Annotated in this window: 57 protein-coding genes; 42 read left to right on the plus strand and 15 right to left on the minus strand. The window is 60.9% G+C overall.

Annotated features, from left to right (window positions below):
* The first annotated feature begins 83 nt into the window (after positions 1 to 83).
* From fahA to AC0QTX_RS19770, 15 genes are all read left to right on the plus strand, one after another.
* Positions 84 to 1,391: a fumarylacetoacetase gene (gene fahA, locus AC0QTX_RS19700; protein ID WP_474605519.1), complete on the plus strand. Its 1,308-nt coding sequence runs from the start codon at positions 84 to 86 to the stop codon at positions 1,389 to 1,391.
* Positions 1,392 to 1,401: 10 nt separating this feature from the next.
* A complete protein-coding gene (locus AC0QTX_RS19705; protein ID WP_474605520.1) occupies positions 1,402 to 1,713 on the plus strand; it encodes a glutathione S-transferase N-terminal domain-containing protein in 312 nt (103 codons plus the stop codon).
* Between the two features lie 96 nt (positions 1,714 to 1,809).
* Positions 1,810 to 2,037: a glutathione S-transferase C-terminal domain-containing protein gene (locus tag AC0QTX_RS19710; RefSeq protein WP_474605521.1), complete on the plus strand. Its 228-nt coding sequence runs from the start codon at positions 1,810 to 1,812 to the stop codon at positions 2,035 to 2,037.
* Between the two features lie 430 nt (positions 2,038 to 2,467).
* The gene (locus tag AC0QTX_RS19715) at positions 2,468 to 3,664 is read left to right on the plus strand and encodes an ABC transporter substrate-binding protein (RefSeq protein WP_474605522.1); all 1,197 of its coding nucleotides are present in this window, start codon (positions 2,468 to 2,470) and stop codon (positions 3,662 to 3,664) included.
* Positions 3,665 to 3,736: 72 nt separating this feature from the next.
* Complete coding sequence (locus tag AC0QTX_RS19720) at positions 3,737 to 4,657, plus strand: branched-chain amino acid ABC transporter permease (RefSeq protein WP_474605523.1); 921 nt, start codon at positions 3,737 to 3,739, stop codon at positions 4,655 to 4,657.
* Positions 4,658 to 4,662: 5 nt separating this feature from the next.
* The gene (locus AC0QTX_RS19725; RefSeq protein ID WP_474605524.1) at positions 4,663 to 6,441 is read left to right on the plus strand and encodes a branched-chain amino acid ABC transporter ATP-binding protein/permease; all 1,779 of its coding nucleotides are present in this window, start codon (positions 4,663 to 4,665) and stop codon (positions 6,439 to 6,441) included.
* A 14-nt stretch (positions 6,442 to 6,455) separates the two neighbouring features.
* Entirely contained in the window at positions 6,456 to 7,178 is a 723-nt protein-coding gene (locus AC0QTX_RS19730; RefSeq protein WP_474605525.1) for an ABC transporter ATP-binding protein, read from the plus strand.
* 31 nt (positions 7,179 to 7,209) lie between these two features.
* Positions 7,210 to 8,070, plus strand: coding sequence for an IclR family transcriptional regulator (locus tag AC0QTX_RS19735; protein WP_474605526.1), 861 nt, complete (start codon positions 7,210 to 7,212; stop codon positions 8,068 to 8,070).
* Between the two features lie 216 nt (positions 8,071 to 8,286).
* On the plus strand, positions 8,287 to 9,036 hold the full coding sequence (locus AC0QTX_RS19740; RefSeq protein ID WP_474605527.1) for an SDR family NAD(P)-dependent oxidoreductase: 750 nt from the start codon (positions 8,287 to 8,289) through the stop codon (positions 9,034 to 9,036).
* A 10-nt stretch (positions 9,037 to 9,046) separates the two neighbouring features.
* Positions 9,047 to 9,766, plus strand: coding sequence for an EthD domain-containing protein (locus tag AC0QTX_RS19745; protein WP_474605528.1), 720 nt, complete (start codon positions 9,047 to 9,049; stop codon positions 9,764 to 9,766).
* Positions 9,767 to 9,891: 125 nt separating this feature from the next.
* Positions 9,892 to 11,628, plus strand: a complete 1,737-nt coding sequence (locus tag AC0QTX_RS19750; protein ID WP_474605529.1) for an FAD-dependent oxidoreductase — start codon at positions 9,892 to 9,894, stop codon at positions 11,626 to 11,628.
* Positions 11,629 to 11,666: 38 nt separating this feature from the next.
* Positions 11,667 to 12,830 carry an NADH:flavin oxidoreductase/NADH oxidase gene (locus tag AC0QTX_RS19755; RefSeq protein WP_474605530.1) on the plus strand — a complete coding sequence of 388 codons (1,164 nt, stop codon included), beginning with the start codon at positions 11,667 to 11,669 and terminating at the stop codon, positions 12,828 to 12,830.
* 33 nt (positions 12,831 to 12,863) lie between these two features.
* Positions 12,864 to 13,820, plus strand: coding sequence for an MBL fold metallo-hydrolase (locus AC0QTX_RS19760; RefSeq protein WP_474605531.1), 957 nt, complete (start codon positions 12,864 to 12,866; stop codon positions 13,818 to 13,820).
* Between the two features lie 161 nt (positions 13,821 to 13,981).
* Positions 13,982 to 14,641, plus strand: a complete 660-nt coding sequence (locus tag AC0QTX_RS19765; RefSeq protein ID WP_474605532.1) for an EthD family reductase — start codon at positions 13,982 to 13,984, stop codon at positions 14,639 to 14,641.
* A gap of 60 nt (positions 14,642 to 14,701) precedes the next feature.
* A complete protein-coding gene (locus AC0QTX_RS19770) occupies positions 14,702 to 15,652 on the plus strand; it encodes a DMT family transporter (RefSeq protein ID WP_474605533.1) in 951 nt (316 codons plus the stop codon).
* Positions 15,653 to 15,776: 124 nt separating this feature from the next.
* Here AC0QTX_RS19770 and AC0QTX_RS19775 read toward each other — a convergent pair whose 3' ends face one another.
* Positions 15,777 to 16,400 carry a glutathione S-transferase gene (locus AC0QTX_RS19775; RefSeq protein WP_474605581.1) on the minus strand — a complete coding sequence of 208 codons (624 nt, stop codon included), beginning with the start codon at positions 16,398 to 16,400 and terminating at the stop codon, positions 15,777 to 15,779.
* A complete protein-coding gene (locus AC0QTX_RS19780; protein WP_474605534.1) occupies positions 16,400 to 17,161 on the minus strand; it encodes a GntR family transcriptional regulator in 762 nt (253 codons plus the stop codon). The genes AC0QTX_RS19775 and AC0QTX_RS19780 overlap by 1 nt, the downstream gene beginning before the upstream one ends.
* A 158-nt stretch (positions 17,162 to 17,319) precedes the next feature.
* Between AC0QTX_RS19780 and AC0QTX_RS19785 the strand changes: the two genes are divergently transcribed.
* The 13 genes from AC0QTX_RS19785 (at position 17,320) to AC0QTX_RS19845 (ending at position 29,771) form a co-directional block, all read left to right on the plus strand.
* Positions 17,320 to 18,078: an SDR family NAD(P)-dependent oxidoreductase gene (locus AC0QTX_RS19785; RefSeq protein ID WP_474605535.1), complete on the plus strand. Its 759-nt coding sequence runs from the start codon at positions 17,320 to 17,322 to the stop codon at positions 18,076 to 18,078.
* 26 nt (positions 18,079 to 18,104) lie between these two features.
* Complete coding sequence (locus tag AC0QTX_RS19790) at positions 18,105 to 18,611, plus strand: TRAP transporter small permease subunit (RefSeq protein ID WP_474605536.1); 507 nt, start codon at positions 18,105 to 18,107, stop codon at positions 18,609 to 18,611.
* 10 nt (positions 18,612 to 18,621) lie between these two features.
* Positions 18,622 to 19,926: a TRAP transporter large permease gene (locus AC0QTX_RS19795; RefSeq protein WP_474605537.1), complete on the plus strand. Its 1,305-nt coding sequence runs from the start codon at positions 18,622 to 18,624 to the stop codon at positions 19,924 to 19,926.
* Between the two features lie 77 nt (positions 19,927 to 20,003).
* The gene (locus tag AC0QTX_RS19800) at positions 20,004 to 21,122 is read left to right on the plus strand and encodes a C4-dicarboxylate TRAP transporter substrate-binding protein (RefSeq protein ID WP_474605538.1); all 1,119 of its coding nucleotides are present in this window, start codon (positions 20,004 to 20,006) and stop codon (positions 21,120 to 21,122) included.
* An 83-nt stretch (positions 21,123 to 21,205) separates the two neighbouring features.
* Positions 21,206 to 22,006, plus strand: a complete 801-nt coding sequence (locus AC0QTX_RS19805; RefSeq protein ID WP_474605539.1) for an SDR family NAD(P)-dependent oxidoreductase — start codon at positions 21,206 to 21,208, stop codon at positions 22,004 to 22,006.
* Positions 22,007 to 22,016: 10 nt separating this feature from the next.
* A complete protein-coding gene (locus AC0QTX_RS19810; protein ID WP_474605540.1) occupies positions 22,017 to 22,805 on the plus strand; it encodes an SDR family NAD(P)-dependent oxidoreductase in 789 nt (262 codons plus the stop codon).
* Positions 22,795 to 24,498 carry an FAD-dependent oxidoreductase gene (locus AC0QTX_RS19815; protein WP_474605541.1) on the plus strand — a complete coding sequence of 568 codons (1,704 nt, stop codon included), beginning with the start codon at positions 22,795 to 22,797 and terminating at the stop codon, positions 24,496 to 24,498. Before AC0QTX_RS19810 ends, AC0QTX_RS19815 begins: the two co-directional genes overlap by 11 nt.
* 237 nt (positions 24,499 to 24,735) lie before the next feature.
* The gene (locus tag AC0QTX_RS19820) at positions 24,736 to 25,092 is read left to right on the plus strand and encodes an SDR family oxidoreductase (protein WP_474605542.1); all 357 of its coding nucleotides are present in this window, start codon (positions 24,736 to 24,738) and stop codon (positions 25,090 to 25,092) included.
* A gap of 21 nt (positions 25,093 to 25,113) precedes the next feature.
* A complete protein-coding gene (locus tag AC0QTX_RS19825; protein ID WP_474605543.1) occupies positions 25,114 to 26,331 on the plus strand; it encodes an ABC transporter substrate-binding protein in 1,218 nt (405 codons plus the stop codon).
* Positions 26,332 to 26,396: 65 nt separating this feature from the next.
* Positions 26,397 to 27,299, plus strand: coding sequence for a branched-chain amino acid ABC transporter permease (locus tag AC0QTX_RS19830; protein WP_474605544.1), 903 nt, complete (start codon positions 26,397 to 26,399; stop codon positions 27,297 to 27,299).
* 4 nt (positions 27,300 to 27,303) lie between these two features.
* Positions 27,304 to 28,311: a branched-chain amino acid ABC transporter permease gene (locus AC0QTX_RS19835; RefSeq protein WP_474605545.1), complete on the plus strand. Its 1,008-nt coding sequence runs from the start codon at positions 27,304 to 27,306 to the stop codon at positions 28,309 to 28,311.
* Positions 28,304 to 29,065, plus strand: coding sequence for an ABC transporter ATP-binding protein (locus AC0QTX_RS19840; RefSeq protein ID WP_474605546.1), 762 nt, complete (start codon positions 28,304 to 28,306; stop codon positions 29,063 to 29,065). Before AC0QTX_RS19835 ends, AC0QTX_RS19840 begins: the two co-directional genes overlap by 8 nt.
* Positions 29,058 to 29,771, plus strand: a complete 714-nt coding sequence (locus AC0QTX_RS19845) for an ABC transporter ATP-binding protein (RefSeq protein WP_474605547.1) — start codon at positions 29,058 to 29,060, stop codon at positions 29,769 to 29,771. The genes AC0QTX_RS19840 and AC0QTX_RS19845 overlap by 8 nt, the downstream gene beginning before the upstream one ends.
* 229 nt (positions 29,772 to 30,000) lie before the next feature.
* Here AC0QTX_RS19845 and AC0QTX_RS19850 read toward each other — a convergent pair whose 3' ends face one another.
* Positions 30,001 to 30,264: a hypothetical protein gene (locus AC0QTX_RS19850; RefSeq protein ID WP_474605548.1), complete on the minus strand. Its 264-nt coding sequence runs from the start codon at positions 30,262 to 30,264 to the stop codon at positions 30,001 to 30,003.
* 505 nt (positions 30,265 to 30,769) lie between these two features.
* On the opposite strand from AC0QTX_RS19850, the gene AC0QTX_RS19855 reads away from it, so the two are divergent.
* Positions 30,770 to 31,141: a hypothetical protein gene (locus tag AC0QTX_RS19855; protein WP_474605549.1), complete on the plus strand. Its 372-nt coding sequence runs from the start codon at positions 30,770 to 30,772 to the stop codon at positions 31,139 to 31,141.
* A gap of 350 nt (positions 31,142 to 31,491) precedes the next feature.
* Here the strand turns inward: AC0QTX_RS19855 and AC0QTX_RS19860 are convergent, their stop codons facing one another.
* From AC0QTX_RS19860 to AC0QTX_RS19900, 9 genes are read right to left on the minus strand one after another with little or no spacing between them, the layout of a single operon-like run.
* Positions 31,492 to 32,514 carry a cyclase family protein gene (locus AC0QTX_RS19860; RefSeq protein WP_474605550.1) on the minus strand — a complete coding sequence of 341 codons (1,023 nt, stop codon included), beginning with the start codon at positions 32,512 to 32,514 and terminating at the stop codon, positions 31,492 to 31,494.
* Positions 32,515 to 32,539: 25 nt separating this feature from the next.
* Positions 32,540 to 33,664 carry an SDR family oxidoreductase gene (locus tag AC0QTX_RS19865; RefSeq protein ID WP_474605551.1) on the minus strand — a complete coding sequence of 375 codons (1,125 nt, stop codon included), beginning with the start codon at positions 33,662 to 33,664 and terminating at the stop codon, positions 32,540 to 32,542.
* 5 nt (positions 33,665 to 33,669) lie between these two features.
* Positions 33,670 to 34,830: an acyl-CoA dehydrogenase family protein gene (locus tag AC0QTX_RS19870; protein WP_474605552.1), complete on the minus strand. Its 1,161-nt coding sequence runs from the start codon at positions 34,828 to 34,830 to the stop codon at positions 33,670 to 33,672.
* Between the two features lie 13 nt (positions 34,831 to 34,843).
* A complete protein-coding gene (locus AC0QTX_RS19875) occupies positions 34,844 to 35,707 on the minus strand; it encodes a MaoC/PaaZ C-terminal domain-containing protein (RefSeq protein WP_474605553.1) in 864 nt (287 codons plus the stop codon).
* A 3-nt stretch (positions 35,708 to 35,710) separates the two neighbouring features.
* Positions 35,711 to 36,625 carry an SDR family NAD(P)-dependent oxidoreductase gene (locus AC0QTX_RS19880; RefSeq protein ID WP_474605554.1) on the minus strand — a complete coding sequence of 305 codons (915 nt, stop codon included), beginning with the start codon at positions 36,623 to 36,625 and terminating at the stop codon, positions 35,711 to 35,713.
* Positions 36,626 to 36,645: 20 nt separating this feature from the next.
* Positions 36,646 to 37,797: a thiolase gene (locus tag AC0QTX_RS19885; protein ID WP_474605555.1), complete on the minus strand. Its 1,152-nt coding sequence runs from the start codon at positions 37,795 to 37,797 to the stop codon at positions 36,646 to 36,648.
* A complete protein-coding gene (locus AC0QTX_RS19890) occupies positions 37,794 to 38,183 on the minus strand; it encodes a Zn-ribbon domain-containing OB-fold protein (protein WP_474605556.1) in 390 nt (129 codons plus the stop codon). Before AC0QTX_RS19890 ends, AC0QTX_RS19885 begins: the two co-directional genes overlap by 4 nt.
* Entirely contained in the window at positions 38,180 to 38,770 is a 591-nt protein-coding gene (locus AC0QTX_RS19895) for a hypothetical protein (protein ID WP_474605557.1), read from the minus strand. The genes AC0QTX_RS19890 and AC0QTX_RS19895 overlap by 4 nt, the downstream gene beginning before the upstream one ends.
* Positions 38,771 to 39,553, minus strand: coding sequence for an enoyl-CoA hydratase/isomerase family protein (locus AC0QTX_RS19900; RefSeq protein ID WP_474605558.1), 783 nt, complete (start codon positions 39,551 to 39,553; stop codon positions 38,771 to 38,773).
* Positions 39,554 to 39,762: 209 nt separating this feature from the next.
* Between AC0QTX_RS19900 and AC0QTX_RS19905 the strand changes: the two genes are divergently transcribed.
* Genes AC0QTX_RS19905 through AC0QTX_RS19965 form a run of 13 tightly spaced genes read left to right on the plus strand, consistent with a single transcriptional unit; the run spans position 39,763 to position 52,291 of the window.
* Entirely contained in the window at positions 39,763 to 40,923 is a 1,161-nt protein-coding gene (locus AC0QTX_RS19905; RefSeq protein ID WP_474605559.1) for an ABC transporter substrate-binding protein, read from the plus strand.
* Positions 40,924 to 40,933: 10 nt separating this feature from the next.
* Complete coding sequence (locus AC0QTX_RS19910; RefSeq protein ID WP_474605560.1) at positions 40,934 to 41,710, plus strand: ABC transporter ATP-binding protein; 777 nt, start codon at positions 40,934 to 40,936, stop codon at positions 41,708 to 41,710.
* Positions 41,707 to 42,447, plus strand: a complete 741-nt coding sequence (locus AC0QTX_RS19915) for an ABC transporter ATP-binding protein (protein WP_474605561.1) — start codon at positions 41,707 to 41,709, stop codon at positions 42,445 to 42,447. The genes AC0QTX_RS19910 and AC0QTX_RS19915 overlap by 4 nt, the downstream gene beginning before the upstream one ends.
* Entirely contained in the window at positions 42,444 to 43,310 is an 867-nt protein-coding gene (locus AC0QTX_RS19920; RefSeq protein ID WP_474605562.1) for a branched-chain amino acid ABC transporter permease, read from the plus strand. The genes AC0QTX_RS19915 and AC0QTX_RS19920 overlap by 4 nt, the downstream gene beginning before the upstream one ends.
* On the plus strand, positions 43,307 to 44,299 hold the full coding sequence (locus AC0QTX_RS19925) for a branched-chain amino acid ABC transporter permease (RefSeq protein WP_474605563.1): 993 nt from the start codon (positions 43,307 to 43,309) through the stop codon (positions 44,297 to 44,299). Before AC0QTX_RS19920 ends, AC0QTX_RS19925 begins: the two co-directional genes overlap by 4 nt.
* A 3-nt stretch (positions 44,300 to 44,302) precedes the next feature.
* A complete protein-coding gene (locus AC0QTX_RS19930; protein WP_474605564.1) occupies positions 44,303 to 45,502 on the plus strand; it encodes an acyl-CoA dehydrogenase family protein in 1,200 nt (399 codons plus the stop codon).
* Positions 45,502 to 46,149 carry a TetR-type transcription factor C-terminal domain-containing protein gene (locus tag AC0QTX_RS19935; protein WP_474605565.1) on the plus strand — a complete coding sequence of 216 codons (648 nt, stop codon included), beginning with the start codon at positions 45,502 to 45,504 and terminating at the stop codon, positions 46,147 to 46,149. Before AC0QTX_RS19930 ends, AC0QTX_RS19935 begins: the two co-directional genes overlap by 1 nt.
* Positions 46,150 to 46,157: 8 nt before the next feature.
* Positions 46,158 to 47,480: a phenylacetate--CoA ligase family protein gene (locus AC0QTX_RS19940; protein WP_474605566.1), complete on the plus strand. Its 1,323-nt coding sequence runs from the start codon at positions 46,158 to 46,160 to the stop codon at positions 47,478 to 47,480.
* Positions 47,481 to 47,485: 5 nt separating this feature from the next.
* Entirely contained in the window at positions 47,486 to 48,568 is a 1,083-nt protein-coding gene (locus AC0QTX_RS19945) for a CoA transferase (protein ID WP_474605567.1), read from the plus strand.
* Positions 48,569 to 48,582: 14 nt separating this feature from the next.
* On the plus strand, positions 48,583 to 49,401 hold the full coding sequence (locus tag AC0QTX_RS19950) for an SDR family NAD(P)-dependent oxidoreductase (RefSeq protein ID WP_474605568.1): 819 nt from the start codon (positions 48,583 to 48,585) through the stop codon (positions 49,399 to 49,401).
* A gap of 9 nt (positions 49,402 to 49,410) precedes the next feature.
* Positions 49,411 to 50,604 carry a CaiB/BaiF CoA transferase family protein gene (locus AC0QTX_RS19955; RefSeq protein WP_474605569.1) on the plus strand — a complete coding sequence of 398 codons (1,194 nt, stop codon included), beginning with the start codon at positions 49,411 to 49,413 and terminating at the stop codon, positions 50,602 to 50,604.
* A gap of 42 nt (positions 50,605 to 50,646) precedes the next feature.
* Entirely contained in the window at positions 50,647 to 51,102 is a 456-nt protein-coding gene (locus AC0QTX_RS19960; protein ID WP_474605570.1) for a PaaI family thioesterase, read from the plus strand.
* A 34-nt stretch (positions 51,103 to 51,136) separates the two neighbouring features.
* Positions 51,137 to 52,291: an ABC transporter substrate-binding protein gene (locus AC0QTX_RS19965; protein WP_474605571.1), complete on the plus strand. Its 1,155-nt coding sequence runs from the start codon at positions 51,137 to 51,139 to the stop codon at positions 52,289 to 52,291.
* Positions 52,292 to 52,516: 225 nt separating this feature from the next.
* On the opposite strand, the gene AC0QTX_RS19970 is transcribed toward AC0QTX_RS19965, so the two are convergent.
* From AC0QTX_RS19970 to AC0QTX_RS19980, 3 genes are all read right to left on the minus strand, one after another.
* Positions 52,517 to 53,476, minus strand: a complete 960-nt coding sequence (locus AC0QTX_RS19970; RefSeq protein WP_474605572.1) for an alpha/beta hydrolase — start codon at positions 53,474 to 53,476, stop codon at positions 52,517 to 52,519.
* Positions 53,477 to 53,605: 129 nt separating this feature from the next.
* Complete coding sequence (locus AC0QTX_RS19975; protein ID WP_474605573.1) at positions 53,606 to 55,105, minus strand: tripartite tricarboxylate transporter permease; 1,500 nt, start codon at positions 55,103 to 55,105, stop codon at positions 53,606 to 53,608.
* Positions 55,106 to 55,108: 3 nt separating this feature from the next.
* Positions 55,109 to 55,567 carry a tripartite tricarboxylate transporter TctB family protein gene (locus tag AC0QTX_RS19980; RefSeq protein WP_474605574.1) on the minus strand — a complete coding sequence of 153 codons (459 nt, stop codon included), beginning with the start codon at positions 55,565 to 55,567 and terminating at the stop codon, positions 55,109 to 55,111.
* Positions 55,568 to 55,651 lie beyond the last annotated feature (84 nt).

Below are 55,651 nucleotides of genomic sequence, written 5' to 3' on the forward strand. Positions count from 1 at the left end.
ACGGAGTCGCTGCAGAAGGACTATGCTTCCTACGGTCACAAGATGAAGAAGCATTTTGATCCGAACCGGCGCTGATCGAAACGATGGCCAAAATTGATCATACGCATGATCCCACGCTTGAAAGCTGGGTGGACTCTGCCAACGGTCACCCCGATTTTCCGATCCAGAACCTGCCGCTGGGAATCTTCAGCCCCGGCGGTGGCGCTCCGCGCGGTGGCGTGGCCATTGGCGATCGGATCCTTGATTTGCCGGCTGCCTTGGCAGCAGGCCTCTTCACAGAGGAGGCGGCGCGGGGAGCGGAAGCAGCCTCCGGTTCGGTGCTCAATCGATTCCTGGCGCTGGGGCCTGGGCCGCGGCAGGCCCTCCGCTCACGTTTGTCAGAAATCCTGAAAGCGGGCAGTCCGGATCAGGGGAGGGTGGAGCCGTGCCTGCAACCAGCATCCGACTGTTCGCTGCACCTGCCGGCGCACATCGGCGACTATACGGACTTTTACGTCGGCATTCATCATGCCACCAACGTGGGAAAGCAGTTCCGCCCCGACAATCCGCTGCTGCCGAACTACAAGCATGTCCCGATCGGGTATCACGGCCGCGCGTCGTCGATCCGACTCTCGGGTGTGCCAGTGCGGCGACCGCGTGGGCAAACGAAGCCGCCGGATGCCGCGGAGCCGGGCTTCGGGCCCAGTCGGAGGCTCGATTATGAGTTGGAGCTGGGCGTCTGGATTGGACCCGGGAACGACCTCGGAGCGCCCATCGACATCGGCAAGGCATCGGAGCACGTGGGCGGCTTCTGCCTCCTGAACGACTGGTCGGCGCGCGACATCCAGGCTTGGGAATACCAGCCGCTCGGTCCGTTCCTTTCCAAGAACTTTGCCAGCACCATCTCGGCCTGGATCGTGACGCCGGAGGCGCTGGCGCCGTTCCGTATCGCGCAGCCCGGGCGGCCTGAGGGCGATCCCGCGCCCCTGCCATACCTGACGAATGAGGCGGACCAGCGCGAGGGTGCGCTGGATCTGGAACTTGAGGTTCTGCTTCTCACCCCGCGCATGCGCGAAAAGGGACTGCCGCCGCATCGGCTCGCTCTCTCGAATACAAGGCACATGTACTGGACGGTGGCCCAGATGGTCACACACCACAGCAGCAACGGCTGCAATCTGCAGCCTGGCGACCTGTTGGGCACGGGAACGATCTCGGGTCCCGATCAAACCAGTTGCGGCAGCATTCTGGAGGCCACCCTAGGCGGGAAGAGCCCGATCAGCCTCGCCTCGGGAGAGGAGCGCCGCTTCCTGGAGGATGGGGACGAGGTGATCCTGCGGGCCCGCAGCCGCCGGGATGGCTGTGCACCGGTTGGCTTCGGCGAATGCCGGGCCATGATCCTGCCGGCTGCGTGAGGGTGCAGGCATGAAGCTCTATACGTATTGGCGGTCTACCTCCTCCTACCGGGTGCGCATTGCCCTCGTCTTGAAGAAGCTTGAGGCGGAGCAGGCCTTCGTTCATCTGGTCCGCAACGGGGGCGAGCAGAATGCTTCCAGCTACCGGGCGATCAACCCGCAGTGCCGCGTGCCGGCGCTCGAACTCGATGACGGCAGCATTCTCATCCAGTCTCCCGCAATTCTCGAATATCTTGAAGAGATCTATCCGACACCTGCGCTTCTGCCGTCCGATCCGGTGGCAAGGGCCAAAGTCAGGGCAGTGGCGTCGATCATCGGTTGAGATGTTCATCCGCTGCACAATGTCGGTCCGCTCAACCATCTCAGGAAAGTTTTCGGTCGTTCAGAGGCGGAAGTAACCGCCTGGATCGCCACCTGGGTGGGGCAGGGGCTTTCGACCGTTGAAGGCCTCATCGGCAATGAAGGCTTTTGCTTCGGTCCGGAGCCCACACTGGCCGATGTTTTTCTCCTGCCGCAACTCTACGCAGCACGGCGGTTTGCGGTGCCGCTGGAGGCCTTCCCACGCATTCTCCGCGTCGAGAAGGTTGCCGGTGAGCATCCAGCGTTCCTCAGCGCGCATCCTGCCAACCAACCGGATGCAGAATAGGATAAATCAGCAGGGTTTCTGAAACGAGGTTCCCGTCCTTTGAAGCTTCACAGCGGCCGCTTTCGCCATAAGCGGCCGCTTTCGCTTTTTAGCGGTATCGAGACGGCCTTCCCTGAATACACGCTGCCACCACTACCAAAGTCATTGCATTCGTCTATTGCAAACGCATTCGCTATTCAGTACTTATATTAGTAAGCTCTGACAAAAGAGCGGACGGTATGAAAGACAGAAGGGAAGGAACCGACCGAAACCCGATCCCGGCATTGCCGGAAACGGTGCGGAGGGCGTGAGCAGGCGAAAGTCGGCACTCCTCTTTCTTCCCTAGGACCTTTGAGAACTGGCGGGCCCTGCCTGCCCAAAGCCCGGGTGGGTTGTGCGCAATAGGCGTGGAACCCGCAGCCGAAATCGTACCCTTGAGGGAAGGAAAACCATGATGCCAAAACATACAGCCCTGAAAGCAGCTCTCCTTGGTAGCGCGCTCGCCATGTCATCGGCGGCCTACGCCCAAGAGATCAAGATCGGTTTCAACGGCGATCTTTCCGCTTCGCCGTCCGCACAGAGCGGGCAGGCTGGCGTGCTCGGCATCCAAGCCGCCATCGAGGATATCAACGCGGCCGGGGGCGTGCTTGGCCGCCAGCTGACCCTTGTCGTGCGCGATGACCTCTCGCAGCCGCCGAAATCAATTCAGAATATGAGCGATCTCATTGACAACGAGAAGGTTGTGGCGGTCCTCGGCCCGACCAATTCCGGCAATGCGCTCGCCTGGAAGCACATCCCCAACCAGAAGAAGAATCCGTCTATCGGCTGCATCGGCTCCGCCACCGACATCACCAAGCCTGCAAGCGCCAACGCTGAAAACTACATGTACCGCGTCTCGATGGTGGATCGGGCGCAGGTTGCCGGCCTCATTGCCTATACGAAGAACAATCCCGCTATCAAGAACGTGGGCTTCCTCGTTGAGACTACGGGTTACGGCCAGGGTGGTTTGAAGGATCTCCAGGAACTCGCCGAAGCCAAGGGCCTGAAGCCGGTGGCGACTGAGAAGTTCGGCGTCAACGACACTGACATGACCTCCCAGCTCAACAAGATGAAATCAGCCGGAGCCGATGCGGTTCTCGTGTGGGCGCAGGGAACCCCAATCGCCCAGCTCGTCCGCAGCATGGAGAAGATCAACTACTTCCCCGTGACCCTCACCTCCTGGGCGGCGGATAACGCGAGCTTCTTCGATACCGCAGGCAAGACGTTGGCCGAGAAGCCGATCTTCATGCGCACCATCACCGAAGATCGCACGCCCAAGCAGCAGCAGCTTTTTGATCGCCTGGCTCCGAAGATGGCCTCCAAGAGCGCTTTCAGCTTCGCAGCGCATTGCTACGACGCGCTCATGATTACCGCTGCCGCAATCAAGCAGGCGGGCAGCACGGAAGGGCCGAAGATGCGCGAGGCACTCGACAACCTTCAAGCGCCGGTCGACGGCATTATGAAGACCTACAACAAGCCGTTCTCCGCGTCCGAGCACGAGGCGCTGACGGCTGCCGACTATCGCTGGACCCACTGGAAGGACGGAAAGCTGGTCACCTACACGGACGATGTCGTGAAGGCTCTCAAGCCGACTGACTTCACACAATAAGACTCTAGCTGCACGGCCTGCCGGTCCTCGCCGGACCGGCAGGCGCCGACACTTTGCACCGTTGGAGCTTCCATGGACGTCTACCTCCAGACACTCCTCAGCGGCCTCGCCATCGGTGGCGTCTACGCCCTGATCGCGCTCGGTTTCAGCATCACCTTCACAACCACCAAGACGCTGAACTTTGCTCAAGGCGAGTTCATCGCATTTGGTGCCTTCATCGGCGTGACGATGCTCCTGCTGTTCTCCGGCTTAGCGAGCACAACGACGGCTGTTCCAAGCGAGGCGGCTTCCGCCTGGCGGTACCCTGCGGCAGTCATCGCCGCCGGAGCGGTCGCGGGCTTGATGGGAGTACTCATCTTTCTGCTTGCGGTGAGGCCGTTCGCCGGGAAGGGGGGCATGAACTGGGTGATGAGCACTCTCGGCTTCGGCGTAATGCTCCAGAGCATCGGGCTTGCCGTCTGGGGCCCTGCGCCCGTCATGGTGCCGTCTCCGCTGGGAGACGATGTGCTGCGGATCGCCGGAGCCGGCGTACGCCCGCAGGAGCTTCTGGTTCTGGCCTGCGCCATCCTGATCATGGTGGCGCTCGATCTGGTGATGCGCCGCTCGCGCATCGGCAAGGCCATGATGGCCGTGGCACACTCGCCCCACATCGCGAGCCTGATGGGCATCAATGTCGGCTTGGTCATGATCGGCGCTTTCGCCCTGTCAAGCGGTCTCGCAGGCGTGGCAGGCGTTCTGATTGCGCCGATTGCCTCCGCATCCCTGTTCATGGGCATTGGTTTTGCCCTTAAAGCCTTCTCGGCGGCAATCATCGGTGGCCTCAACAACCCACGCGGTTGCATTTATGGCGGCTTCATCCTGGGCGTGCTGGAGTCTGCCGTGGGCCTCTGGCAGGCGCAATGGCGTGAGATTGTGGTGTTCGGCCTGATTATCCTGGTTCTGGCGTTTCGCCCGGCGGGCCTCTTCGGCCAGGCTGCTGTCGACAAGGTTTAGCTCTCATGCGCCACTTGATCGGATCCGTCGCTGTCGCAGCCGTGATCGCCGCAGTTGCGTCGTTCATCGAAAACGAGTTCTATCTTCGCACCCTGTTCATGATCTGCGTCTACTTCCTGTGCGCAGCGGGCATGAACGTACTCCTGGGCTTTGCTGGACAGAAATCGCTCGGCCAGGCCGGCCTGTTTGCGGCAGGTGCTTATGCTGTGGCCCTGCTGACAACCCGCTACGAAATCGGTCCCTGGCTATCCCTTCTCCTAGCGTGCGGCGTTTCGGCCGTCTTCGGCATCCTGATCGCGATGCCGTCGCTGCGCGTGAAAGGGCCGAGCCTTGCGATGGTTACCCTGGCCTTTGGTATCGTGATCGAAAAGGTGGTCACGGAGGGCTCCGAGGTGTTCGGCGGCGCGATGGGCATCTATGCGATTCAGCCGCTCCATATCGGCGGCGTGCCTTTCACCATGCTGCAATGGGTCTGGTTCGGGCTGGGGCTCTGCCTCGTCGCTCATCTTCTCCTGCGCAATCTTCTGCAGGGCCGGTTCGGACGCGCCTTCCTGTCGCTGCAGGCTGACGAGGTAGCGGCTGGTGCCGTGGGTGTTGCGGTGTACCGCTACAAGGTCCTTGCCTTCGTTATCGCTGCTGTGACCTGCGGGCTGGCAGGCGCGCTCGTGGCGCAGCAGAACCAGTACATCAACTCCGATTTCATCAATTTCCACCTGTCGATCTTCATCCTTCTTCTCGTGCTGTTCGGCGGCAGCGGCTCACTCTATGGCCCGCTCCTCGGATCGGTGACCCTCGTCATCATCGGGGCACTCGTGGCGCGCTGGACCTGGATCGAGCATTTTGTGAACGGTGCACTGCTGCTGTTCGCTCTCTACGCCATGCCGAAGGGACTGGCCGGCGTCTTCGGCTCACTCTTCAGGAGGTTCGGGCTTGGTCACAGCGCTAGCAGAGGCGCTGAGCCGAGCCGGGCTGCATCGCAGCTGCCGACCCGATCCGTCCCCGAGACGGCCGCGGGAAGCCTGCTGAGGGCCGACAGCCTCAACAAGGCCTTTGGCGGCGTCGTTCCCGCCAAGGATGTATCCGTCAATCTGACGGTAGGTCACATCCATGCCCTGATCGGACCGAATGGCGCAGGCAAGAGCACCTTCATCAACATGCTGACCGGCATCATTCGGCCCGATCGCGGTAAGGTGACGTTCCTGGGCCAAGACATCACGCAGCAGACGGTTCATGGCATCTGCGGCCGTGGTGTGGCGCGCACCTTCCAGAATCTCAGGCTGTTCAAGGATCTGTCCGTCCGTGAGAACGTGCTTCTTGGGCAGCATTCCCGCATGCAGAACGGTTTCGTCTCATCGCTCCTCGGGTTGCCCAAGGCGCGGCGGGAGGAGGCCAAGGCCCTGCAGAAGGTCAACCATATCCTCCAGTTCACCGGGCTGTTGCCCTATGCCGACGCTCTGGCGGGAAGCCTCGCCTACGGTCTTCAGCGCCGCGTCGAGCTGGCGCGGGCCCTGGCCTCGGAACCTCTGCTCCTCCTCCTGGACGAGCCAGCTGCCGGTTTGAACCCGCAGGAAACGGCGGAGCTCGGCCAGCTGCTGGTGCGGATCCGTAACGAGGGGATGACCATTCTTCTGATCGAGCACCACATGGATCTCGTCATGTCGATTTCGGACCACGTGATCGTGCTCGACTACGGCCAGAAGATCGCTGAGGGCGCGCCGAGCAAGGTCCAAGCGGATCCAAGGGTGATGGAGGCCTATCTCGGCACCTCCGTCGAGGCAGCCTAGGGCAGGGGGCACGCATGCTGAAGCTGAAAGACGTGAATCTCGCCTATGGACCGATTGCTGCGGTTCGCAAGGCCTCCATTGATGTGGAGGCCGGGGAGGTCGTCGCCATCGTGGGCGGGAACGGGGCTGGCAAGAGCACCTTGCTCAAAGGTATCGCTGGTCTGATGCCCGTGAGTTCGGGGCAGATCATCTTCGATGGTGAAGAAATCTCGCGACTTGCGCCCCACAAGCGGGTGGCGCGGGGGATCGCCCTCTCACCGGAAGGGCGTCAGGTTTTCCCGGACCAGACTGTCTACGACAATCTGACCTTGGGAGCCTATTTCCGGCGGCTGTCCAACGATGCCCTCGATGCCGAGGTGGAGGAGCAGTTCAAGCTTTTTCCGCGCTTGCGGGAGCGGCGCGATCAGCTCGCCGTCACCCTGTCGGGCGGCGAGCAGCAGATGCTGGCCACTGCAAGGGCCTTGATGGGAAAGCCCCGTCTGCTTCTGCTCGACGAGCCTTCCCTTGGCCTTGCGCCGAAGATCATCCAGGAGATCTTCGGCATCATCGTATCCCTGCGTAAGTCCGGCATCACCATCCTGCTTGTGGAACAGATGGCCAATATGGCACTTGCTATTGCGGATCGGGCCTACGTGCTCGAAACGGGGAGTGTTATACTGTCTGGCACCGGGCAGCAGCTCCTCCACGACCCCAAGGTCCGCGCGGCGTATCTCGGGATTTCCCACAACGCCGCGTGATGCGGGGCAGATCACAAACACTGAGCAGGTCATGAGCATAGAAGGACGCGGCGTACAATCGGTCGAGGTCGGGGGGCGTATCCTCTCGGCTTTGGTCAAAGCGGGAAAGCCCCTGATGCTGCGCGAACTCGCAACCTTGGCCGATGTCGCCCCCGCCCAAGCCCATGCCTACCTCGTGAGCTTCCGCAAGCTCGAACTCGTGGAGCAGGACATCGCAAGCGGCCGTTATCAGCTTGGTCCCTTCGCCCTCCAGCTGGGCATCGCACGGCTGCGCAGCTTCGATCCCTTGCGGCTCGCAGGTCACGCCATCGTCGAGTTTGCGGAACAGATCGACCACATGGTGACAATCGCTGTGTGGGGAACCCATGGTCCTACCATCGTACAGGTCCAAGAGGGCAGCGATCAGGTCCACGTGAACGTGCGCACTGGCACCGTGTTTTCCGTCACCGGTACCGCGACCGGAAAAGTCTTCGCGGCCTTCATGTCGCCCAAGGTCATCGAAGCTCAGTTGGCCGAGGAACTGCGGAAGGGAGCCCGCATCCAGGGCGTGGGCACGGCAACGTCGCGCAAGGAGCTTGAAGCCGAAATCATAACCGCGCGAAGGCTTGGCTATGCCTCCACGGAGAGCAAGCCCGTCACGGGCATCAACGGTATTGCGGCTCCCGTCTTCGACTACAGCGGACAGATGCAACTCGCCATCACCGTCATCGGACCGACCGGGGTTCTTGACATTCACCCCGAGAGTGCCGACGCCAAGGCCCTGCTGGCGTTCACGCGCAGGTTGTCAGCCCAACTCGGTTACATGCCCCACGCCATCGATGGGACGCCGCAGGTGGAAGCTGCGCAGACTGCGTCTACTGATGCTCCCGTGAAGCGTCGCCGCCGGGCATAGTTTCTCTCCCTCTGTCGCTTTCGATCCAACGCTCTTCCACGCCACGCTCTGGCGGCGCCTGGCGTGCTTTTGCCTGCGCAGGGTGGCAAGTTTCATTATCGAACGCACTTACGACTATTCGCTATTTGCGAATGCATTCGTCGTATGCTCTTATGATGTCAATGCCGCCGCGATAAACCGGGCGGTGTTTCCAACCAAGTCAGGGAGCCGGAACGAATGCTGCTCAAAGGGCGTATTGCGCTGGTCACAGGCGCCGGTCAGGGCAATGGTGCTGCCATTGCGCGTGGCCTAGCGAAGGAAGGGGCGCGGGTCATCGCGACCGACCTGAATGGCGAGGCGGCCGCCCACACGGCCAATTCGATCGTCAACGAGGGTGGAGAGGCTTGGTCCTTTGCTCTCGATGTTGCCGATTCAGACGCATGCGGTGCACTGGCGCGCGATGTAGAAGCGTCCATCGGGCAAGTTTCCATCCTCGTGAACAATGCCGGCATATGCCCGCGCAACACCATCGACAGCCCGGATGTGATGCGCTCCTGGGATGCCGCGATGCAGGTGAACCTGAACGGCACCCTGAACGTCACGCTTGCCTTCGTTTCGGCCTTGCGCGCGACAAAAGGCACGATCATCAACATGGCCTCCATCGCCGCCTTCGTGTCGACCGCGACATCGATCAGCTACTCGACGTCTAAGGCCGCCGTGCGCATGCTGACCCAGAATCTCGCGCAGGAACTCGCCAAGGATGGTGTTCGCGTCAATGCCATCGCTCCGGGCACTCTCAACACGCCGATGACCGAGGCAACGCGCACCAATCCCGAGCGGGCGGAGCGCTTCCTGTCTCGAATTCCCCTCGGGCGCTTTGGGGAGCCGGAGGAACTCGTCGGTCCGACTGTCTTCCTCGCGTCCAGCATGTCGAGCTACGTGACTGGAACGACCCTCGTCGTCGACGGCGGCTATCTGGCGGTCTGAGGGGGCCAACATGACCGTTCGCATGGGACTCCTCACGCGCAGGCCTGACGTGAGTCCGGCCGAGTTCAGACGCCACTGGCGCGAGGTGCATGGCCCTCTGGCCGCGCGCCTGCCCGGCCTGCGACGCTATCATCAGAACCATGTTGTGGACGACCGCCAGCTTGCCATCGATCATGCCCGCGGCCCCTGGTCCATCGACGGCATTTCTGAGCTGTGGTTCGACAGCGAAGACCAGATGACGAGGGCGTTATCCTCCGACGAGTACAAGGCCGTCGCACGTGACCACCAGCTCTTTGTCGGTCCAACGGCGCTGATCACCGCCGTACAGAATGTAGTCGTGCCCGCCGATCCCTCTGCCGGGCCGCTCGTGAAGCGCATGTCAATTCTGACACGGAAGCCGGGTCTGACCCCTGAGCAGTTCAAGGAGGAGTGGTGGGGCTTCCACGCCAAAGCTGTCAGCAAGTTTCCGAACCTGATGGGGTACACCCAAAATCTGGTGACAGGGAGAAGCTCGGGCCTCGGCCAGCCCGCCTCCTACGAGGCTCTTCCCATCGATGGCATGGTGGAACTGTGGTTTCGCTCCGTTGCAGATGTCGAGGCCGCGTTCCGTTCCCAGGCGGCAAATGTCTCGCAGACGCATGCCCTCAACTTCATCGCCGAAATCACGACTTTCCTCGTGGAAACCTATGAAGTCGTCCTAGCGGGGATGAGCCAGAAGTCGAACCCGTGAGGCTTGCAAAATATCTTGAATGAGCGAATGCGTTCGTCTAAAACAAATTAACGAACGCATTCGCGTATGCTGAATCAAAGTTCTCCCGGCGCATTGACCGGCCGGTACGAGATGCGAGGAACGCCATGAAGCCAACGAAGACTGTCACCTGCGATGTCCTTGTTGTTGGATCGGGAGCAGGCGGTCTTGCGACCGCTCTGACAGCCCGTCACCATGGGCTCGACGTCATCGTTACTGAGAAGGAGCCGGTCTTCGGCGGAACGACCGCACGCTCCGGCGGCTGGATGTGGATACCCTGCAATCCGCTCGCGCAGAAGGAAGGCTTTGAAGACTCCAAGGAAGCGGCGCGCACCTACCTCCAGCACGAAGCCGGCAATCATTTCGATGCGGGCCGTGTCGATGCCTTTCTTGAAAACGGCCCGAAGATGGTTGAGTTTTTCGAGACGAACACCGAGATGGAGTTCACCCTCGGGCCTGCCTTCTCGGACTATCATCCCGATGCGCCGGGCGGCACGTCCGGCGGCCGATCAATCGTGGCGACCCCTTACGATGGTCGCAAACTCGGCAAGGAAATCGCGCGCCTGAGGCCACCGCTCAAGGAAATCACCTTCCTCGGAATGATGATCGGGTCCGGGAAGGAACTGCTGCACTTCTTCAACGTCACCCGCTCCGTCAAATCGGCCGCTTATGTGGGCGTGCTTCTGGCGAAATACGGTCGGGATCTCGCCTCTCACGGACGTGCGATGCGGCTGACCAACGGCAACGCGCTGATCGGGCGGCTCGCAAAATCCGCCTTTGACCGGAACGTTCCGATCTGGACCTCCGCGCCGGTGAAGGACCTGGTCGTGGAGGATGGTGCTGTCAAAGGCGCACTGGTGCAGACCGAAGATGGTGTGACCGAGGTCCGCACCCGCCGCGGCGTCGTGCTAGCCGCGGGCGGCTTCCCGCAGGATGTGTTGCGCCGCAAAGAGCTATTCCCGCATGCTCCCACCGGACAGGAGCACTGGTCGCCGGCACCTGCCGGCAACACGGGTGATGGCATCCGGCTCGGTGAGAAGGTTGGAGGCCGCGCAATCGAGGGTCTGCCGAATGCGGCGGCTTGGGTGCCAGTTTCGCTGGTTCCGCGCCGTGACGGAACATCGGGTCCGTTCCCGCATTTCATCGACCGCGGCAAGCCGGGCGTCATCGCCGTCACCAAAAGCGGCAAGCGCTTCACCAACGAATCCAATTCCTACCACGACTTTGTGCAGGCCATGATCGGCGCCTGCGGGGACGATCCGGAAAAGGCGGCGTGGCTCATCGTCGATCATCCGACGATCCGCCGCTATGGCCTCGGTTTCGTGAAGCCCTTCCCAGTGCCCCTGACGCCTTATCTGCAGAACGGGTATTTGCTCAAAGGACGAACGCTGCGCGAACTTGCGCAGAGAGCCGGCATTGACCCTGCTGCCTTCGAGCAAACCGTAGAGACCTTCAACCGTGATGCTCGGAAGGGCGCGGATCCGCAGTTCAAGCGCGGCAGCACCGCCTATAACCGCTATCTTGGCGATCCCGACCAGAAGCCAAATCCCTGTGTCGGTCCGATCGAGCGCAGCCCCTTCTATGCGGTGAAGGTCGTGCCGGGCGATCTCGGTACCTTCGCGGGTCTACGCACCGATCCGAATGCAAGGGTCATCGACGAGAGCGGACGGGTCATCCCGGGCCTCTATGCCGCTGGCAACGATATGGCGAGCATCATGGGTGGCAGTTATCCAGGCGGCGGCATCACGCTGGGCCCGGCCATGACGTTCGGCTACATCGCCGGCCGCCATCTGGCGGGCGTAACGGAGGAGAGCACTTCCGTCACGAGCAGGCCAGCGGCGTAAGCCGACCCCGTGCCGCAGCCGAAGAAGGTAGAAGCGTCATGACGTCACCGCACCGGCCGTGCCTGTTCGAGCCTCTGCGCATCCGCGGCATCGAACTCAAGAACCGCGTGGTCATTTCGCCCATGTGCCAGCATTCGGCGGAGGAGCGGGGCTGCGTTGGCGCGTGGCATCTGGTTCACCTGGGCAAGTTCGCGCTTGGCGGCGCGGGCCTGATCTTCGTCGAGAGCACCGCTGTGGAGCCGGGAGCGCGGATCGGCGTTCGGGACGTGGGGCTCTGGTCGGATGAGCAGGTCGCACCGTTCAGGGCGATCGTCGACTTCGTGCATCAGAACGGCGCCGCCATCGGCGTCCAGCTGGCCCATGCTGGACGCAAAGCCGGGTCGCAGGCCCTGTGGGAGGGCGGGCGCGCCTTGACCGTGGAGCAATTGAAGGAAACGGGCGAGCCTTGGCGCCGCATCGGTCCGAGTGCTCTTGCCGCGGGCCCTGAGTGGTCCGTTCCGGAGGCTCTGAGTGGAGAAGGCCTCGCCGAGATCAGGCAATTGTTCATTGCCGCGACCGAGCGGGCCGACCGGGTCGGCTTCGACGTCCTTGAACTGCATTTCGGTCACGGCTATCTCGTGGCATCTTTTCTGTCGCCGCATTCCAATCGCCGCGAAGACGATTATGGCGGCTCCCGCGACAACCGCATGCGGCTCGCCCTCGAGGTCGCGTGCGATGTTCGGGCGGCGTGGCCTCAGCACAAGCCGCTCTTCGTGCGGATCTCCGCAGTCGACGGCACCGAAGACGGCTGGGGGCTGGACGACTCCGTTGTCCTTGCGCGCGCGCTCAAGACCATCGGGGTTGACGTGATTGATTGCTCGTCAGGCGGCCTGTCCGACGAAACACGCAACATGAACGTTCCAAGAGGACTGGGCTTCCAAGTCCCGTATGCGGAGCGCATCCGCCGCGAGGCCGATGTCCTGACGCAGGCTGTGGGCGTCATTCTCGATGGGCCGCAGGCGGAAGCCATCCTGCAGGAGGGCAGGGCGGATCTGATCGCGGTCGGCCGAGAGGCGCTCTACGACCCTTACTGGCCGCATCACGCGGCTCACGACCTTGGTTATGACCTACGTTTTGAGGACTGGCCCATTCAGCATGGGCCATGGCTCGCCAAGCGCGCGCCTCTGATCGAAAAACTCCGTTCCGTCGACAACAGCGCCTGACAGGCTCAGGCCGGTAATCGGGAGAAGAAGAGAATGTCCAGCAAAGCCTTTGCCTCGACAGGAGATCTGTCGGACAAGACGGTGTCGTTCACCGAGATCGGGCCGGATCTCTACGCCTATACCGCTGAGGGCGACCCGAACACAGGCATCATCATCGGCGATGATGGTTGCATGGTGATCGACGCTCAGGCTACCCCGGCGATGGCCGAGGACGTGATCGCCCGTGTGCGATCCGTGACGGACAAGCCGATCAAGTACGTGGTGCTGTCCCATTACCATGCGGTGCGGGTCCTCGGCGCCTCGGCCTACAAGGCTGAAGCCATCATCGCCTCGAACACCACCTATGACCTGATCGTCGAGCGTGGCGAACAGGACAAGGCCTCCGAAATCGGGCGATTTCCTCGCCTGTTCCGGGGCGAGAACAGCATTCCGGACGGTCTGACCTGGCCGACGCTGACCTTCGAGAGCGGCATGTCGGTGTTTCTCGGCAAGCGCGAGGTCAAGCTGTTCCATCTTGGCGCAGGGCATACCGCCGGCGACATCGTCGCCTGGGTACCGGATGCCGAGGTGATGTTTACAGGCGACCTCGTGGAATATCACTCGGCCTGCTATTGCGGCGACGCCCATCTGCGCGAGTGGCCGCAGACCCTTGACGCCATCTTGGACTTCCAGCCCAAGGCGATCGCGCCCGGCCGTGGTGATGCTCTGCAGGGCGAGCGGCAGGTGCGCGAGGCCGTGGCGATGACGCGTGACTTCGTCAGCACCCTTTATGGCGCGGCGGAACTGTCGGTCGCGCGCGGCCGCTCACTGAAGGAGACCTCCGCGGCCACCCGCGAGGTGATGGACCCGAAGTTCGGCTCCTTCGCCATCTACGAGCACTGCCTGCCGTTCAACGTCGCCCGCGCCTTCGACGAGGCCTCGGGCATCGATCACCCCGTCATCTGGACCGCTGACCGAGACCGGGAGATGTGGGCAGCCCTGCAAGGCTAGAAGCAGCTGTCGCAGCAAAATCAACCAAGGGAAGGGATAGTCTGGACTGTCACTCCTGAGTGCCGGCCCGCCAGGACGTCCCGAACGCTGGGCTGGCCTCAATCGCCTGCACCGAAGACTAAGCGCCGATGTTCTCTCGCGAACTCAAACTGGAGTGAAGCATGGTCATCCGGAGCGGGCTGATCCGCAAACGCGACGATGTCGACTTCACCCAATTTTCCGAGCACTGGCGTCATGTGCACGGTCCGATCGCGCTGCAAGTCGCGGCCATGCGGGCGTATCGCCAGAACCACATCCTCGCTCGTCGCCCCTCGCCACAGGCCGCAAGGCTGCACCGCGTGGATGGCATCTCGCAACTCTGGTTCGACGATATCGAGTCCATGCGGGTGGCCATGGATTCCGCCGAACAGCGCGCCTGTGTCGATGACTTGCACAGGTTTCTCAATGGCGTCACCATCGTGGTGCAGCAGCAGGGAGACACGCGGCAACACGGCAACACCAGCCGTCTGCCGGCAAAGTTCATTTATTTGCTGGGTGGTCCGGACGCTGCTCTGAAGGCTTTCGACGAAGAGCTCTTCCCCGTGCTCGCAGCCCAATGGGAAACCATGGCGCTTCGCTCCAATCGCGTCATCAACGAGGAAGACTGGGCCGATCCGGCCGTCCCCTCGGGTCACCAGGCCGTCGACGCCGTGCTGGAAGTCTGGTTACCAGAAGGCGCGAACGATGATGCGACGCAGAGTGCGCTCGCCGATACCATCGACATCAAGGTTATCGGAGCGTTCCAGGTTGATGAGTTGACCCTGAAAGCCCTCCAGCGGTGAACGATCGTGGCTTGATAGCTCCCACCTGAGCAACCAGGCGTCGCTTTTGAAGGTCACACCATGACGTCCCTTGCTCAAACAAGTACTGCCCAGCCAAAGTGTCGGAAATCGCTGGCTACAGGCATTCTCTGGGGGCTCATCGCGGCGCTCGCCTGGTCTGGCTACAATGTTGGGTCGCGCCTCGGCCGGATGGATGGGCTTGCCCCAATAGACATGTCGATGCTCCGATTTGGTGTCGCAGCCATCCTGTTGGCACCGTTTGTCGCCTCACGTGGCAGGAAGCACAGCTTCGGATGGCTGCGGGTCCTTACGCTCGTGGCTTTGGCAGGGCCATTGTTCGGCCTCCTGATTAATACCGCGTTCGGCTTGGCACCGTTGTCGCATGCGGTGGTACTAACCGCCGGCGCCACGATGGTAAGCAGTTCCACGCTGGCGTGGATTCTCGATCGTACGAAACCCGCTCCGTTCCGACTGCTGGGGATGATCATCCTTATCGCCGGGTTGCTTGTTATCGCCAGGGGTCAGGATGTGAGCTCTCAGGCGTCGGACCAAATATGGTTAGGCGATTTGTGCTTCGCTGCCGCCGGGACACTCTGGGGCATATTCACGTATCTTCTCGGGCGTTGGAAGGTCGAGCCTCTGGCGGGCATCGGGTACGTGTCAATCCTATCGACCCTTGCTTTCCTGCCGTTCTTTCTGGCATGGCACACCAACAGCCCTGTACCTTCGAGCGTGTGGATCAGCCAAGCCCTGTTTCAGGGGGTACTGGGCGGATGCCTTGCGCCTGTCGCGATTGCCAAGGCGGTTTCCTATCTCGGCGCGACAGAGGCGTCGCTCTTTCCCTCGATTGTACCATCGGGCGCACTTCTGCTCGCGGTTCCACTGCTCAACGAGTGGCCAACCTCATCGGAGATCTTAGGAGTTGCCATCTGCACGCTAGGTCTGCTTACCGCATTGAATGTCATCCGGATTGTCAGTGCGCATGCTGCCAACCAGCCAGATCCAAAGTAAGCTTTATACCCCGGGTCCTCATGCATTCAGAGTGAAAAGGCCACCTGCATCGGACAAGCGGCTCTTCTTGCAAAGGATGAAGAACATTCGGTGCTGCGGGCGATTAAGCGCAGCCAGGGTCGAATTACCCTTGAGGCCAGGTAGCCTTCATCGACTGGCGCTCAGCGAACACTCCGTACCAATCGGCCAGGGCATTGCAGCCTGTGCGCCAGTCCTTGTCGGCGAAGCGGAAGTCCAGGTAACCGAGTGCGCAAGCAACGGCAATGCTGCCGGCGGAAACCGGGCCTTGCAGTCTGCCCAACCAGTTGCGGGACAGGTCATCGAGGCCGCTGTCGATCTTTTCCATCTGGCCGTTGTACCAGTCGGCCCAGCGCTTCTCTTCGGGGCGCATAACCGTCTCGTAGCGGCAGAGCAGAGCTGCATCCAGAATGGAATCCGCAAGAGCCTCAAGCGTCAGTACACGGAACCGTTCGTCATGTGACGTCGGCACAAGACGCGGCGTCTCGCTCAAAGTATCTATATAGGCGCAGATCACACGGCTGTCGAAAAGAGGCTGGCCGTCCGGTAGGATGGCTGTCGGTACCTTGCCGGATGGATTGTGAGGAATGATCGCTTGGTCACGTTTGACTGGGCCTGCCGCCGATGACAGCAACTCGATCTGATGCGCGACGCCTTTCTCATGGGCACTTACCAGGACCTTGCGGACATATGGAGAAGCAGGCGAGTGGAACAGTTTCAGGGTAGTCATCATAACTTTCCGTTCTTGCGGGACTTGGGGAAACTATTCGAGGTCTTGCTCTGCGACATCAGGACCCCGCGTGGATCCATTTCGAGCCTCTCGGCCAAGAGCTTTCCTGCGAAGATCACGTGCTCGATCATCAGGTTCTCGGCTCGGATACCCTCATTATGAGCAATCGCCTTTGCAATCCGATGATGGTCGTCATGGGAGCGATAGATGATGTCGTAGTTGTCCCAGAGGATGATGCGATCCGATACCAAGGGAACGTTGTGTGTTTGTCGCACGAAGCTCTCGATCCAGGAGTTGCCTGCCAGAGATATGATCAGTTGATGAAACTCGACATTCATGCGTCGGTAGGCGGGAAGTAGGGAAGGATCCAGCGTTCCGCCAGACAGGAGGCGGTCTCCCTCCGTGACCAGCGCCTCAAATCTGGCGATCGTCGCGTCCGGGATCTTCCGCTCCGCTGCGCATCGACAGGCGAAACCCTCGAGTTGCGCACGGACGGCGAAAGCATCCCGCACCTCGGAGATCGAAAAGGCTCGGACGCGATAGCCCCGATTGGCCTCATACTCGATGAGTCCTTCCTGGGCGATCATGGCCAATGCCGTCCGAAGGGGCGTGCGGGAGACGCCTAGCATGTCAGACAGATGGTCCTGCTGGAGCCTTCGGCCCGGTTCCAACTCACCTTCCAGGATCTTCTCGCGAATGGTTTTCGCGACAAGATCGGCGCTGGTGATCTCCGCAGGGAGTGATGTGGTTGCAGTGCTCATGCTCAGAAAATACTGCGCGCCGTAGCAAGTGCAAGGGGCCCCGACTAAGCCGTGGATCCAATTTACCACATTTAAGACGAAAGTTGGGTTGTGCCGACGGGGAATTGGATCCAATCTGCCGATCATCAACCTTGCAAGAATGTATTCAGGGAGGATCCATGACCAATTATGCCCTCGTGACCGGGGCTGCAGGCGGGATCGGTCGAGCTATCGTTCAGCGTCTTGCCAGCGATGGCTTTCCTGTCATCGCGACCGACACCAATGAGGCTGGTGCGGCCGAGGTCGTGGCGTCGCTGCCCGACAGTGGACACAAGGCTTTTGCTCTCGACGTGACGGATGAAGCGAAGGTCCACAAGCTCTTCAATGATGTCGAGACCAACGGGGCCAAGATCGGCCTCGTGGTCGCTGCTGCTGGCATTTTGCTGCTACGGAATGGTGGGCAGCGCCCGCCACTGACCGAGATTTCCCTAGATGAGTGGGACCTGACACAGCGAGTGAACAGCACCGGAACCTTCCTGCTTCTGCGTGAGTACCTGCGCGCCCGCACGAGTGCCCCAGTTGAAAGTGGCCGCTTCGTAGCATTCTCGTCGGTTGCGGCGCAGCTGGGCGGGTATCGTTCGAGTTCTGCCTATATCGCGAGTAAGAGTGCTGTTCTTGGTCTCGTGAAGGCTGCCGCCCGTGAGGCTGCTTCCATGGGCATTACGATCAATGCGGTCGCTCCCGGACTGATTGATGCACCCATGCTGCATCAATCACTGGATCCCGAGAACTATGCCTCCGTCACCGGAAACATTCCCCTTCAGCGGGTCGGCAGTCCCGAAGATGTCGCCGGCGCCGTTGCCTTCCTGATGAGCAAGGATGCGTCCTACATCACCGGCGCTGTGATCGACGTCAATGGCGGATACCGGATGCAATAGCGCGGATCAGCGCCACGGAGGAGACGATGGTAAGGCTTGCCGAAAAGCTCACCCAACTGTTGGCCTGGGTTTCCGGGCTAGTGATCCTGCTGATGATGATCCACGTCATGACCGACGTGCTGGGAAAATATCTCCTCAATGCTCCTCTGCCCGGCACGGCTGAGGTCGTGGCCGCCTACTACATGATCGGCGCCGTTTTCCTTCCGCTCGCCTATGTGGAGGCGGCGGGCGGCTCCATCGTCGTCGAGGTGATTTACGAGAAAGTCTCCCTGCGCGCTCAGAAGTTTATGCTCGTCGCCGCGGATGTCATTTCGGCAATCTACTACAGTGTGCTGGCTTGGTTCTCTTGGGATCTTGCAGTCCGCGCCTGGAGAGTCAACGAGCAAGTGGACGGCATCTGGCGCATCACGACGTGGCCGGCCAAGTTCCTGCTGCCGTTCGGATTTTGCCTTGCTGTTGTCGTGCTGGTGATGCGTCTTCTCCGGGGAGAGCGTGGACGCGCGACCGACCCTAACTCGACAGTAGAAATCTGAGGAAGCTGGGATGGAACGTCTCGAGATCGGCTTAATCGGCGTTATCGCCATCCTTGCGCTGATCGGCATCCGCGTGCCAATTGGCGTCGCCATGGGCGTCACCGCCTTCTTCGGCATCTGGTCAATGATGGGCCTCAGCGCTGCAGTCGGGATCTCGAAAGCGATTCCGTTCAACCTCATCGGTGATTGGAATCTCTCTGCAGTTCCGATGTTTCTCTTCATGGGGTTCGTGGCCGTTGAGGCGGGCCTAACGCGAAGTTTGTTCGGGGCAGCACGCATCTTTCTTGCTCGAATCCCCGGCGGCCTTGCTTCTTCTACCGTCTTCGCCTCTGCGCTCTTCGGAGCCGCAAGTGGTTCGAGCGTGGCGACCTCTGCTGCCTTCTCACGAATTGCCGTGCCTGAGATGCTGGACAGCAAGTACGATCCTGGTCTTGCGACCGGATCCGTGGCAGCGTCCGGAACCTTGGCTGCGCTGATCCCGCCGTCGGTTTTGATGATCATCTATTGCCTGTTGGTCGATACGTCGATCAATACACTCTTCATGGCTGGATTGGTGCCAGGTATCCTTACAGCCGCAGTGTTCATCCTGATGATCACCGTGCGCTGCATGATCAATCCGAACCTTGCTCCCCGTTACGTCGATAAGGCGACGAGGGCGGAGAAGTGGTCTCTCCTGCGCGATGCTTGGCCATTACCGGTGATTACCTTCATCGTGATGGGCGGGATCTTCACCGGGGTCTTCACCGCAACGGAATCTGGCGCCGTGGGCGCGTTTCTAGCCTGTATAGTCGCAGTCCTTCGCGGTAGCCTCAACTACCGTATGCTCCGACGCGCACTCATCGATACCGCTTCCGGCACCTCGGCCATCTTCATGATCGTGCTCGGCGCGGCGCTGTTCGCCCGCTTCGTGGCGCTTGCCACGATTCCGACCTGGGTGATGGGCTTTTTCGATGGCTATGACACCATGACCATGATCATTCTGGTGTGCGTCATTCTCGCTTTGATGGGTACTTTCATGGAGGAGGTATCCATCATGCTGCTCACCATGCCCGTTCTGGCGCCCGTCCTTTCCAGCCATGGGGTCGATCTTACCTGGTTCGGGATCCTGGTCATCAAGCTGATGACAATAGGGCTGATCAGCCCGCCGGTCGGAATGAATGTCTTTGTCATTAAGTCTTCACTCGGCGGTCGCGTCTCGCTCAATCAGATCTTCGGAGGTGTCACTTGGTTCATCATCGTCGATCTGTTCGTGCTTGCGGCACTGATCGCCTTCCCGGCTCTCAGCCTGTGGCTACCTGAACTCATGGCGAACTAGAATGCCAAGAGACAAGTCGGGACGCTCGAGACTGCGTCCCGTCGCTCAAACAAACGAAACTTTTTAGGGAGAGAGACATGAGGAAGATCCTGACCGCGACCGCTGCTTCGCTAGCCTTGATGACTGGTGTGGCCCATGCCGACAAATATCAGGCGACGACTTGGCTGGCGCCGAGCCACATCCTGACCAGCGTCGGTTATGTGCCATTTCTTGCCGACGTGAAGGCCGCTACCAACGGCAAGGTCGATTTTGAGCTTTATTCATCGGGCTCACTTGTGCCGGCGCAGACCACATTGGGGGCTCTGGGTGACAATGTGGCCCAGCTCGGGCTCGTAGCCACTTCCTATACTCCGTCAGAACTGCCGATCTCAGGTATGATCAACGACCTTGCCTTTGTGGCAACGAATGACATGGCGACCGCCTTTGCTCTAACCGAGACCGTGCTTACAAATAAAAGAATACAGGATGAATTTGCCAAGCACGGTACGGTCGCTCTGGCCGGCTACTCCACGCCGACCTACCTGATGTTGTGCATGCGAGACGTGCGTGACCTGAACGCTGTCAAAGGCCTCAAGATCCGAACGGCTGGCACGGCTCAGAACGAGTGGGTCTCGTCTCTCGGCGCGGTCCCGGTGGCCGTCACGGCTGCGGACGTCTATTCCGGCCTTGAGCGTGGCTCAATCGACTGCACCCTGACGGACCCGACCAGTCTCGAAACGGGCCTTAAGCTCTGGGAAGTGGTCAAGACTATCACCATGCTTGAGCAGGGCACCTCGCTCGGGGTCACCTATGTCTACAACAAGGACTTCTGGTCTAACATTGGCCCGGAGAACCGCCGCAAGCTGCTCGACGTGACCGCCCGCAGCGTCGCTCGCGTACAGATTGCCTATTCTCAGGCTGTCAGCAAGGCTCTGAAGGGGTCTCAAGAGCGTGGATTGAAGATCAACCAACCCGACGCCTCACTCGTCGAGGCCTTGGCCAAGTTCCGCACCAATGTGGTCGACACTTATCCGGGTCGTACTGCCAAGGAACGTCGCGTGCAGGATCCGACCGATGTCGCAAAGGGATTTCTTGCCGTCCAGGCCAAGTGGACGAAGCTCCTTGAAGGAATTGACGTCAATAACGAAGATGCGGTCGCCAAACTAGTCTCCGATGAGATCTTTTCGAAGGTCGATGAGAAGAGCTTCGGCCTCTGAGCCTGAACTCGGAGCGGCGCGCCTGAGCGCTGCTCCCCCCGACTGGGACTGCTGATCGCCGATAGATCCGCAGTCTCCTTCTGTTGAACGATGATGTCGAGCAAGGTCGCACCATTTTGCTCGGCAAGGCAGAATCCGAGGAAAAATCAATGTCAGAACAGAGTCTTCAGTCTGCCATCGTCACCGGTGCAGGTTCCGGAATCGGTCGCGCCATCGCACATCGTTTGGCAGAAGACGGCTTCTTCGTGATCGTAGCCGACCGCGCCGAAGCGCCCGCGGTCGAGACCGTAGACCAAATTACATCCCAGGGCTTCAAAGCACGCGCCGAAATTCTCGACATTACGGATCCGATCGCCACACAGGCGCTGATCGATGGTGCAGAGAACCTGCAGGTGCTGGTGAACAATGCCGGCATCTTCAATGTAAAGGCTTTTGATGAACTGACTGCCGACGACTTCCGCCGGATGTATGAAGTCAACCTCGTGGGTATGTTCCATCTCTCCCAACAGGCGGCACGCCAGTTGCCGAAATGGGGTCGGATCATTAATCTTTGCTCACGAGCGGCTTTCGGGGCACGCAACTATGCGCACTACGTTGCATCGAAAGCCGCTGTCGCTGGATTTACAAAGGCTTTGGCGCTCGATTTGAGTGACAGGCAGATCACGGTGAATGCTGTGGCGCCGGGCGTAATCCAGACAGATATGCTGCTGGCGCGCTCGGACGTGCACTTGCTCCGCAGCCAACAGCCAACCGGGGAACTGGGAATCCCCGAAGACATCGCCCATGCCGTGGCCTTCTTCGCCGATAAGCGGGCCAATTTTGTCACGGGGCAGGTGCTGATCGTCGACGGTGGTCGGTCGGTCGGCGGCACCGCGGCATTCTGAGGTAACTGTCATGAGCTTCGACATCACGACTCTTGAAGGTCGCACCGCCATTGTGACCGGCGCGGGCCAAGGCATCGGTGAAGCCATCGCCGAAGGTCTTGTGGCCACCGGCGCGACGGTGATCGCGGTCGATCGCGAAGAGGCCGGCATCAACGCTCTCGCAGCCCGCAGATCCCGTGTGATCTCGATACAAGGCGACGTGACCGATCCGGGACTTGCCGCCAAGCTTGGCGCCGAGCTTTCCGAGAGCGGCCTCACGCTTTCTATTCTGGTCAACAATGCTGGTATCGGCCGCGGCTCGCATGCAGTCGAGACTACGGATGAGGATCTGCAGCGCTATTTCGACATCAACGTCAAGGGCGCCTTCGCGTTGTCCCGTTGGGGAGTTCCGCTGATGATCCGTGCAGGCGGCGGAGCGATCGTGAACACGGCCTCGGTCTTCGGTCTGATTGGGGCCTATAACTCGGCGGCCTATTCGATGTCGAAGGCTGCGGTCGTTGGCATGACGCGCCAGATGGCGACAGATTTCGGACCCTCCGGTATCCGCGTGAATGCTGTTGCCCCTGGTCTTATCGAAACGCCCCTGACTGCTGAGCGCATCCGGTCAGAGCCCTGGCGCCGCCAAATTATGATCGAGCAGACCCCACTTGTACGGGCGGGCACACCGCTCGACGTCGCCCGTGCTGTGCGGTTCCTCGCCTCGGATGAGTCGTCTTTTGTCACGGGCCAAGTCCTTGCCGTCGACGGCGGTTGGACCATCGGGCGCTTCCCCAGGCAGGAGCCTGTGCATGTCGACTGAAGAAGTGTTCCCTGCCGAGTGTGACCTTCTGGTTGTCGGCTCCGGCGCGGCCGGACTGGCGACCGCGATCAGCGCAGCTCATGCCGGCCTGAAGCCTGTAATTATCGAAAAGTCCGAGTACTTCGGCGGATCAACGGCGGTATCCGGCGGCGCGATCTGGGTGCCGGATAATCCGATCATGCGTGCGGCCGGTATGGAGGACGATCGCAGGGCGGCCCGTCGCTATATTGAGTTGGAAACCGGAAATCGCTTCAATGCGGAACTGGTTGACGCTTTCCTCGAAAACGGTCCTGAAGCCATAGACTTCTTCAACAAGAACACTGCGTTGAAGATGACCCATCGTCCTTATTCGCCGGACTACCATCCGGACAAGGAAGGCGCTGCGCTCGGGGGGCGTGTGCTGGATGCGCTGGAATATGACGGTAGGGCGTTGGGTAAAAACCTGACCCGGCTGCGCCCCCCAATCAAAGAGTTCACCATCCTCGGCGGCATGCAACTTGGACGCGCGGACCTCTTTCATTTTGTGCGCATGACGCGTGAGTGGCCGTCCTTCGTGCATGCCACCAAGCAGGTGCTTCGATATTTCAGGGACAAGGTGGTTGTTGGACGCAACACACGGTTGAGTCTGGGTGCAGCGGTCGCGGGCCGATTGGCTGAGACAGTTTTCGCCTTGAAGATACCACTTCTCACCGAGCACGAACTCGTGTCGCTCCAGCGAGATGGGGCAGGCCGCGTGACAGGTGCCATGGTGCGCACGAACCATGGCAACAAGGCGATCGCAGTCAAGGAGGGCGTAGTCCTCGCCAGCGGCGGCTTCCCTCACGATGCCAAGCGCCGCGCTGAGAGGTTTGAGCATGTCCGCCGTGGCTTACCTCACTACAGCATGTCACCTTCAGCAAATACGGGTGGAGCGATTGCCGCCGCCGAGGCGATTGGTGCCGCATTCGTGACCACCAACTCAGATGCCGCTTCTTGGGCGCCGATCTCATTAATTCCGCAGCCCGATGGTTCAAAGCGGCCGTTTCCTCACCTGTTCATGGACCGCGCGAAGCCTGGCATCATTGCGGTCGGCCATGATGGCCGGCGCTTCACCAACGAGGCGGCAAGCTATCATGATTTCGTGCAAGGGTTGGTGGAAAAGCTGCTGGACGAAAACGAGAGGTCGGCCTTCCTGATCTGCGATCACGCTTCCCTACGCCGCTATGGATTGGGGGCGGTTCCCTGTTTCCCAGGCCGGATCCGCCCCTATCTGAAGTCTGGCTATCTCAAGCGCGGCCGGAGTGTAGGGGAATTGGCTGAGACATGCGGTATCGACGCCGGATCACTAAAAAGGACGATCAATCGGTATAACGGGTTTGCAGCTCAAGGGACTGATCCCGACTTCGGCAAGGGATCGACTCCCTACCAGACCGCTCTCGGGGATCCGGATCATAAGCCGAACCAGTGCCTGAAGCCGCTTGAAGGTATGCTTTACGCGGTCGAGATATTCCCCGGCGATATCGGCACAACAATGGGGCTGGACGTCAACGCCGACGGCCAAGTGCGTGACACCCGTGGCCAGATAATTGAAGGCCTCTATGCTTGCGGCAACGACATCAACTCGATCATGAGCGGGTCGTATCCCGGTGCTGGCATCACTCTCGGGCCAGCGCTGACGTTCGGCTATGTCATCGGACGGCACGCGGCATCGTGATACGGATTCTTCAGCGGGATATGGCTTCGCTTACTAAACCGGGTCTCTCACAAGAGAATTGGCCAAGGGAAAAGTTGATTTCTGTAGAACTGCTGTCATGGCCGGGTAGGGAGCAGAAACAGCTGGGACGGGAGTGGATAAGATTCTTCTGCATCCGCTTAAGAATTATTGACAAAGTCGTGCCGGACCTGCTCGATTGTATCCAATGGCGGCACCTGATCGCCTTTGGAGGAAACGGTGACGTTTGAGACCCGGGGATTTGTGCCGGTGACTGGTAGCGCCAAACGCATTAATGCTGCGGGTTGCCGAACGCTAGCAGATTACAGCAATGCGATAGCGCAAGCGCTCGCCCGCACGGTGGCCACCAAGTACATCAAGGTCAACACGATCAACCCGGGCCTGATCGACGTACCCAAACCTCGCTTTTCTAGTGATTCCGCCGACGCTGAAAAAGCGTCGTCAGACGTTCCGCTTGGTCGTCTTTATCCATACGGCGACTTGGCTGCCGTATGCTTTCCGATGCATCCGGCGGCTTCGTACATCACGAGCGTTCCCACCGATGCGAATGGTGGCGATCAAATGCAACCATTGTGAAATCTAAAAAGGGAGGAAAAAATGAAAGACAGGACAACTTGTGTGTGGCTTGGAGCGGCGCTGCTCGCGGCCGGCCTCATTCACTCCGAAGGAGCCGCTGCGCAGGAGCCAGGCCTAACCGAGAAAACAATTAAGATCGGCGTGTTCTCACCGCTTTCTGGAGCGAACATGGCCTATGGCTTCGACGTGATCAACGCGGCGAAGATGTATTACAGCAAGGTCAACAAGGAAGGCGGCGTCCACGGCCGTCAGATCGAGCTGGTCATCGAAGATGACCGCTGCAACGCCAACGATCTCGTCTCGGCGGTCAAGAAACTCGTAGAGCAGGATCAAGTATTTATGCTCAACGGCGGCTCATGCTCCGCCGCAGCGGTGGCGGCCAAGGATTACGTGGTTCGGAGCAAGGTTCCGTGGGTGATGCTGAACGCTTCCGCGGACGGCGCTCTCTATCCGCCTACCGATTATATATTTGGCGCCTTCTCAATCACTCAATATGCAGTGGGCGGCTCCGTTGTGGATTTTGGCCAGCAGCACCTGAAGGCCAAGAAAATCGGCTACATTAATCATGATGACGCCTACGGCGCTTGGAACCTTGAAGCGGCTCAGGTGACCGCCAAGGAGGTTGGCGTTGAACTCGCGGTAGAGTCGATCAATCCGAACATTACGGATGTGACCGCTCCTCTGGTGAAGCTGCGGGCTGCCAATCCGGACATGATCGCGATCACGACCTACGCCAAGCCTGCGGCTCTGATTATCAAGAAAGCGCATGAACTCGGTATTACCAAGCCTATCGTTCTAACGGTGACCGGCACCGCCAACATGTCTCAGCTTGTGGAGAACGTGGGCAATAAGGATGCGCTCAAGAACTTCTACGTCCAGGACGTTCTCGCGGATGTGCCCGGTGGCCCCAAGATCAAGTGGGTCTATGACATGTACAAGGAGAACTACCCCGATCTCGACGCGAAGCCGGATCACCCGCAGGCCTACATGCCTTATGGCATTGCGCCCGCGATGTCCGTCGTTAAAGCCCTGCAGGATGCAGGTCCTAACCCGACTCGCGAGAAGGTGGCTGGCAACCTGAGAAACCAGAAGTTCGATTCCGGTGTCATGGCTGGCCCAATCGAGTTCGGGCCGAACGACCGCGCGGCTCAGGAATCGACGATCTACCTGAAGTTCGACGGAGCCCAACAGACCCTCATTCCCGGCTCCTTCCAGAGCCGCTGGAAATATAAGGGATAGGCTCCTCCCGCACTGCCGCGGGAGCGTGATCGTTCCCGCGGTCTTTTCACGCCAACGAGGGCAATATGACGCTCGACGTAGTCTTCCTCTTTTTGCAGCAGGGTGTCGCCTCCGGACTTGTCATTGGCAGCGTGTATGCGCTGCTCGCCCTCGCCATTGTCGTCATCTTTAAGACGTCCGAAGTGCCGAACTTCTCGCAGGGTGAGATGGTCATGGCTGCCGGATATATCGCTCTTTACCTTCTAGTGTTCAGGAGCATGCCCCTTTGGATCGTCATGCCGGCGACAATTCTCGCGGCCTATGCTGCAGCGGCTCTGTTTCGGCGTCTGGTGCTGAACCAGGTAGCGCGGGCCAATGGCAGTCCGGTGAACCTTGTCATCGCGACGCTCGGTCTCTCCTATGTGCTCAGAGGATTCGTGCGGCAAACCGGCTTCGGTGACACGCCACGATCTTTTCCGCCGGTGGTCGAGCCGCAATCGATCATGATAGGGCAGGCAGCCGTGACGACCCTGGATCTCGTGATCTTGGCCACGGCCGTTATCGTCATGGCGGCCTTCTTCTGGATGTTCAAGTATACCAAAATCGGCCGAGCTATGCGCGCCGTAGGCATGAATCCAAAGGCGGCGCAACTCGTCGGCGTCGACCTGACCCGTATTCACATGATCGTCTGGGGGCTGTCAGGTGCCATCTCGGCCATCGCTGCTCTTCTGATTTCGCCCAAGGTGCTGATGACAGCTGACATGGGCTCAATCGTGACTCTGGGCTTCGCAGCTGCGATCGTGGGTGGATTCACGAGCCTGCCCGGCGCCGTGGTGGGGGGCTTCCTCATCGGCATTATCGAAAACCTCGTCGGCCTATTCATCTCCTCCCGTGCCATCGTGCTCGCGCCCTTCGTCGCGATCATGCTCGTGCTCGTGATCCGTCCTCAGGGGCTGTTCGGCGGGCGAGTGGAAATCAAGAAGGTCTGAGACCATGTCGGATAAGACAGTCATCACGGTCCCGGGACCCAACACAGAAAGGGCGCGCGTGGCCACGCCGGAGAGGATGCCAGTCACGCAGATCGCCCTGCTGGCTTTGGCGGCCGCTGCCCTGGTCGTCCTCCCCTTCATGGTGACCGGCTATGTTCTCTACATTGCCAATCTTCTCCTGGTCTTTATCGTGCTCTGTCTCGGTCTCCACCTAGTGATCGGAGAAACCGGGCAATTCGCCCTAGCCCATGCCGCCTTCTACGGCATCGGCATCTATACGAGCGGGTTGGCCGGCAACGCCTACGGCTGGCCGTTTCCGTTGTCCATGCTGCTGGCGGGTCTGGTTGCGGGAGCAGTCGGGCTGGTGATCGGAACCGTTGCTCTGCGCATGCGGGACATCTATCTCGCGCTCGCTACCTTCGCCTTCGGCGAGGCCATGCAATGGGTTTTCCTGAACTGGGATCAGGTGACCGGAGGGCCAAACGGATTGCGCATCAGCCCAGCCCGCCTCGGCAGTCTCGAAATTCTCACCGATAGGCAGGCGTATCCCGTCGTGGTGATCGTGGCCCTGCTGATGATTGGCTTGACCATCGTGATCTCGCGTTCACGCGTCGGACGCTCGTTCCGAGCAGCGCGTGAGTCCGATATGGCCGCGATGGCCATGGGCATTCCGGTGCGCCGGGCTAAGATTACTGCTTTCGGCCTGTCTGCTTTCTACGCGGGGATAGCGGGCAGCATGTTTGCAACCTTCTCCACTTACATTCACCCGGACAGCCTCGGGTTTCAAACCACGATCCTGGTGCTGACCATGGTTGTGGTTGGCGGCCTTGGCTCCATCGTTGGCGCGGTGGGTGGCGCGATCGTTTTCGGTTTGATCTCCGAGTTCCTGCGTCAGACACCCTCGTATCAGGAGATCATCTACGGTCTAATCCTGATCGTCTTCATGATGTATGCGCCTCGCGGCCTCTTTGCTTTCATTCGCGATCAGGTGGGGAGGATGAGCCGTGGCTGAGCACCTGCTTGAGGTCACCGACCTGACAGTCAAGTTCGGCGGCCTCACCGCTGTAAATAAGTTCGACATTGCCGTGAAACGTGGCACCATTCATGCGCTGATTGGACCGAACGGGGCGGGAAAATCGACCACCTTCAACTGCATCTCACGCTTCTATCAGCCCACCACCGGACGTATTATCCTGGACGGTATCGACGTGACGAAGATACCTGCAAGCGCAATGGCAGGCCTTGGTGTTGCCCGAACTTTCCAGAACTTGGAGCTGTTTGGGGAGCTGACCGTCTTCGAGAATGTGATGATTGGCGCTCACGTCCATGCGGGCAAATCCTGGGTCGAGGCTTTGTCAGCACGCCCGTCCGGCGTGGTAGAGCATGTCGAGCACCTGCTGGAACGTACCGGCCTGACCGCTTACCGCAACACGGTCGCTCGCAATCTGGATTTCGGCCATCAGAAGCTTCTCGAACTGGCGCGTGCTCTCGCCATTCGACCGCGCCTTCTCCTACTCGACGAACCTGCAGCCGGTCTCCGGAATCGGGAGATCGCCGCGCTGGATGCGCTGCTCACGGATCTGTGCCGACGGGAGGGAATTACAATTCTGCTGGTGGAGCACGTCATGCAGCTCGTGATGGCGATCTCAGATCGCGTTACAGTTCTCAATTTCGGAACCAAGATCTCGGAGGGGACGCCCGACGAGGTGCGCAACGATCCTTCCGTCATCGAAGCCTACCTGGGACAGGAGATGGCGCATGCCTGATCTGCTCGAGCTCACCGGCGTGTCCGCATCCTATGGCCGTATCCAAGCCCTATCCGGTGTTTCGCTGAGCGTTCCAGAGGGAAGCATCGTCGCGCTCCTCGGCAGCAACGGCGCCGGTAAGACAACGACCCTCAACACGATATCCCGCCTCGTTCCCGTGCAGTCCGGCAGCATTCGCTTCGACGGCAAACCCATCGAAAGCATGGCCTCTCATAAGGTTGTCGAAGGTGGTGTGGTGCAGGTCCCCGAAGGTCGTGAGGTTTTCCGCGACATGAGCGTGCGCGAGAACCTGGAAATGGGCGCCTATCGGCGCAAGGATGCGAGCACAGTCCGTGCCGATTTCGACCGTGTCCTCGACTATTTTCCCAAGCTGAGGGACCGTCTTCAGCAGCGGGCAGGCACGCTCTCAGGTGGCGAGCAGCAGATGCTCCTCATCGGCCGGGCACTGATGGCAAGCCCGAGGCTGCTTCTTCTGGATGAGCCGTCGCTCGGCCTCTCGCCGGTACTCGTGCAGCAGATCTTCGGCATCATCGGCCGCCTGAACAAGGATGGCCTTACAATCCTTCTCGTAGAGCAGAACGCTGCCGTGGCACTGTCCACATCGAGCTACGCCTACATCCTCGAGAACGGCGAGATGGCCCTGCAGGGTGCGTCCGATCAGCTGCGGCGCGACGACAGCGTCCGTCGGACATACCTCGGGCACTGAAACACAGAACAATTCAGCGGACAGACAATTCTGATCACTGGAGCCGCTGGCCGGCCATCCAGGCGAAGCCGAGGTCGTCAGTTTGCGAGGTCCCGGCTGACACATCTTCGGATGGGTTCAGGCGGCGTCTTCTTCAGGTCCATCGTGCGCTCGGCATTCAGACATGGTTGGCTACAAGCCTCCCTCGAGGCCCGTGGCAGATCGCATATCGCCAGGAGCCCATCGCACTCTACCGGCGATCAATCACCGTGTACTCCGCGTCGATCACGCTGTCCCGGGAGCGATGCTGTGCCTGAGGCAAGCGACGTCGAAGATAGAAGTACGACGCTGCGCCGCCGGCCAGCACCAGAGGGAGCACAACGAAGAACCCGATGAGCATCACAGCCAGCAAGGCGACCCCTGCTGCGGTGAGGACCAGCAATCTGATCACAGTGGCAAGGAGCCGGCCTGAAGGAGGTGAAGTCGTGGTGGTCCGAGAAGCAGCGGAATCCATGGTGGGATCCTCCAATTGCGGTCGCACTCGCGGGCGCAGGAGCAAGAGAAGAAGTCCGACATCGCGAGCGGCGACCCGCTCGCCGGAGGGACCCGGACCCAGAGGCTACGCTGACATGGGGCAGCGGTGAGCAGGATGCAAGATCCGAATGCAACAGTCAGCTACAGGAGGCCATGGAGATCGTCCTGTCCCTGCATTCGGTCCCACTCCTGCGGCAGTCTCGGGCGGCTGTGATGGAAGCTGCGAACGGTAGGGCAGGACCTATCGCCGTTGGGTTAACGACAGGAGTTGAAATGCCGGAAGCTTGAAGGTGGCTCACAGGTCAGGAATGCAGCAGTGGCTGGGTCGTCAGGCGAATATGCCCGAGGGCCGTTCATGCCACCGAGCAGAGGGAGCCTTCGATCTTGGGCGGCGCGCCACGGCAACGATCGGTTAACCTCGCAAGAGCACGCTGTCTGCGCGTGAATCAGGGACTGGGTGGGCCCTTATTCGGAGATGAATATCCATGACGGAGAAGACCCTCGACGAAGCCATCCGCGAGAAGCTCAACCTGATTGCTCCGATTCTGAAAGCCATTCAAAGCGGCGGAGAGCAGGCCTATCTCGGTGATCTGCAGACTCTGCTGAGAAAGAACTTGGCAAGCCTGCTTGCCTTGTTTGAACGCGATCCGGGTCTGGATGCCGCAACAGCCGATCTTTACGCTGCCGCGGCTGCCATCGTGCAGGACGCGACGGCAGCGACGCAGCCATACGCGCGGAAACGGCGCTTGCTTCAGGAGGCGCAAATGCGCTTCGAGGAGCGGGTCGCGCTGGCAAGGCCTCGAGAGCGGCGGTCGTCCGCCTCATGGCGTCAGACGGAACTGTTCCGGGCGGCCTGATCGGTGCTCGGGCCCGGTTCCGCCTGTGCCAACCCTCCGCCTCCGCCCGAATTCAACCCTCGATCAGGTGACGGCCAGGGGTGCACAAGCTCGGCGGCTATGCCGCGAAGCGCCTGCTCGAAGGTTTCGACGTGCTTCAGAGTAGTGCCCGCTCCAAGGAGCGCTGCCAGGCCGAGCAACGTCGCGCAAAGGTGTTGGCGGTGCATCTTCCTCTTCCTCCAATTCTTCTACCTGAGACGTCTCAAGGCTCTATCGTTGCTACATCTTGTGGCGTGACCATGGTGGAACTAATTGATCCCGCGCGGTCTCGGTGAGGTGTGCAAGGGGGGTGTGACTGAGCGTCTTAGTGTCTAGACAGTCGCAATCGGTGTCGCGGGTGAGCCAACCGCACCTGGCAGTCTCAGCGGCGGAGCCGTCAAGAGGAAAGTCCAGCGGTCGTGGCCGCGCAGCCACCGGGCCAGTTCCGCGAAGTACCAGAGCTCGCCGAGGTGAACTCCAAGCTTGAACAAGCAATGATTGTGCAGCGGCAGCCCAGGGTATGTGTCGCCGGGCCCGGGCTTGGCCGGATAGGCTTCAACTGCGAAATTGTCTGCGCAGATGGCTGCCACCCCTGAATTCGTGATCCAGTTGAGAAGGCGCTCGTCACGTCCGTCGAGAACGGCGCATGACGATGACAGCACCTCCTTATCGGGCTTCTTGCCCATTTCCAGGATCAGGTCGGCGAATCCGGTATAGAGGCAGAGGAAGTCCCCTGTCTCGACACTGGAGCGCTGCTCTTCAAGGATCCGCATGAGATCCTCGTACCCGACGATGGCACGCTCCCGTCCGTAGCGGGCCTCCAGGTCGACGAGCACGCCGCGGCCCTGGACGCCGCTCATGGCGAGGTTCTCGATGCCGAGGGCCTTGGCTCCCTGGCCTTCGGAAGCGTCGTCCGGCCCCACGATGTCGATGCCACCACGATAGCCGTTGTAATAGACCTTTTCGACCATACCGTCGCCGTCCGCATCGAACAGCTGCCCGACATGGCTCAAGCCGTCCCACTGTGTCGAATACTGCGTGTAGAGCAGCACCGCGTCGTCCGATATGACATCGGAGAAGCAACCGCAGACATTGCTGAGCCGGAAATTGTAGTTATGAGCCGGACCGCGCTTCTCGTAGAAGAAGCGGGGCTCCTTGCGATACTCGAAAAGGGTGTTGCCACCTGGATGATCGAGCGGCAGGCTCAACGAGAACGTCTCGCCATGGGTGATCTCCCGGATCGCTCGAAGGCGCCGCTCGGGGGTCAGGAGGTTCATGCGTCCGACTTGATCGTCGGGCCCAAAATCACCCCAGTTGGAGCCTTCCGGTCGCCGAACCCAGCGCTTTTCGGTCATGGTGTCCTCCCTGTGATCCATTGCTCTACTGTTGAGCGGAATCTGCCTGCACGCCGCGTATGGGCGGCAGGATGCGCCTGGCCGCGAGGCTTCCGAACAGGTCGCGGAACATGACCTCGGTGTCGATGCACTCGGCAAAGCCCGCTTGGCGGATCTTGATGGTGCTCACGAGGGCAGGGGGCGGCCTGTGCTGTGCCCCATACGCAAAGGTGAAGTCGGCATAGTGGTGGGACTCCCCGAGCAGGGCCGGGAGCGGGATAGGATTCAGGCCGAACTTTGCGACGATCTTATCCCAGACATCCGCCTTCGTGGGCAGGAACTCCGCCATAGATATGGGCCTATCGGGCCCCGGCTCGACGCTAAGCGCGCGTGCGATGGCGGGCCATACGTTCTGCCAGACGAACACGTCGCCATTTGTGATGTTGAAGGTTTCGCCGCGTGCCGTCGGAGCCTCGGCCGCCCAGGCTAGGGCTTTTGCCATGAGACGGGCGTCTACGGCCTCAAGCACATAAGCCGGCCCCCCTGGGAACGAGAAGGGCAGGCCTTCTTCCCTGCAGATCGCCGCATAGGCTCCGATGACCGGGGTGAGGTTCATCGCAACCCCGACCACGTCGCCGAACACCACCTGCGGGCGGAAGATTGTGATGCCGAAGCCCCGCTTGGAAGAAGCCTCGCGCAGGTAATCCTCCTGCAGCCAGTAGAAATTGTCGTGAGGGTCGCGCGGCCAGCGCTCGCGAGCCGGGACGGCGATGCGATGAATGTGAATGCCGTATGCCTTCGTGCCTTGCAGAAGGCTGACATGCTGCAGGCCGCCCGACTTCTCCATGAGTGGCTCGAGAAGATTGCGCAGCATGGCGAGGTTGGTGGCCATCTGTTCCGGGTCGCGCCAACCTTCCACCAGACCTGGCTTTTCATACAAGGCCGTGTAAATGAGATGAGTGACCGCTGGCATTGCCGCAACGGCGGCGCGGCACGCCTCGGCATCCTGCAGATCAAGCGGGATATGCTGATAGGTTCGATCCGGAGAGATCTCGGGGCGGCGGGAGAGGGCGATAGTGGTCCAGCCCTCGAGCTGGGTGAAGTGCTCCACGGCGGCGTGCCCCACCACGCCCGAGGCGCCGGCGATCAGAACAGTCCGTGAGGCCATCATGCGCCTCACCGTCTCTGATCGAAGCGCCGACCGACGAGTTCGGCCGCGATGTTTACCTTCTGGATGTCGATGGCTCCGCCCGCAATGCCCCATCCGAAGGAGTCGCGCAGCCGCCGCTCCATGCCGTATTCCTTGGCATAGCCATAGCCGCCCATGAGCTGGAGCGCGGTTGCGGTGACTTCCCGGGTGATTTCATTGGCGTAACATTTGGCGATGGAGGCCTCGCGTGCGTTGGGCAGGCCCTCATCCACGTTCGAGGCCGCGCGATGGATCAGCAGGCGGGAGGCTTCAACCTTTATTGCCATCTCGGCCAAGCGGATCTGCACAGCCTGGAAATCCACGATAGGCTTGCCGAACTGCTCGCGCTCCTGAACATAACCGGTCACGTATTCCAGGGCGCCTGCTGCGACGCCAAGGGCCATGGTGGCGTTGCCGAGCCTCTCGATGTTGAAGAGGCCCATCAGGCTCGCAAAGCCGCCTGGGCCAACGAGCAGATGCTCGCGCGGAACCCGTACATCCTCGAAGGTCATATCGGCGGAGGGAACTCCGCGGAAGCCCATGAGTTGCTCCTGCGGCCCAAAGGTGAGGCCGGGCGTGTCCTTGTCCACGAACACGGCCCCAATGCCTTTCGCGCCCTGCGTGCCGTCGAAGCGACAGAATACCACATAGCCTTCCGAGTGCCCCGCGCCGGAACACCAACGCTTGGATCCGTCGATCACGATCGTGTCCCCTTCGATGCGCGCGCGAGTGCGGAGATCCGTGAGCGCGGTTCCGGCATCGGGTTCTGACATGGAAATGGCTACCAGCATGTCGCCTGCCACGACCTTGGGGACGATGCGCTCGCGCAGCGACGGATGGCCAAGGCGCTCGACGATTCGGACAGGGCCTGCGCAGCATTCAAAGACCGGGAATGCGACGCCGACTGAAACTTTTGCGAATTCCTCCATCACTAGGAACGCGTCGAGGTGGGTGAGGCCGAGGCCGCCGAGGTCTAAGTCGGCGTTGACCCCGAGAAAGCCCATTTCTGCATAGCGCTTCAGCCAGCCATGCGGCACTGGATGCGACGTCTCCTCGATCTCGGCCGCTAGCTTGGGCAACTCGTTCTGTGCAAAGCGTCGGGCGCTATCCTGAAGGGCGCGTTGATCCTCCGTAAGGCGGAAATCCATGACTCGTCTCTCCTTAAGCCGCGTATTCGAAAGAACCGTTGTTGAACACGACGGCGTTGCGGGCTGCGATGCGGGAGCGAAACAGCGCCTGCCCCGATTTCTCACGCCAGATGTCGATGCTGATGGTCTCGCCCGGGAAAACAGGGGCGGAGAAGCGTCCTTCGAGCGCTACCACGCGCTCCGGCGCGTAATCGCACAGCGCTGCCATGAGACCGTGCCCGATGACTCCATAAGTGGCGAGGCCATGCAGAATCGGGCGCTCGTATCCGGCCTTTCGCGCTATTGCCGGATCGGAGTGGAGGAGGTTGAAATCCCCGGAGAGCCGGTAAATAAGCGCCATCTGGGGTTGAGTCGGCATGTCGATAGTGTGGTCGGGTGCCCGCTCCGGAATGGGATGAAGCGTCCGGGGAGCCTCGCTTTTGCCTCCGAAGCCGCCATCACCCCTGCAGAACACAGTCTGGAGCAGGGTCGCTATCCTCTCGCCGGTCGCCCCATCTGAGATCTCACGCTCGGCATAGACCAGCGCACCTTTGCCAGGCCCTTTGTCGACAATGTCGACAATACGTGTGCGCCCCACCACCTCGCCCTCCGGTGCCAGCGGACGGTGCAGGCGCATGGCGTGCTCGCCATGCACCACCTTCACCCAGTCGATGCCGGTATCGAGATCGCGCATCCAGAAGCCTGGATAGGCCAGCACGTTCGCCATGGTCGGCACGGCCTGCAGCTTCGTCTCGTCGACGAACCGCAACTGCCGCTCGTCCATGTGGTCGATGCCGTAACCGGTGCCAAGGGCATAGAGGATACTGTCACGCCAAGTGTAAGCGTGGCGGATCTCGGGGAACCGAAGAGCGAAGAGTTTTTCAGGATCGATTGCCATGACTCAGACCGGGTCCCAGGAGAAGACATCTGCGGAGCGCTCGAGCGGGACGAGTGAGGGGCCGAAGGCACCAGGAAGTTGCTCGGCAATAGCCTCCGGCGTCCAGCCTTCCCCCCGGTGCAGGGAACGCAGGGGGCGCGGCTGGCTCATTAGAAAGATCTCATTATTGCGCACGGCGAAGACCTGTCCGGAGACGGTCTTGGCTGCGTCCGAGCCGAGGAAGGCTACCATCGGGGCGATCTTATCGGGCGTCATCTGCTTGAGCTTCGCGACGCGCACCTGATCGGCCTCGGTCTCGGTCGGAATGGAGCTCACCATCCTGCTCCAGGCGAAGGGCGCGATGCAGTTGGACCGCACGTTGAAGCGCTGCATATCCATGGCAATGGCGCGCGACAAGCCGACAATCCCCAGCTTGGCGGCCATGTAGTTCGCCTGCCCGAAATTGCCGATGAGGCCGGCCGTCGAGGTCATGTGGATGTAGGAGCCGGATTGCTGCTGCCGGAAATGCGTGGCGGCGGCACGGCTGATGTTGAAGCTCCCGTGCAGATGCACGTCAATGACGGCACGCCATTCATCCGGATCCATGCGGTGGAAGATCGCATCACGCAGAATTCCGGCATTGTTCACGACGATGTCGACGCGTCCAAATGCATCGAGGGCCGTCTGCACGATGCGCTGGGCGCTCGTCCAATCGGCAACCGAGTCGCGGTTGGCGGCGGCTTGGCCTCCCGCTCCACGGATGGCGGCAGCCGCCTCTTCAGCCGCGGAGGCATTCTCCGCTTCCCCGGTGAGAGTGACGCCCACATCGTTGATGACCACGCTCGCGCCTGCTTTGGCGAGACCTTCTGCAATCGCGCGCCCGACGCCTTGGCCTGCGCCCGTAATAATGGCAACCTTGCCTTCCAGCATTCCCGGCATGGTGGCTTTCTCCTCTGGTATTAAAGTGTTGCTGCCGAGCCGAATATCGCCGTCGCCTGACTGGAGAGAACGCCTCCATTGGCGTGGGCGAGAGCGACCTCAGCCCCTTGAATTTGCCGTTCGCCGCAGGCGCCGCGGAGCTGCTCCACGGCTTCGATGATGGTAAAAAGGCCGTACATTCCCGGATGATTGCAGGAAAGGCCGCCGCCATTCGTGTTCACCGGCAGCGTACCGCGCGGCGCGATGGCTCCGCTCGAGATGAAGGCTCCCCCTTCGCCTTTCGGGCAGAAACCTAGGTCTTCGAGAAACAGAAGCGTCGTGATCGTAAAGGCGTCATAGACCATCACATGATCAACCTCGGCTGGCCCAATACCGGCCATTGCGTAGGCCCTGCGGCCCGATTCAACGGCTGCGGTGGTAGTGAGGTCAGGCATGGCGGCGATCTGCCGATGGCTGACGGCGACGCCTGTGCCCAGAACATAGGCGGGTGGCTTGGCAAGGTCGCGCGCCCGGTCGGCGCGAGTCACCACAAGGGCAGCGCCGCCATCGGTGATGAGGCAGCAATCCGCCCGGGTAATCGGGTCGCTCATCATGCGCGAGGATAGTACTTCCTCGCGGGTCAAGGGTCCCCGGGCGAAAGCGTCCGGATTGAGGTTCGCCCAGGCCCGGGCCGCGAGGGCCACGTCGGCGAGGTCCTCGCGGGTGGTGCCAAATTCATGCATGTGCCGGGCGGCAGCGAGGGCATAGCTCGAAATCGGAAAACGAGGCTTGTAGGTAGCCTCGTAAGGCTGCGGGTCGGGCATGGAGACGAGCCGCCCGCCCGCGCTGAGCTGGTTGGAGCCGTAGCAGATCAGCGCCACGTCACAAAGGCCGTGTTCGAGGGCCGCAACGGCGCTCTGGAGATGAAAAAGGAACGAGGCCCCACCCACCATCGTGCCATCCGCATGGCGCACGGAAAGTCCTAGACGCTCCGCGACGTTGAGAACGGGCAGGCCTGACGATGATATTGCGCAGAAGAGGCCATCCACGTCCTTGAGGCCGAGGCCGCAATCCTCCAGCGCGAGGATCGCTGCTTCCTGCAACTGATCGAAAGGGGAGCGACCGGGTGCGTTCCAGCGCTTGGTGTTGCCGATGCCCACAACAGCGGCGCTGCCACGAAGAGAACGGCTCATGAGGCATCTCCCTCGGCCGGGACGAACACGACCATGGGCTCCGGCTCCCGGACAATGCGCGCATCGACCTTCATGCCGATGTGAACCGAATCGGCATTGGCACTCTCCACACGGCTCATCATGCGCGCCCCTTCTGCGAGATCGACAAGGGAGACGTTGTAGTTGCCTTCACGGTCGCGCACGGTTGTCGAGGAATAAACGGAACCTCGTCCAGATGCCTCCTTCCAGGCGAGATCCGGCGAGCCGCAGTGACGGCAGACGAGAGCGGGAGGGAAGCGGCATGTACTGCATCCGCGGCATTGCTGCAGCAGGAAACGGCCTTCCGCCAACGCGGAGCGCCAGGTCTCATCCGGCCCGGGACCGTCGAAGCGTGGATCGGTGCTCATGGGGCGCTCACGGGTTGGGGCTTGGCAAACCAGAGGTCGAAGCCGAGGGCCTCTTTCAGGGGCAACTCGCCTGAGGCTTTGAGGGTGCGCTTGAGGCGGCGTCCGATGCCGCCTCCCAGGACGCCAGCAATCTGCTTAAGGCAAGAATCGGGATCGCTCGCACGGATTGCGAGCCCATGCTCCACAAGCTTTGCGAAAAGGTCAGCTGATGGATTGAAGACGATCGCGCGTGTGAGCGGGGCGCCGAGCTTATAATGGAGCAGGGGGGCAAGACCCGGGCTCGTGCGCCACTCACCGTTCATCATCACCTCTGGCCCGAGGACGATATGGTCCGCGGTCAAAAGGATCGCGAGGCCGCGTTGTCCGATAGGGCTGGAGGGCAGCGCAAAGACCGGGAGCGGAGCGTCGAGCAGGAGGCCGATCAGGTCACCATGGGCCTTGGCGTCCATGACCTCTCCGGCGAACGAACCCGAGATGACGAGCGCTATTGCATGTTCCGCCTCGCGCAGGCTTCGCTTCACCTGAGCGAGAATTTCCAAGTCGGCTGCTTGGTCCGGCAGTTGTAGCCGGTGCAGGGCTACGCTCATCTAACGCCCCTGATATAGAGGGCGGCGCTTTTCGAGGAAGGCCCGCGTGCCCTCCTGCGCATCCTCGGTTCCGAGAAGCCCCGCCATGAGGCCGATCTCATGGGTGAGCGCCGCGTGCAAATTCATGGCCCCTGCGCCCCTAAGAGCAGCCTTCGCCGTACGGCTGGCCAGCGGCGCTTTCGATGCTACAACCAAAGCCTTATCGACCGTGGCCTCCACGATCCGCTCCGCAGGGACGACTTCATCGACGAGGCCGATGCGTCGGGCGGTCCATGCATCGACGAGATGGCCGAGTAGGGCGGCCTCCACCTGCGGGCCAGCACCTGTGCGCTCCCGCCAGAGCTGCGTGCCCCCAGCGCCCGGGATAATGCCGAGATTGATCTCCGGCTGTCCGAAAAGCGCGTTGTCGCCGGCAACGATCAGGTCGCACGAAAGGGCGACCTCGCATCCGCCACCGAGGCAGAAGCCGGTTACGCCGGCCACGATGGGCTTCTCGGCACGGAAGATGGTTTCGAAGGCACGGCGCGTCGGAGAGGCGAGGTAGCTTGCAGGGGAATGGCCCGCAAGCGTGTCGATATCCGCGCCCGCCGAGAAGTTTTTGGGCCCGCCGGTGAGGGCCACTGCGTGAATTGCCGGATCCCGGTCGGCCGCTGTTAGCTCCTCCGCGAGCTTGGTGAGAACGGTCGGGTTGAGTGCGTTGCGTGCGGCTGGACGATCAATGACGAGGAGCAGGACCGCGCCCCTGCGTTCTCCCCTCACGAATGAGTCTCCGTCGACTGTCATGGCAGCTCCCGATTGTCGAGCGAAGATTACATACTGATGAGTATGTTGGCAAGTATCTCTTAAATTTTGCCTTCAAGATCGTTCAAGATGGGATCTTGTTCTCGCAAATTAGAAACACGATTACTTGATTGACATCCGCACATACTCCTCGGTATCGTACTCGCCATAACAAAAAGACCGATAACGGCGCACAAACAGGAGGAAGGTTCATGAAAGCTACACAGGCCCTTAAGACTCTCGCTATCGCGTCGTTCGGCGCGCTCGCTCTTGCCGGTCCGGCGCATGCCCAGGCGCAGCAGCCCATCAAGGTCGGCGTGATCTTTCCTCTCAGCGGAGGTGCGGGCCCACAGGGGCAGCACGTCACCCAGGCTATCCAGGCCATGGCGGCGATCATCAACGAATCGGGCGGTGTCATGGGCCGCCAGATCGAGATCTTGTCTCGGGACGACGAGTCAACGCCCGCCGTCGGCGTGTCGCGCGCCAACGATCTCATTTCCGCGGGTGTCTCGGTCATCATCGAGGGGTGGAACAGTCCGGTGACACTTGCCATGCAGCCGGTGATTAACCGCGCCAACATCCTCGATATCACGGCGATCTCGAAGGCCGATCCGATCCTTTCGGGCGAAGGCAATCCGCTGGCGGTGCGCCTCAACAGCTCGAACTCGCAAGACGGAGCGGTGATCGCCAAGTATATCACCGATACAAAGGCGAAGCGCATTGCCTTCATGACCGAGAACGACGCCTACGGAAATGGCGCGCAGGAATCGATCGAAGCCGAGCTTAAGAAGCTCAACTACACCTATGAGAAGGTGGCTGAAGAAAAATTCCCATTCAATCAGGCCGACTTTCGCGTGGCGCTGACCAATGTGCGCGCAGCTAATCCCGAGATGACGATCGCCATCAACGCCAATGAAGGCCTCGGGATGCCGGCGCTCATTCGTCAAGCGAAACAGAGCCGCCTTCCAGGGCAGCTCGTGACCGCCGTTGGCACTGTGGCGCCGAGCGTGATCTCGGTGGCCGGCGAGGCTGCCAATGGGGTGATAGGCGCAGACATCTACTTCCCCGATGTGGAGCCCTTCGCGTCGAATGAGGCGAACAAGAAATTCGTCGCCAAGACGCAGGAGATGTTCAAGTACACGCCCGATAAGTACATGGCCCTCGGCGCGACGTCCCTTCAGGTCTGGGCCATGGCGGCCAACGAGGTGAAGAGCCTCGACAAGGAGCCTGTTGCCAAGCGCATTCGCGGCGGCAGCTTCAAGGGCACCATATTCGGGGATGTGTCCTTCGCGGCGAATGGGCAGCTCGAGTCGAACCACAAGCTCTTTACGATCGAGAATCAGAAGATCGTCGTCCGCTCGGCCTCAAACTGAGGGTGGTGAGATGTCCGGTGGGTTGGGACCAGTGCTTCGCGTCGAGGGCCTTGGCGTCACTTATGGCGCTCTGGTTGCCCTCGACGAGGTGACCTGGAGTGTCGGCGCAGGCGAGATCCTTGGGATCATTGGCCCCAACGGCGCCGGAAAGAGCTCATGCTACGATGCCGTCACCCACCTTGTGACGAGGCGGGGGCGGGTTTTCCTGAATGGCCAGGAGGTGACGGACATCGCGCCTCATCTCCTGGCTGAGCGGGGCCTGAAGAGGGCCTTCCAGCAGAATGCGTTCTTCCACGAGTTGACGGTTCTGGAGAACATGGTGACGGTGCTCCAAGACCGTTACGGAACGGGCTTACTGGCCACGGCCCTGCTGCCCTTCACGCAGGTGCGCCGCAGAGCAGATGCGGTGGAGGACGCCAAGCAGCGCCTTGTCCGCTTCGGTATTCCGGAGGCATATCACGATCTCAAGCCGACCAATATTCCCTATGGCATCCAGCGCATGCTCTCCATCGCGCTGGCCTATGGGAGCGGGGCCAAGGCCCTCATGCTCGACGAGCCTGCCGCCGGCCTCGGCGGCGCGGACATGACCCACCTGATCAATCTTCTAATCTCGCTCAAGAAAGAAGGTTTGGCCGTGGTTGTTATCGAACATCACATGGATCTGATCATGTCGGTGGCGGACCAAATCGTGGTGCTGGAGCAGGGCAGGCTGCTCGCCACCGGAACTCCGCATCAGATCCAGTCCGATCCGCGGGTCCTCGAGGCCTATTTGGGGCGCGCGCAATGAACACTCGTCCGGTTCTGGAAGCCACCGATCTCAAGATCGCCTATGGCGGCAACGTCGCCCTGGATGTACCGCGCATCGCGGTACGCGAGCGGGAGCTCGTCGGCGTCGTCGGCGCGAACGGGGCGGGGAAGTCCACTCTCGTGAACGGCCTTCTCGGATGGTCGCGCGGATCCCCGAAGGTCTCCGGCAAGATCATGCTGGACGGTCGGGATATATCCAATCTTCCGCCTCATGAGCGGGTGCGCTCGGGCCTGCTTCTTATCCCCGAGGGAAAACTCGTCTTTGCCCAGATGAGCGTGGAGGAAAACCTCGCGGCGAGCGTGGATGTGCCCACCGATCGCCAACGGCGGAGGCAATACTCCATCGACGAGATTTATGCTCTCTTTCCACGTCTCTACGAGCGCAGGCACCATCTCGGCTCGCAACTCTCCGGCGGAGAGCGGCAGATGCTGGGCATTGCCCGCGCCCTGCGGCTTAGTCCGAGGGCGCTGCTGTTGGATGAGCCCTCCATCGGCCTCGCGCCGCGCCTCGTCTCCACGGTTCTCGAAACCGTGCGGTCCCTGGTGGATTCCGGCCTCACCGTACTCCTCGTGGAGCAGAACGTGAGGGCCGCCATCGAGGTGGTCGATCGTCTTGTTCTGATCGAGCGCGGGCGAATCATCGCCGAAGGCCCGGCATCGGAGATGCGGGACGATCCCCGGATCGCTGAAGCCTATCTCGGAGCGCATGTGGCATGAATTTCACGCAGCAACTCGTCAACGGCATTGTTCTTGGCCATGCCTATGCGCTCATCGCCATCGGCTGGACTGTGCTCCTGGGCGTCGCCCGGCTGGTCAATTTCGGCCATGGCCAGATGTACATGCTGGGAGCCTTCGTGACGTGGTACGGGGTCTCCCGCCTGGGGCTCCCGTACTTCGTGGCTATTCCCCTCGCCATGATGGCTGGCGTCGCAGTTGGCTACGTCATGCAGCGGGTTATGCTCCAGCTCACTCTGAAGCAGGATTTGGTGTCGATCATGATCGTCACCCTCGGGTTCGGCTACGTGCTCCATGGCGCGGCGGCGCTGTTCTTCGGTTCTACGGGCCAGATCCTCGAGACGCCGTTCTCGACCAAGGACATCTATTGGGGCGATCTCTGGTTTACGTATCAGGATATTGCAATCGTCATCGCGGCAATCCTGTTCTTTGCGGCATTGAAATATGTGATCGACCGGACACGGGTCGGCAGGCTTGCCCGCATGGTGGCGGAGGACCCGCAACTGGCGCAACTCGCAGGCGTTAATGTGCGTCGGGTGTATCTGGGCGTCTTTGCCTTCGAGGGCGCGGCGGTGGCTCTGGCGGCCGCTCTCGTGGCTCCCCGCACGCCCATCCTCACGTCGATGGGGTTCGATGAGGTGATCATCACCTTCGTGGTCGTGGTTCTTGGCGGCATCGGCAGCGTCACGGGCAGCTATGTGGCCGGCCTAGCGCTTGGTCTCTTCACGGCCTTCTTCGGGGCCTTCGTTTCACCCGCCTATGCCACGGCCGCCGCTTTCGCGGTTCTGATCGCGGTTCTGGTGATCCGCCCCGGCGGCCTCGCCGTCAGCCCAGGAGGACGATGAGCATGAAGACCGGGATCAAGACCATCCTGCTCGCCGCGCTTGCCGTCATCGGCTTCTTCGTCCCGACGCTGCTCGGCGGCTCGGGTGCGGTCTATGCGGCCTGCGTGCTGATCGCCATCTTTGCGGTCATGTCCTATGGGCTCGACATCGTGGTGTCGGACCTTGGTGAGGTCAGCCTCGCACACACCGTCTTCTTCGCGGTTGGGGCCTATACGACTGCATTGCTTTCGGCCAGTGCAGGGCTCGGCCCCATCCTCTCGCTCGCGGGCGCGATTATCATGGTGCTGCTGGTTGCAGCGGCGCTTGGCCTTGTGACCCTGCAACTGCGTGAGTTCGTATTTTCCCTGGTGACCTATGCGGTTGCGGTGGTGGCAGCGACCGTTGCCCAGAACTGGGATTTCCTCGGCGGCTCCGACGGCCTCCGGGGCATTCCGGCCTTCGAGTTGTCGTGGCTGGGCTTCACGGCCCGCAATGATCAGGAACTCTGGCCCGTTGCTTATCTGCTGCTGCTGGTGGCGATCTATCTCGTGTCCGCCTTCCGCCGCGCGAAGCTGGGGCAGGCGGCCATGATGGTGCACCTCAACCAGCGCCTCGCAGTCACATCCGGCGTCGACCCGCAACGCATCAGGCTCCAGGTCTTCATGGTCTCCGCCCCGATTACGGCATCGGCTGGATGGCTCTATGCGTACCAGCGGGCCTACATCAGTGCGGACGTGCTGGAGACCTACTTCCTCATCCTGATGCTCACCGCCGTCGTGGTGATGGGCCGCCGTCTTCTGCTCGGCCCTCTGCTCGGGGTTGCGTTGATCCAGATCCAGGAGAAGTTTTTCTCCCTTGGCGGCTATGTGGACAAGATCATCCTCGGCAGTGTCCTCATCCTCACGCTCGCCTTCCTACCCAACGGCCTATTCGGAGTTGTTGCGCCGTTGCGAAATATATTCATCCGACGCGTGACGCCAGTCGGCAAATCCATTCCTGAGAGGAGTTAAGTCATGACGGTTATCTGGCAGCCTGCCCTGGACGCTGAAGCGCAGCGCTGGCAATCTCTGGCCGCGCAGTTGTCCGACGAGCATTTCGCTCCCCTGACTGAGGAACTCGACCGGGAGCAGCGCTATCCGTGGGAGAATGTACGCCGGCTTGTGGACAACAAGCTGGCAGGCCTCTTCATCCCGAAGGATTACGGCGGCGAGGGCGCGAGCCTGACGTCGACTGTCGCAGTGGTCGAGCGGGTCGGCTCGGGCTGCTCCTCCACCGCAGCCATTCTCTGCGCTTATCAGCTTGGAGCCTTCCCGGTCCTGCTCGCGGGACGTGAGGATCAGAAGCAGCTTTATCTCGGCGAGATGACCCGGGGAGTCGCAACAAGTTTCGCTCTGTCGGAGCGGGAGGCGGGCTCGGATGCCGCCGCCGTCACGGCCACCGCCGTGCGCGAGGGCGATGGCTGGCGGATCAGGGGCGAAAAGTACTGGATCGGCAATGGCGGGGCATCCCGGTACTACGTGGTTTTCGCCAAGACCGACCCGTCGGCCGGTGGTCGCGGCATCTCGGCCTTCATGGTCGACAAGGAGCAGGAAGGCGCAGTTGTCGACGAACTCTCTGACAAGATGGGTATTCGCGGCACCCAGACATCGAATCTGAGGCTCGATATCGTTGTGCCGGACGAGGCGCGGATCGGAGAGGTCAATCGAGCCCTGCGTTTGGCATTTCAGACCCTCAACGTGGGCCGCGTGATGGTCGCGGCCCAATCCCTCGGTCTGGCACTTGCCGCTTATCGTGAAGCCTCGCGGCGTGCTGTCGAGCGCAAGGCATTCGGACAGGCGATCATCGACAATCAGGGCATCGGCTTCAAGCTCGCCGACATGGCCATGGAGATTTCCGCGGCTCGCATGATGCTCTACGAGGCTGCCAAGGCCTATGATGAGGGGCGGGATGTGGCCAATCTCGGTGCCATGGCAAAGCTCTATGCGTCTGAGGTCGCCCACCGGGCGGCGGACGCCGCCGTGCAGATTTGGGGCGGATTCGGCTATTGCAAGCCGAACGTCGCCGAGCGCCTCTATCGCGACCAGCGCGTGCTGGAGATCTATGAGGGAACATCCGAGGTTCAGCGCCTTGTCTTGTCCCGCGCCGTGCGCAAAGAAGTCGAGGACGCTGCTGCCGCGGGGCAGGGCGAAGCCTTGGAAACACGGAGCGCCTGATGGATGCCGACACTTCATCCCTGATATCACTGACCGGAAATGAGGCGCGGGATGAGATTGTCCGTGCGGCAGCCGAAGTTTTCATGGAATTCGGCTTTGCAGCGACCTCCATCGATGCTGTGGCCGAGCGGCTAGGGGCCACCAAGGGACGGATCTATCACTACTACCGCAGCAAGGCGGAGCTGTACTTCGACGTGCAGATCGCCGCCATGGAGAAGCTGGCTCGCCAGATTGAGCCCATCGCCAAGGGTGTGGGCAACCCCGCCGAGCGGCTGGAAGCCATGGCGTTGCGTCATGCAACGATCCTCATGGAAGACCTGTCGATGCAGAAGGTTGCTGTCCGCGGCCTGGAGCGGGAGCTTCTGGGTGCAGCTGCTGCTCGGCACGCCAAGACCCTCCGCTCAATCATCCGTCTGCGCGACGACTACGAGCAGATCTTCGCCGAGGTCATCGACGACGGCATCCGCGCTGGTCTTTTCATAGATCTTCCACCGCGTCTCGCGACGAAACCGTTCTTTGGAGCCCTGAACTGGCTCACCGTTTGGTATGTGCCACGCCGCTTACAGACGGCAGAGGACATTGCCGAGATTGCCCGCACCCTGACTGGATGCGCCATGCGCGGAATTCTCAAAGGAGCCCAGCCGTGAATGCTCAAATGACCCGACCTTATTCCAATAATATCTGGGATCCCGTCGAGGCATGGTCCCGGGACCAGATCGAGGAATTCCAGCTCGGCGCCCTGAAGAAGCAGCTTGCCCGGGTCGAGGCTAAAAGCGCTTATTACCAGAAGGCTTTCAAGCAGGCTGGATTCTCGGCGGGGGATTTTAAGAGCTTCGAGGATCTGCGCCGCCTGCCAATCACCCGCAAGGCCGAATACGTGGCAGGCCTTCAGGAGGACCCGCCCTTTGGGACCATGCGCGCTGTAGAACTGAACGAGGCGGTGCGCGTGCATTTCTCGTCCGGCACGACCGGCCGCCCATCGCCGGTGCTGTGGTCGAAGCGGGATATCGAGCGCTGGGCCGATCTCTATGCCCGCTATCTCTACGCCCAGGGGCTGCGCGCTGGCGACGTATTCCAGTGCATGTTCAACTATTCCTGGTTCGTCGGCGGTTTAGGCGCGACGCTCGCCGCGCAGCATGTCGGGGCGCTCGTGATCCCCGGCGGCTCGGTGGATACCAAGCGGCAGATCGAAACCATCAAGGAATACGGCACGAAGTGCGTCATCGGCACGCCTTCGTTCATGGCCCATGTGGCGGAAGCGGCCGAAGAGATGGGCGTCGATCTCGCGGCTTCCACGGTCAGTATGGTGTGCGTGGGCGGCGAGCCCGGTGCGAGCATCCCAGGCACCCGCGAGCGCCTGGAGCGCCTTTGGGGCGCGAAGATGTTCGACTGCTATGGCGCGCTGGAATGCCAGCCCATCGGCTGGGACACGGCCCTGCAACTCGGACCGCAGATCGCCGAGGACTTCATCTATGTGGAGATCCTCGATCCCGATACTCTGGAACCGGTCGAGGACGGCCAGCGCGGCGTGCTCGTGCTCACTCACCTCGACAAGGAAGCCTGCCCGCTCGTGCGCTGGTGGACCGGCGACGTGGTCGTCCGTGACCGCACGCCGACACCGGACGGACGCACCCACGCGACGCTGAAAGGCGGCGTTCTGGGCCGTGCGGACGACATGCTGATCGTTCGGGGCGTCAACCTGTTTCCGAGCGCCGTCGAGGATATCGTGCGCGCCTTTCCGGGCACGACCAACGAATACGTTCTCGTCATCGACGATTCCGTGAAGGATCCGAAGACTGGTTTTCTCACCGGCGTGAAGCTGCGCGTCGAGCGCACGGACGACGCGCCCGCGGATTTGGGCGAGAAGCTTTCTTATCGGCTGCGCGAGCGCCTGCAAGTCCGCTTCGTGGTCGAGGTGCTGCCGGCGGGTTCTCTGCCGCGCACCGTTCACAAGGCCAAACGCGTGATTACGGAGTAGACATCATGGCAGCGCCGCGTCCGCTTCAAGGTAAACGCGTCATCGAGTTGTCGCAGTTCATCGCTGGACCAACCGCGGCGCAGCTCCTGGCGGACTTCGGCGCCGAGGTCATCAAGATCGAAGCCCCTGCTGGCGACGGCTCGCGCGGGCTTCCAGGGACCGCGTTCGGCAGCGTCTACACACGCAGCTTCAACACGTCGAAGGAAAGCCTCGTCATCGACACACGCCAGGAGGCGGATCGGGCCAAGCTGTTCCATCTTCTGAGCGATGCAGATGCGCTCGTCTGCAACCTCGCGCCGGGAGCCTTGAGGCGGCTCGAGTTGGATGCGGCCTCCATTCGCCGCCGGTTTCCGCGCCTGATTGCCACTCTCGTGTCCGGCTACGGCCAGCAGGACGACCGGACGTGCATGGACACCATTGCTCAATGCGAGAGCGGCTTCGCGTGGCTCAACGGCGCCGAGGATGGAAGTCCGCGCATCTCCACGAGCTGGCCCGCCGATTTTTTCTCAGGCCTCTACGCTGCTCTTTCCACCGCCATGGCCCTGGTGGAGACGAACCGTACGGAGGGCTGCATCATCGACATCTCCATGATGGAAATCGCGGCCGCCATGCTGGTCGGGCCCGCAGCCCTTCTGGTGTCCGAGGGCGGCACGCCTGCACCCGGCACCGGCAACCGCGACCGCGCCTCGGCTCCCTCGGGGATCTATCCGTGCCAGGACGGCTACGTCTACATCTATGGCGGCCTCGACCCCTATTGGGCGAAACTGAAAGCTGTCGTGGGGGGAAGCGATGCGCCCGCAGGTGAGCGTCTCGCCCGGGCGGAGGAGTTCGACCGGCAGGTGAGCGCCTGGACCTCGCAGCACAGCCGCGAGGCCGTGCTCTCCGTCATGAACGAACTCGCCATTCCGGCAGGTTCCGTGCGCGATCCCATGAATGCGGTGGAGATGATCCGCAACCTGCGCGAAGGCGCAGTAAGCGGACGGCTTGCCAGCGGCGAGCACGTTCCCAGCTTTCCTGCCCTGTTCGACGGCGAACGTATCAACCGTTCGCCAGCCCCAACGCTCGGCGGCAGCCGCCGAGCCGATTGACCCGGAGCATCACCATGTCCTCAGCCTCCTTCAACGATCCTTATTATGCCTCCGTGCTCCGCGAGGGGCTTTTCGCGAACCGCTCCGCCTTCGTGTCCGGCGCGGGCTCAGGCATCGGCCGTGCCATTGTGCTGCGGCTCGTGCAACTCGGCATGCATGTATTCGGAACGGGCCGTCGCGCAGAGATGCTCGAGGAGACCGCGACTCTTGCGAACGGCATGGCGGGCGCGTTCACCTACAAGCCTTGCAATGTGCGGGAGACGGACGCTGTCGAGGCTCTTGTCCGCGAGGCAGGCGAGAGCCGGGGCATCGATCTTCTCGTGAACAATGCGGGCGGACAATTCTTCGCCCCGGCTGCGGAAATCAGCCGCAAGGGCTGGGATGCCGTCATCGATCTCAACTTGAACGCAGTCTTCACGGTCACAAAGGCTGCCTATCCTTACCTCAAAGCCAGCCGTGGCAGTGTAGCGAGCATTTCACTCTCGGGAGTCGATCGTGGCTCCATGGGACTTGCCCACTCCATTGCGGCCCGCGCTGGGGTGCTCGGCATGACGCGTTCTCTCGCATTGGAGTGGGCAAAGGACGGGATCAGGCTCAACTGTATCGCGCCCGGTACAGTCGTAACCGAAGGGCTCGCCGGGGAGGCCGCGCGTCCCATGCTCGAACGGCTCGTGGAGGCAACGCCCATGGGCATTCCCACCTCGGTGGAGGAGGTGGCGGAGCTCGTCGCCTACCTAGCCAGCCCGGCAGGGCGCCTCATGACAGGCCAGCTCATCCAGATTGACGGCGCCGCCCATCTCGGGCCCGGCCTTCATATGATTGCCGCCGAGTAGGAGCGTCGTATGCTTGCCCTGCAGGGAGTGAAGGTTCTGGATCTGTCACGGGTGCTTGCGGGTCCATGGTGCACACAAACGCTCGCCGACCTCGGCGCCGATGTGTGGAAGATCGAGGAGCCCACCAAAGGAGACGACACGCGAGGCTGGATGCCGCCCGAGATCGACGGTGAGTCCACCTACTTCCTATGTTGCAATCGCTCAAAGCAGTCCGTCGCGATCGACATGAAAGGTCCCGAGGGCCAAGCTATCGTGCGTCGTCTTGCGGAGAAAGCAGATGTGCTGGTGGAAAACTTCCGAAAAGGGACGCTCGAGCGCTTCGGTTTAGGATACGAGCAGCTCTCCGCCATCAACCCGCGCCTGATCTACTGTTCTATTTCCGGGTATGGCCGCACCGGCTCTCGCGCTGACGAAGCCGGTTATGATTTCGCAATCCAAGCCGAGAGCGGCCTCATGGCGATCACCGGCGAACCCGACGGCTCACCGATGAAGCATGGTATAGCGATTACCGACATCATTACCGGTATGAATGCCACGCAGGCAATCCTAGCCGCGCTTCTTGCGCGCGCGAAGACCGGACAGGGGCAGCTCATCGACGTATCGCTGTTCGATTCCGCTGTCGCGCTCCTGGCGAATGTCGGCACCGGATATCTAGCGACAGGCAGCGAGCCCAAGCGCTACGGCAACGCCCACGCGACCGTCGTGCCGTACCAGCTCTTTGATACGGCCGACGGAGTCCTGGCGCTTGCGGTCGGCAACGACCTTCAATTCAGGAATATGTGCCTTCAAGTCCTCGAACGCCCGGAGCTCTGGGCCGACGAGCGATACCAGAGGAACCGCGACCGCGCTCTGAACCGGGGAACTCTCATCCCGGCCCTTGCAGAGGTATTCCTCACACGCGGCACGGCGGAATGGATTGTACTTCTGAAATTCGCCGGGGTCCCCGCGGGTCAAGTCCGAAAGGTCTCCGAGGTCTTCTCCAGTCCGGAAGTGGCGGAGCGTGAGATCGTCGTTGAAGTGCCGGATGAACGGCATGGAACCGTGCGGTTGACTGCCTCGCCTCTGCGTCTCTCGGGTACGCCTGTGCGGCCGCCGAAAGCCCCTCCGCGGCTTGGCGAGCACACCAGCGATGTTCTCGCGCGGGAACTCGGAATGAGTGAAGAGGACATCAGGCGGATCAAGGTTCCGTCTTCGGATTCGTGACGGCAGTCGACAGGATCTGGGGCATTACACTAGGAGCGACGGATGAACAGCATGCCTTCCAAACCTCCTGCGCCCGTGCCGCCTGGTGTCTTCGATCCTGTTCGGGAGGGTTGGGTCCCCCGAGATGACGAGCCAGGCTTCATGGTGGTGGTTGGCCCGCTGTGGCAGCAGGGTGAGGGAGAGAGCCTCACTTTCGGCTTCCTTGCAGAGGACAGGCATCTCAACAGACGAGGCGTGGTGCATGGTGGCATGCTGATGGCCTTTGCCGATCAGGCGCTCGGACTGACGGCCCGTGAGGTCACAGGCGGCTTACCGCAGGCGACGATCCAGCTCGATACCCACTTCATCGCTCCAGCCACTGCAGGTGAATTCATCACCGTTAAAGCCGAGGTCGTTCGACGCACGCGCTCGATCCTGTTCATGCGCGGGACACTGGCCGTCGGCGACCGCGCTGTCGCGTCCCTGCAAGGGCTATGGAAGGTGCTCTCGAAAGACTGAGTTGGTCCAGCAACGGAATTCCAGGGAGGAAGTGATGAAGACAACTCTGAAGGCACTTGCGTTGCTTGCGTTCAGCTCACTGGCTGGAGTTGGCGCCCATGCTCAACAAGACCCGGTCAAGGTAGGGGTAATCCTGCCGCTGAGCGGCGGAGCAGGCCCTCAAGGTCAGCATGTGACACAAGCAATTCAGGCCATGGCGGCTATCATCAACGACGCCGGTGGCGTCATGGGCAGACCCATCGAAATCCTGAGCCGAGACGACGAGTCAACTCCGGCCATTGGCGTCTCCCGAGCGAATGAACTGCTCACTCAGGGGGTTTCGGTGATCATCGAAGGGTGGAACAGCCCTGTCGCGCTGGCCATGCAGCCGGTTATCAGCCGGGCAGGAATCCTCGATATTACGGCGTTCGCCAGCGCCGATGCCATTCTCTCTGGTGAAGGGAATCCTCTCGCGGTTCGGCTCAACGCGTCGAACTCCCAAGGTGGAGCTGCCGTTGCCGCCGTCATTGCCGACAAGCTGAAGGCGAAACGAGTCGCATTTCTGACGCAGAACGACGCGTACGGGAATGGTACTCAGGCCTCCATCGAAGCTGAGTTGAAGCGACTTGGATACGCATACGAAAAGGTGGCAGAGGAGAAGTTTCCCTTCGCGCAGGCAGACTTCCGGGTGGCTCTGACCAACGTTAAAGCCGCCAATCCGGACGTGACTGTTGCGATCAATGCCAATGAAGGTCTGGGGATGCCGGCTCTTATCCGTCAATCACGCCAGATCCGACTGCCGGGTCAGCTTCTCGCGGCGTTGGGCACTGTTGCGCCAAGCGTAATCTCCGTTGCCGGCGATGCTGCCAACGGCCTGATGGGAACGGATATCTACTTTCCTGACGTGGAGCCTTTCGCCTCGAATGAAGTGAACAGGAAGTTCGTGGCGAAGACGAAAGAAATGTTCAACTATACTCCCGACAAGTTCATGGCGGTGGGAGCCTTTGCGTTGGAAGTTTGGGCCATGGCAGCGAACGAGTTGAAGACCCTCGACAAGGAGCCACTTGCTAAGCGGATCCGTGGAGGAAGCTTCAAGGGCACGATCTTTGGCAATGCAACATTCGAGCCGAATGGCCAGCTGAACTCCCGGATCTATACCTTCTCCGTTCAAGACCAGAAGATCGTCGTGGATCTTGAACAACGCAAATAGCTTCAAACGGTTTCGAGAGAAAGGAGGGCTCTCAGCCGCATCCGTTTTGACATGGCTCGTACGCGCTGGCGGTGCTTCTGTAGTGGCAACGCAAGTCACCCATTGGCTGCTCCGTGAGCTATCGGGGTTGTCGCCGACTTTGGGGCGCCTTAACGATACCGTTGCAGGCTTCTACTCTGCACAAGGCGCTGGGCTACGAACGCGTTTGCAAGACCGGCGAGGATCTCAATTTAATTTGGCATACAGCCACTCGGAGCCCTCCTGCAGCGCGCGGTCCGCGGTTGACACACGTCCGGCCGCGCGCAGGAAGCCATGTGTCACTCCGGGGTACACGATACATTCAGCGTCAACACCCTGCTCCTTAGCAGCACGGGCAAGTTCAAGGTTCTCATCCCGCAACACGTCGAGCTGACCTACCTGGAGCCTGAGCGGAGGCAAATTCTCGAATGAGCCTTTTAGGGGAACGGCGCGCCAATCCTCCGACGAGTCCGATTGCAAATAGTTGCGCCAGAACCATTTTATTTTCCATGTTTGTGGCGAGAGCGAGCTGTCTCCGATCCAGACGTATGACTGCCGATCGTAGGATTGGTCATAGGCACCGTAGTTCAACAGGGCTGCACGCGGCATCGAATCGGTATTGCGCAGCATCATGCAGGCCGCAAGGGCGAGGTTAGCACCCGCAGAGTCTCCCGACACTGCCAGCCGAGCTCCGTCGACGCCCCACTCGTGTCCACGCGAACTCAGCCATTGAATGACCTGAACACACTCGTTGAGGGGCGTCGGGAATGGGTACTCCGGAGCCATTGCGTAATCCGGAGCGACCACCGAGAACCCTGTGCGAGCTGCATATTCGCGCGCGACCCGGTCATGCGTATCTATGCTGTTCCAAGTCCAGCCTCCGCCGTGAAAGAAGACGATGACCGGCAGATTAGGCTCGGCCGTCGGGCGATAATGGCGAGCAAGAATACGTCGTCCGCCGATCTGTATCCATCGCTCATCGATGGACGCCATCTGTGGGCCGCCTGCCGCAAACGGCCGTTGCGCTAGTTCAATGGCTTCGCGCGCTTCCATGATCGGGGCATCGAACGTGTTGACATAACGTGCTGCAGCTTGGGATGATTCCTGAAGAAACAGTTTCATCTCGGGGTCGAGATAGGCTTCAGGTGGGCTTCTTACGTCTTCCATGGAACGCTTCCTTCTGCTTTCCCACGAATACCGAGCTGCTGTCGAAGTCCACAATAGATACGGCCACGGGGATGTTCACCAATGAGGCATGGCAGGAACGACCGCGGTTTATCTCCATGTCGGCTGGCCTCACTCCTTGAGGGCTTCATCCCGTTTCCTGCGAATTGAAGGCAGGGCTGCTAGGATCAGCAAAATCGCTGCAGATGCCAGCAACGTTCCGCTGATGGGACGTTCAACAAAAGTCATGAGATCGCCCCGAGACATCATGAGAGCCCGGCTAAAATACTGCTCGATCATAGGACTGAGAACGAGCGCCAGGAAGAACGGGGCCGGCTCGCAATCTAAAACGCGCAGGAAATATCCCAACAGCCCGAAGAAAACCATGACGTAGATATCGAAATTGCTGTTGTTGAGGCTGAAAACGCCAATGGCGGTGAAAACCATGATGGCTGGAAATAGCAGCTTGTAGGGTATGCTCAGCAGCCTGACCCACACGCCCACCAATGGAAGGTTGAGCACGAGCAGCATGAGATTGCCAAGCCACATCGACGCGATTAGCCCCCAGAATAGGTTGGGCTGCTCGCGAATGACTGCCGGGCCGGGCTGAACGCCGTGGATGATCATCGCACCTATCATGAGAGCCATGACGACGTTCGATGGAATGCCGAGCGTTAGCATGGGGATGAAGGATGTCTGTGAGCCCGCATTGTTCGCTGACTCGGGACCTGCAATTCCCTCGATTGCTCCCGTACCGAAGCGCTCCGGTTCCTTGGAGATGCGCTTTTCGACTGCATAAGACGCAAACGACGAGAGGAGCGCGCCTCCGCCGGGCAGCACCCCCAGTGCGGCACCGATTCCTGTACCTCGAAGAACCGGCCCGATAATTCGCACAAGCTGCGACCTTGTCGGCAGGAGATTGGTGATAGCTCCGGTATAGGTCGATCTCTTCTCGGGATTGCTGAGATTGTCGATGATTTCTGCCAGTCCGAAAACCCCCATGGCTGCGGCGACGATGTCGATCCCATCGGACAACTCCAGCAGATCGAACGTGAACCGGTTGACGCCCGAGTTGATGTCGGTTCCGACTAATCCCGCCAGGAGGCCAAGGACGATCATTGCAAGAGCCTTCAGCAACGATCCTTGCGCGAGCACAATAGATGCAAGCAAACCGAGGATCATGACGGAAAAGTAGTCCGCTGCTCCAAATTTCAGCGCAATACTTGCAAGAGCTGGCGCAAACAGAGCAATCACCATCGTCGCGATCGTTCCCGCGACGAACGATCCGATAGCAGCGGTGCTGAGCGCCAATCCCGCCTGTCCCTTGCGGGCCATCTGGTGGCCGTCCAGCGCCGTCACGACGGATGAGGCTTCTCCCGGCAGATTGACGAGGATGGCGGTAGTCGATCCGCCGTACTGGGCGCCATAGTAGATGCCGGCCAACATAATGAGCGATGCCGTTGGATCCATGCTGAAGGTAATCGGCAGCAGCATAGCGATCGTCGCCGATGGGCCGAGACCCGGCAGGACCCCGATGAAGGTCCCCAGTACACAGCCGATGAAGCAGTAGAGCAAGTTGCTCGGCGATGCAGCTACCCCGAAGCCGGTTTGTAGGTTCGTGAAGAGATCCATTTCCTACCGGCCCGAGTACAAGGCGCCAACAATCGGAAGCGACAAGCCGAGCGCGTAGACAAAGATGACCGCACTGCCTGCCGCCAAGATGAGGGCGGTGATTATAGCCTTCGCAACACTGAGCTCTGTGCTCGCCGCAGCGCCAGCAAGAACCATGGCGACTATGGAAATGACCAGTCCAGCGGGGCGGATCAATAGGCCGAACAGCAGCGAGCCGCCCAGGATCATCGCCGCTACTCTAATTCGCGGGATCGTCATGGATACGATCTCGCCGAAAAAGGACCGGATCGTCAGGATCGCTCCGATGAACGCCAGCAAGCAGCCGAGCGCGAGAGGAAAGAAGCCTGGCCCGAGCGACCGGAGTGTGCCGAAAGGATAGTCCTTCGATAAGAGGACGGCTCCAATACCCGTTAAAAAGAAGCATATCCCTGAAAAGAAGTCGCTGGCTTTTCTTAGAGCCATCGTCCGATCGCCCCTCCGTGCTCCTTGCAGGATGGATTGCCCGCTCGGTTGCCCCGCTCCCGTATGCAGAGTTCTGGACCTGCC

Source organism: Microvirga sp. jy35 (assembly GCF_056148915.1).

Bases quoted from the DNA above. Each gene is read 5' to 3' on its own strand.
- fahA (WP_474605519.1), top strand. From the start codon at position 84: ATGGCCAAAATTGATCATACGCATGATCCCACGCTTGAAAGCTGGGTG.
- AC0QTX_RS19705 (WP_474605520.1), top strand. From the start codon at position 1,402: ATGAAGCTCTATACGTATTGGCGGTCTACCTCCTCCTACCGGGTGCGC.
- AC0QTX_RS19715 (WP_474605522.1), top strand. From the start codon at position 2,468: ATGATGCCAAAACATACAGCCCTGAAAGCAGCTCTCCTTGGTAGCGCG.
- AC0QTX_RS19720 (WP_474605523.1), top strand. From the start codon at position 3,737: ATGGACGTCTACCTCCAGACACTCCTCAGCGGCCTCGCCATCGGTGGC.
- AC0QTX_RS19725 (WP_474605524.1), top strand. From the start codon at position 4,663: ATGCGCCACTTGATCGGATCCGTCGCTGTCGCAGCCGTGATCGCCGCA.
- AC0QTX_RS19730 (WP_474605525.1), top strand. From the start codon at position 6,456: ATGCTGAAGCTGAAAGACGTGAATCTCGCCTATGGACCGATTGCTGCG.
- AC0QTX_RS19735 (WP_474605526.1), top strand. From the start codon at position 7,210: ATGAGCATAGAAGGACGCGGCGTACAATCGGTCGAGGTCGGGGGGCGT.
- AC0QTX_RS19740 (WP_474605527.1), top strand. From the start codon at position 8,287: ATGCTGCTCAAAGGGCGTATTGCGCTGGTCACAGGCGCCGGTCAGGGC.
- AC0QTX_RS19745 (WP_474605528.1), top strand. From the start codon at position 9,047: ATGACCGTTCGCATGGGACTCCTCACGCGCAGGCCTGACGTGAGTCCG.
- AC0QTX_RS19750 (WP_474605529.1), top strand. From the start codon at position 9,892: ATGAAGCCAACGAAGACTGTCACCTGCGATGTCCTTGTTGTTGGATCG.
- AC0QTX_RS19755 (WP_474605530.1), top strand. From the start codon at position 11,667: ATGACGTCACCGCACCGGCCGTGCCTGTTCGAGCCTCTGCGCATCCGC.
- AC0QTX_RS19760 (WP_474605531.1), top strand. From the start codon at position 12,864: ATGTCCAGCAAAGCCTTTGCCTCGACAGGAGATCTGTCGGACAAGACG.
- AC0QTX_RS19765 (WP_474605532.1), top strand. From the start codon at position 13,982: ATGGTCATCCGGAGCGGGCTGATCCGCAAACGCGACGATGTCGACTTC.
- AC0QTX_RS19770 (WP_474605533.1), top strand. From the start codon at position 14,702: ATGACGTCCCTTGCTCAAACAAGTACTGCCCAGCCAAAGTGTCGGAAA.
- AC0QTX_RS19775 (WP_474605581.1), bottom strand. From the start codon at position 16,400: ATGACTACCCTGAAACTGTTCCACTCGCCTGCTTCTCCATATGTCCGC.
- AC0QTX_RS19780 (WP_474605534.1), bottom strand. From the start codon at position 17,161: ATGAGCACTGCAACCACATCACTCCCTGCGGAGATCACCAGCGCCGAT.
- AC0QTX_RS19785 (WP_474605535.1), top strand. From the start codon at position 17,320: ATGACCAATTATGCCCTCGTGACCGGGGCTGCAGGCGGGATCGGTCGA.
- AC0QTX_RS19790 (WP_474605536.1), top strand. From the start codon at position 18,105: ATGGTAAGGCTTGCCGAAAAGCTCACCCAACTGTTGGCCTGGGTTTCC.
- AC0QTX_RS19795 (WP_474605537.1), top strand. From the start codon at position 18,622: ATGGAACGTCTCGAGATCGGCTTAATCGGCGTTATCGCCATCCTTGCG.
- AC0QTX_RS19800 (WP_474605538.1), top strand. From the start codon at position 20,004: ATGAGGAAGATCCTGACCGCGACCGCTGCTTCGCTAGCCTTGATGACT.
- AC0QTX_RS19810 (WP_474605540.1), top strand. From the start codon at position 22,017: ATGAGCTTCGACATCACGACTCTTGAAGGTCGCACCGCCATTGTGACC.
- AC0QTX_RS19815 (WP_474605541.1), top strand. From the start codon at position 22,795: ATGTCGACTGAAGAAGTGTTCCCTGCCGAGTGTGACCTTCTGGTTGTC.
- AC0QTX_RS19825 (WP_474605543.1), top strand. From the start codon at position 25,114: ATGAAAGACAGGACAACTTGTGTGTGGCTTGGAGCGGCGCTGCTCGCG.
- AC0QTX_RS19830 (WP_474605544.1), top strand. From the start codon at position 26,397: ATGACGCTCGACGTAGTCTTCCTCTTTTTGCAGCAGGGTGTCGCCTCC.
- AC0QTX_RS19835 (WP_474605545.1), top strand. From the start codon at position 27,304: ATGTCGGATAAGACAGTCATCACGGTCCCGGGACCCAACACAGAAAGG.
- AC0QTX_RS19845 (WP_474605547.1), top strand. From the start codon at position 29,058: ATGCCTGATCTGCTCGAGCTCACCGGCGTGTCCGCATCCTATGGCCGT.
- AC0QTX_RS19850 (WP_474605548.1), bottom strand. From the start codon at position 30,264: ATGGATTCCGCTGCTTCTCGGACCACCACGACTTCACCTCCTTCAGGC.
- AC0QTX_RS19855 (WP_474605549.1), top strand. From the start codon at position 30,770: ATGACGGAGAAGACCCTCGACGAAGCCATCCGCGAGAAGCTCAACCTG.
- AC0QTX_RS19860 (WP_474605550.1), bottom strand. From the start codon at position 32,514: ATGACCGAAAAGCGCTGGGTTCGGCGACCGGAAGGCTCCAACTGGGGT.
- AC0QTX_RS19865 (WP_474605551.1), bottom strand. From the start codon at position 33,664: ATGATGGCCTCACGGACTGTTCTGATCGCCGGCGCCTCGGGCGTGGTG.
- AC0QTX_RS19870 (WP_474605552.1), bottom strand. From the start codon at position 34,830: ATGGATTTCCGCCTTACGGAGGATCAACGCGCCCTTCAGGATAGCGCC.
- AC0QTX_RS19875 (WP_474605553.1), bottom strand. From the start codon at position 35,707: ATGGCAATCGATCCTGAAAAACTCTTCGCTCTTCGGTTCCCCGAGATC.
- AC0QTX_RS19880 (WP_474605554.1), bottom strand. From the start codon at position 36,625: ATGCCGGGAATGCTGGAAGGCAAGGTTGCCATTATTACGGGCGCAGGC.
- AC0QTX_RS19885 (WP_474605555.1), bottom strand. From the start codon at position 37,797: ATGAGCCGTTCTCTTCGTGGCAGCGCCGCTGTTGTGGGCATCGGCAAC.
- AC0QTX_RS19890 (WP_474605556.1), bottom strand. From the start codon at position 38,183: ATGAGCACCGATCCACGCTTCGACGGTCCCGGGCCGGATGAGACCTGG.
- AC0QTX_RS19895 (WP_474605557.1), bottom strand. From the start codon at position 38,770: ATGAGCGTAGCCCTGCACCGGCTACAACTGCCGGACCAAGCAGCCGAC.
- AC0QTX_RS19900 (WP_474605558.1), bottom strand. From the start codon at position 39,553: ATGACAGTCGACGGAGACTCATTCGTGAGGGGAGAACGCAGGGGCGCG.
- AC0QTX_RS19905 (WP_474605559.1), top strand. From the start codon at position 39,763: ATGAAAGCTACACAGGCCCTTAAGACTCTCGCTATCGCGTCGTTCGGC.
- AC0QTX_RS19910 (WP_474605560.1), top strand. From the start codon at position 40,934: ATGTCCGGTGGGTTGGGACCAGTGCTTCGCGTCGAGGGCCTTGGCGTC.
- AC0QTX_RS19915 (WP_474605561.1), top strand. From the start codon at position 41,707: ATGAACACTCGTCCGGTTCTGGAAGCCACCGATCTCAAGATCGCCTAT.
- AC0QTX_RS19920 (WP_474605562.1), top strand. From the start codon at position 42,444: ATGAATTTCACGCAGCAACTCGTCAACGGCATTGTTCTTGGCCATGCC.
- AC0QTX_RS19925 (WP_474605563.1), top strand. From the start codon at position 43,307: ATGAGCATGAAGACCGGGATCAAGACCATCCTGCTCGCCGCGCTTGCC.
- AC0QTX_RS19930 (WP_474605564.1), top strand. From the start codon at position 44,303: ATGACGGTTATCTGGCAGCCTGCCCTGGACGCTGAAGCGCAGCGCTGG.
- AC0QTX_RS19935 (WP_474605565.1), top strand. From the start codon at position 45,502: ATGGATGCCGACACTTCATCCCTGATATCACTGACCGGAAATGAGGCG.
- AC0QTX_RS19940 (WP_474605566.1), top strand. From the start codon at position 46,158: ATGACCCGACCTTATTCCAATAATATCTGGGATCCCGTCGAGGCATGG.
- AC0QTX_RS19945 (WP_474605567.1), top strand. From the start codon at position 47,486: ATGGCAGCGCCGCGTCCGCTTCAAGGTAAACGCGTCATCGAGTTGTCG.
- AC0QTX_RS19950 (WP_474605568.1), top strand. From the start codon at position 48,583: ATGTCCTCAGCCTCCTTCAACGATCCTTATTATGCCTCCGTGCTCCGC.
- AC0QTX_RS19955 (WP_474605569.1), top strand. From the start codon at position 49,411: ATGCTTGCCCTGCAGGGAGTGAAGGTTCTGGATCTGTCACGGGTGCTT.
- AC0QTX_RS19960 (WP_474605570.1), top strand. From the start codon at position 50,647: ATGAACAGCATGCCTTCCAAACCTCCTGCGCCCGTGCCGCCTGGTGTC.
- AC0QTX_RS19965 (WP_474605571.1), top strand. From the start codon at position 51,137: ATGAAGACAACTCTGAAGGCACTTGCGTTGCTTGCGTTCAGCTCACTG.
- AC0QTX_RS19970 (WP_474605572.1), bottom strand. From the start codon at position 53,476: ATGGAAGACGTAAGAAGCCCACCTGAAGCCTATCTCGACCCCGAGATG.
- AC0QTX_RS19975 (WP_474605573.1), bottom strand. From the start codon at position 55,105: ATGGATCTCTTCACGAACCTACAAACCGGCTTCGGGGTAGCTGCATCG.
- AC0QTX_RS19980 (WP_474605574.1), bottom strand. From the start codon at position 55,567: ATGGCTCTAAGAAAAGCCAGCGACTTCTTTTCAGGGATATGCTTCTTT.